The organism is Phycisphaerales bacterium AB-hyl4 (genome assembly GCA_041821185.1).
Classification (GTDB): domain Bacteria; phylum Planctomycetota; class Phycisphaerae; order Phycisphaerales; family Phycisphaeraceae; genus Natronomicrosphaera; species Natronomicrosphaera hydrolytica.
In genome coordinates this window covers 1-57,671 of record JBGUBD010000013.1, presented here as the reverse complement: position 1 = coordinate 57,671, position 57,671 = coordinate 1, and the positions used below count along the sequence as shown (strand labels likewise).

Sequence of the window (57,671 nt, the reverse complement as noted above, 5' to 3'; positions counted from 1 at the left end):
GCTGCGTGCCGCCCGCGAAGCGCTGGATCTGGCCGACCTTTCTCCCGGCGACATCGCCGGCGTGGGCATCACCAACCAGCGAGAAACCACGCTCATCTGGGACCGCGCGACCGGCGAGCCGATCGCCAACGCCATCGTCTGGCAGGACCGCCGCACCGCCGACCTCTGCGACCGCCTTCGCAACGCCGGCTTCGCCGACACGTTTCAACAGAAGACCGGCCTCGTGCTCGATGCCTACTTCTCCGGCACGAAAATCAACTGGCTGCTCGAACACGTCGACGGCGCACGCGAGCGCGCCCAGCGCGGCGAGCTCGCCTTCGGCACGGTCGATACGTGGCTGATCTGGAAGCTTACCGTCGGCCGAGTGCACATCACCGACGCGACCAACGCCTCACGTACGCTGCTATACAACATCCGCACCGGGCAATGGGACGATGAGTTGCTCGAACATCTGAGCATCCCGCGCGAGCTGCTGCCGGACGTTCGGCCGTCGAGCGAAGTGTATGGCGAAACCGACCCGGAACTGCTCGGCACTGCCGTGCCCATCGCGGGCGTGGCGGGCGATCAACAGGCGGCGCTGTTCGGGCAGATGTGCATGACGCCCGGCATGGCGAAGAACACTTACGGCACGGGCTGCTTCATGTTGCTGAACACCGGTAACAAACCCCGCACCTCAAAGCACAACCTGCTGACGACGATTGCGTGGCAACTCGGCGACGAAGTCGAATACGCGCTCGAAGGCAGCATCTTCATCGGTGGGGCGGTGGTGCAGTGGCTTCGCGACGGGCTGCACATGATCGACTCATCCAGTGAAATCGAAAAGCTCGCTGCGAGCGTGGACGACAACGGCGGCGTGTATCTCGTGCCCGCCTTCGCAGGGCTTGGCGCACCGCATTGGGACCCATACGCTCGCGGCACGCTGGTCGGGCTGACGCGCGGCACGACCGCCGGCCACATCGCCCGCGCGGCGCTGGAGGCGATTGCGTTCCAGACCGCCGACGTACTTGAAGCGATGCACGCCGACGCGGGCATGGACATCACAGAGTTGCGGGTCGATGGCGGCGCTGCGGCGAACGATCTGCTCATGCAGTTTCAAGCCGACGTGCTTCGCGTGCCGACCGTTCGGCCGAAGGTGACGGAGACAACCGCGGCCGGCGCGGCCTACCTGGCGGGGCTGGCGACCGGTGTCTGGACCGATCGAAAGCAGATCGCGGCGCAGTGGCAGGTCGATCGCCGATTTGAGCCGACGATGTCGGACGATCGCGTGCACAAGCTGCGCGAGCGGTGGCTGGAAGCAGTCAAGCGCAGTCGAGGATGGGAACCGACGGCCGGCTGACACAACAACAAATGAACCCCACGTTAGCCGGGCGAGCTTAGCGCTGCTGGACGCTGGCGAAGCAGGTCGGCGTGACACATGCGGTGGTCAAGGCCCAGCCGCAACTCACCGGGCTCGGCCCGCCGTGGGAAGCCGGTGTACTGCGCACGTTGCAGGCGCGCTTCGCCGACGCGGGCATCACGCTGCTCGGCCTGGAAGGCGATCCGTTCGACATGAGCCGCATCAAACGCGGCGAACCGGGCCGCGACGAAGACTTCGACCGCTACCGCCAGATGCTCGGCCACATGGGCGAACTCGGCCTGAAGCTGCTGTGCTACAACTTCATGCTCCGCCCGAAGACCGCCGAGCATGACTGGCATCGCACAGATGTGAGCGTGCCCCTGCGCGGCGGCTCGCTGACCACGCGCTTCGAGCTGACGAAGCTTCCTGTTGCCGATGAGCTGGAGCTGAGTCACGATGAACTGTGGTCGAACTATCAGGCGTTTCTCAAAGCGGTGCTCCCCGCTGCGGAGCAGGCGGACGTGACGCTCGCGCTGCATCCGGACGATCCGCCGTTGCCGCAGCTCGGCAGCGTGCCGCGGTTGTTCGGCAGTGTCGAGGCGTTCGATCGCGCGTACCAACTCGCGCCGAGCCGGCACAATGCGGTGACGTTCTGCCAGGCGAATTTCAAGCTGATGGGCTGTGACCTCGAAGCCACCGTCCGCCGCTTCGCCGAGCAGGGTCGGCTCGCGTTCGTCCACGTGCGCGACGTGGAAGGCTCGGCTGACGCTTTCACCGAAACCTGGCACGACGAAGGCCCGACCGACATGCCCGCCATGTTGAAGCTGTACCACGACGTCGGGTTCGCCGGCCCGCTCCGCGACGACCACGTGCCCACCATGCACGGCGAAAACCCGGACATCCCCGGCTACGCCTCGCTGGGACACCTGTTCGCCGTCGGCTACCTCAAAGGCATCTTCCAGACGCACCGCACCCCCTACACCTGAAACCACCTCACGAATGGAATACGTGATCATCAAGCCCGGCGACTTCATTCGTGCAGACATCGAAGTTTGTCATAAAAAAAGCCCACGGATGGCCATCCGTGGGCTTTACGCGTTTCTTCATTCACCGGGTACACAGGGCGTTACCAGGCGAACAATAGTACTTGCGGTATTTCACACCAGCTGCTTCGCCGCGGCGAGCGCTGCGTCGTAGTCCGGTTCCTGGCCGATTTCGGGCACGAGTTCCATGTAGCGAACCGTGTTGTCCTTGTCGAGCACGAAGATGCTGCGGGCGAGGAAACCGATTTCCTTAATGCGAAGACCCCACGCCTTGCCGAAGCTGTGGTCTTTGTAGTCGCTGAGGCATTCGACACGATCGACGCCGGCTGCGCCGCACCATCGCTTCTGCGCGGGCGGCAGGTCCATGCTCACGGTGAGCACGATGATGTCGTCGCCAAGCGATGTGGCGTGCTCGTTGAACTTGCGCACTTCCGTATCGCAGACCGACGTGTCCAGCGACGGCACGACGACGACAAGCTTCACCTTGCCTTCGTAATCGCTCAGCGACTTGCTGCTCATGTCCGTGCCGGTGAGCTGGAAGTCGGGCGCTTTGTCGCCGGCTTTCAATTCATCGCCGACGAGTGTAATGGGGTTGCCTTTAAGTGTGACGAGTCCTGTACGTTCGCTCATGGTGTGCTTCCTGTCTGTCTGATTAGAAACGATATTGCCTGGCTGGCAAATAAGCATTGTAGTGCACGCAGCAGATCGTGCATGGCGGTCAGCGGGCGGTCGGATGCGATCACCCTGGCTCGGTCGGCTCGGCTGTCAGCAGATCATGCTCTTGAAGATAGCTTTCGATCGCCTGCCAGTATTCCCGCTCCGGCATCGGATCGTTGTGCGTCGTTTCAAACCACACCAGTTCGCTGTCGGCCGCGGCGGCGTGCAAGTGCTCGGCGTGCCGCGACGGGACGATCGTGTCCAGCCTGCCGTGCATGATGAGCACCGGCCCGGCGTGATTGCGCAACGGCGTGAGCGCATCGAAGCGGTCGCGGATGAGAAACGGCGGGACCAGGTACGACCGCGCCATCGCGGCGGTGCTGGTGAAGGTGGATTCGAGGATCAACCCGGCGGGCGGTCGCGTGCCAGCGAGCGTGCCCAGCGTCGCGCCGCCGAGCGATCGGCCGTGGAAGATGATGCGGTCCGCGTCGACGTCATCGCGGGCCGCGAGCTTGTCGTGGAAGCGGGTGAAGTCGTCGAGGATCGCCCGAGCCGAGGGCCTGCCCGCCGACGGGCCGTAGCCGCGATAGCTTGGCAGCATGACGGTGACGCCCATATCGCGATAACGTTGCAGCGCGGCGGGCCAGAAGTCGATCCGCTCGCCGTTGCCGTGGGCGAACATCACCGCCGGCCCCGGCCGATCGGCGCTCACGCCTTCGCCCGGCAGCAGCCACGCCACCACCTCGCCCGCCGACGTGTCCAGCCGAAGCACTTCCGCATCGCTCGGCCGATCGATCGCCGGCGCCATGTTCGCCACGTGTCGCGGGAACAACGCCTGGCGTTGCAGCAGCCACACCGCCGCCGTCCACACCAGCAGCGCAATCAGCAGCCAGGTGAGCATGCGTATGCCCCAGTGTGGTCGGTATCGCGTGGATGGTGCATCGGCGTCGGCCATAACGTCTTCTTAACCTACGATCATAACAGCACCGCGTTCGCGTTTGTCAGTCGGCTGCGAGTCATCAGACTGACAAACGCGAAGGCGGAACGCCGCCGACCATGCTAACATTCACCAGCCATGGCCAAGCAACGCATAATCTCCGGCGAGTCGGCGGGCCCCAAAGAGGAGGCCATCAACCTCTCGCTCCGACCCACAAGCCTCGATGATTATGTGGGCCAACCCCGCCTCGTCGAAAAGCTTCGCATCGTGCTCCAGGCCGTCCGCGAACGCAACGAACCGATGGAGCATCTGCTCCTGCACGGCCCGCCGGGGTTGGGCAAGACGACCCTCGCGCACATCGTCGCCAACGAGATGGGCACACACCTCACCGTTACCGCCGGCCCCGCGTTGACCAAGGGCGCCGACCTTGTCGGCACGCTCACCAAACTGCAGCGCGCCGACGTGTTGTTCATCGACGAGATCCACCGCATGCCCGTGGCCGTGGAGGAGTACCTCTACTCGGCCATGGAAGATTTCAAGATCGACTTCCAGATCGACTCCGGCATGCACGCCAAGACGATTACGCTGCCGATCAAGCCCTTCACCCTCATCGGGGCGACCACCCGCGCCGGCCTGCTGTCCGGGCCGATGCGATCGCGCTTCGGCGTCTCGCACAACCTCGACTTCTACAGCGAAACCGACCTGCTGCGCATCCTCCACCGTAGCGCCGGTCTGCTGAAGCTCACCGCCGACCACGCCGACAAGTCGCTCGAACAGTCGCTCGAACTCATCGCCAGCCGATCGCGTGGCACGCCCCGCATCGCCAACCGCCTGTTGCGGCGCGTCCGCGACTTCGCCCAAGTGCGATCCGACGGCAGCCTCACCCCCGACGTGGTCGACCAGGCTTTGAAACTCGAAGGCGTCGACAAGCTCGGCCTCGACGAACTCGACCGCAAGTACATGCGCGTCATCGGCGAGGTCTACCAGGGCGGACCCGTCGGCCTCGAAGCCGTCGCCGCCACACTCGGTGAAGACGCCGGCACGCTCGAAGACATGGTCGAACCCTACCTGTTGCAGATCGGCTTCCTCGCCCGCACGCGAAAGGGCAGGCAGCTCACCCGCGCCGGCGGCGAACATCTTGGCATGCGCATCAGCACCGACGATAATGGTGATCGACTGCTGTTCGAATAACTTCACACGTCGGCCCGATCGTTGCCGCGGGCCAAGCCTCCCTGCTTGATCACGGAGTAAAGCACCCATGCACGCACTCACGCCCGAGTTGATCAACACACTCGCACAGGCCGGCGGCGGCGGACGGATTGACGTGGCCCTCCAGGTCGGGGCCGGCGGCGTTCTCGTCGCGATCATCTGGGGCGTCGTCGCCTGGTACAGACGCCGCGGCCGAACGCAACGTTTCGACGCCTTCGTGCAACAGCCCGGCTTCGAGCCGATCAACGATCAAAAACAGCTCGAAACCCTCTCCGAATCCATCGGCGACGTGTTCGGCGACATGAGCATGTACGCCCGCCAACTCACCATCCGCGGCGCACTGCACTACCCCAGCGAAGAGTTCGACGTCAAGGTCGTTCACGTCGTGCTCGGGTTCGAGGCCAGCAACGCGCAGCATCACACGATGGAAAAGGTCGTCGTACTCGTCAGCGGCTTCAAACATCCGCTGCCACGCTTCCGCGTCATGCCCAACAACTTCCTGTTCCGCCACATCCACCGCAACAAGATCTTCGACGCCAACACGAAGTTCGGCGAGCACAACCTCGTGCTCGGCCGCGACCGCGAACATATCAACGCGCTGTTCACACCCGATGTGCAGCAGCCGTTGCAAGAAAATCGCTCGATGGTGATCGAAGCCCGCCGCGATCTGCTCGCGTTCTTCCTGCACGATGAGCGCGTCGAACCGGACGACCTCGGCGCGTTCGTCGCCGACTGCCTCAGCCTCGCTGCGCTGATCCGCAAAAACGCTGCCGACATGTCGGCGACGCCCGCACAATCATGACCCCGATCATGACCCCGCCGTCGCGACTAATTGAATCACCACGTAGGCGACATACCCCACCACCAGCGGTACGCCCATCCACCGCGAAAAGTAGCCGGTCGGCCCGGCCCAGATGATGCACAGCCGCATGAACCCGAGCATCAGCAACATCGTCGGCAGGTGCAGCCAGAGGAAAATGTAACGCCCCGCCATGCCCGGCTCGTCCACCAGCGGCAGCGGCGCCGCGAGCGCCGCGAACCCGATCACGAACAGCACATTCAATATGTCTGCGCCGATGATGTTGCCCACCAGCAGTTCGGCGTGCCCCTTGCGCAGCGAAGTCAGCCCGACCGCCATCTCCGGCAGCGAAGTGCCGAACGCCACCAGCGTCGCCGCCAACACCACCTGCGGCACCGACGCCCGCTCCGCCAGCTCCGTCGCCGAGCCGACCAGCACATCGCTCGCCAGCACCACCACCGCCAGCCCCGCCACGCCCCAGCAGATCAATGACCACATCGGCACGCTCGTATCGATGGGCAGCGCGTCGCCTTCAAAGTTCAGCACTTCCGCATCCGTCTGCGTCGGCGTGTCCGCCATCAGGTGCGGTTCGCCATACGGATGCCGACGACTCCACCGCACGCTGATGACCATGTACGCCACGAGCAGGATGGCGAACACCATGCCCACCGCGCGGCCGACTGCCGCCGTATCGCCGTGCATGATGAACACCGTGTAACACACCGCCGCCAGCAGCGCCGCCGCGCCCACCTGCACCCAGCCTTGCCGATTAAGCACGAATCGGTCGGCCGGCAGCGTGGCGAACAGGCAGCCCAGCCCGAAGATCAGCCCCGTGTCGACGATGATCGACCCCACGCCGTTGCCCAGCGCCAGCCCCGGATTGCCCGCCCACGCCGCCATCACTGACACTGCCGCTTCCGGGCTCGTCGTGCCCAGCGACACGATCGTCGCGCCGATGATGATCTTCGACAGCCCCAGCCGATACGCCGCAGTCGCTGCGCTGTCCACCAGCCAGTCCGCGCCTTTGATCAGCGCCGCGATCGCCACCACCGCCACCACGATCAGCAGCCATGTCGACCGTTCGCCAAACCAGTCATGAGGCAACAGCGTTGCAAGCACGGGCAATCTCGTTTCAATGGGGGTTCAGGGACGCCGAACAGTTTATGCGGCGTCCGCCTGGTTTGCCGATCGGGGCGAGCTACCGAAACGCGATGCTCCCTACGCCGAGGCGCGATGGTCATGCCCCGTCGGGCCGTGCTGCTGCGCCATCGGCTTCACCGCATCGACAATGCCCACGCCGAAGTCGCCCACGCGAAACCGCTCAAACTGTTCGGGTGTCGCCAGCAACTCCACCCGCCGCCACAACCAGCTTGCGAGCCCCTCGTCCCGTCGGCGGTCGGCGGCAATGGCGAGCATCGCATGCATCGCTGCGCATTGCGGCGCGGGCATCAGCTCGGCAAGGTTCACCTTCTGCTGCCGACTCTGCAGCACCGCCTCATCATAGCCTGCCATCAACTCGTACCGCGTCTGTAACGCCAAGCGCTGAATCGCCTCCACCAGGTTCAGCCGAACGCGATGCAGATCGTTCAACGCGCCGTACGCCGAGCCGAGGTCCCGACACTCCAGCGTCGACTCGGCCATCATCAGCAGCAGATGCGGCCGGGCGTCGCGGGCCGGGCCCAGTCGATAGTCAAGCACCGCTCGGCAGATCGCCGCCGACTCCGCAAACCGCCGCTGTCGATGACGCAGCATCGCCAGGTGGTGATACAGCATCAGCCTGACCCACCGCAGCAGTGGCCGCCGTCGCAAATGCTCGGCCAGCTGGATCTCCGCCAGCGTCGGGTCGTCGCCGATCAGCGCCGACAGCCGCGGCAGCTCGCGCGACACGCGGGCGCTGATCAGGTTGATCATCATCCAGCCCGCCAGCACCAGGATCACCGGTAAGACGGTCAACAGCGTGCCCCCGCCTTCCGCCAGCGACAGCAGCACGATCAACCCCGCCACCATCACCAGCACACCGAGCCAGTGCATCGCGCTGTCGAAGATGATCTGCCGCCGCATCCGCTCGGGGGTGAACGGCGGACTGATCATCGCCGCCTCCGCCTGCATCGTCATACGACTACCACCATCGCGCGAAGTTGAGTCCGACGCCTCAGGCGGGGGCGGCGCGGGCGGCTTGCCCCCCGGCGGGCTGGCCGACGGCCGACCCGGCTCATCGGAAAAGTTCCATTGCATCACGTATCCCCCGCTTCCGCCTGCATCACCGCCAGTTCGGGGAACCGCGCGACCAGCGCCTCGCTCGGCAGCAGCGTCGTCGCCCGTTGCCACCACATCGCCGACTGCTCGCGCTGCCGCGATCGGCCGTGCTCGTCGCTCGCGTCAGGTCGTGCATGGTGATAACAAACCGCCATCAGCCCATGCCCATACCCGGCCTCCACCCCCAGCGGCCGCAGCTCCGCCAGCAGCGTGTCCGCCTCGCGAAGCGGGTCGGCATAATGCCCCGTCCGCACCGCCTGGATCAGGTCGGCCAACCGATACAACGCCGACAGCGGCGACTGCGGATACTGCCCCATCGTCCCGCGCAGTCGACTCAGCCCGTCATCCGCATCCAGCAGCCGTTCGCAGCCCAGCGCCGCGATCGCGCGATGAATGCGCAAGTGAACCGCACCGGGGTGTTCCTGTGGCAGCACATCCAGCAACCGATCGAAGCAGGCGATAGCCCCCTCGTAAACTTTCAACTCTTCCAGGCAATGCCCGATCAGCGTCATCGTCCGCAGGTAGGTGGCCGGCGAAGTGTTCGACTTCGGCAGCAACCGCCAGCCCATCGCCAACGCCTGCTGGTGATGTCGAAGCATCGCCAGTTCCTGCGCCCGCGTCACACGCTGCTCCACCTGCCGCACCCGACGCATTCGCAGCATCAGATACCCCAGCAGCACGCCAAGCCCCAGCCATGGCAGGATCACTCCCCATATGCCGCCGATCACCAGTACCACCACCAGCAACGCCACCAGCCCGATCAACGGCCCCCACGCCGCCAACGGCGACGGCGAGCGCAGCGGATGCTCGTCCAGCAGCGTTTCAACCTGTTCCGTCGTCGGTGGTGTAAAGTTCGCCTCGCTCACGTCGCGTCCAAATTCGGGGGGCGGAATTCACGCCTCCGGATTGAAGTGATACAGCATGAAATAGATCAGCACGCCCGTCACCGATACATACATCCACGTCGGCCACGCCACCTTCGCCAGCCGACGATGCGCTGCGTAACGCTTCGTCAGCCCCAGGTAAATCAACGCGACCGCAAACAACGGCACGAAGATCGCCAGCAGGATGTGGCTGATTAGCATCCCATAGTAGCCCCACAGCAGATACCCCTCGGCGTTGTATCGCGTGTGCACCCCGCCGGCCACCGCCGCCCGCCACACATAATGCGCCACATACGTCACCAGAAACAACGCCGACACGCCAAACGCCGCCATCATCACATTGCGATGCGCCTTGACGCGATGCTGCCGAATCAACGCGAACCCCACCAGCAACAGCACACCTGCCGTGGCGTTCAGCCCCGCATTCACCGCAGGCAGAAACGAAAGGTCAATGTTCATCGCCGCGCCGCTCCCGCCGCTGCCCGCGATCCCGCATCACCATCGCTCGACCAGGGCTCGGACACGACCGTATGCAGGTCCACCAGCAACTGCGCCCGCTCCGCCTGATCCAGTGCGCTGTAGTAGCCGCGGATCTGACCGTCCCGGTCCACCAGCACGAACTTGTCGCTGTGCAGGATCGGCATCTCCGGATTATCCGGCGCATCTTCCACCGGCAGCCGAAACCCTTGCTCGATCAACTGCCAGACATAGTCCCGCTCGCCGGTGAGAAACAGCCACTGCTCCGGGTCGGCCCCGAACCGTTGGCCGTAGTCACGCAGCACCTCCGGCGTGTCATGCCCGGGGTCCACCGTAAAACTGATCAAACGCATGTCCGACCACCGCTCATGCGTCCGCAGCATCTGCTGCAACTCCGCGGTTCGGCCGGTCACCATCGGACACACACTCGCACAGCGCGTGAAGATAAAGTTCGCCACCCACACCTTGCCACGCAGATCGTCCCGACGCACCGCCTGCTCCGCCTGGCTGGTCAACTCAAACGACGGCACGCCATACAACACCGGCACCGGCTCGCGCTCGCTCGCCGTCGGCGTGCCGCGCATCATCACCGTCACCGACGCCAGCAACCCCGCCAGCACCACCGCGCCCACCGCAGCGCCGGCGAAAAACAGCAAGGTGTTCCGAAACTCGTTCGTCTTCTTCGCCATGGCAACGCACCTCAAAAAAGGCCACGCCCCTCACGCGCCGTGCAACATCCGCCCGCCCACATCCGTCAGCGGGCATCAAACCCCGTTTCGTTTCGTCCGCCCCACGATCCACGTCGCCAACCCCACCAGCGCCGCGCACGACACCAGCATCACCGCCACGTTCACCCCCATCGGCAGCGGCGCGATCGCCGGCGATTCCACCCCCTGCAACACCGCCGCCATCACGCTCAAGCCATACGTCAGCGGGTTCGCATACATCACCACCTGCAACCACAACGGCGCGGTCACCACCGGAAACACCGCGCCGCTGAGGAACCACATCGGCATCAGAAACAGATTCATGATCGCATGAAACCCCGCCGTCGAATCCAGCGGCCACGCAATGCACAACCCCAGCGCCGTCAACCCCACCGCCAGCACGAACATTACCACCACCGCCAGCAGCATCGCCCCAAGCCCCGGCCACCCGCCGACGATCGGCCACACCAGCAAAAACAAAATCCCCTGCAGCGTCGCAATGCTCGCCCCCCCGAACACCTTCCCCAGCACAATCGCCAGCCGCGGCGCAGGCGACACCAGCACACCCTGAAGAAACCCCGCGTTGCGATCTTCAATCACGCTGATCGTCGAGAAGATCGCCGTGAACAGCAGGATCAGCACCAGCGCCCCCGGAAAGAAGTACGCCAGGTATCCGATCGACTCCGCCGCCTCGCCCGCGACGGGCACAGCAAACGCACGGTTCAACCCCGACCCCAGCAGCAGCCAGAACACCACCGGCGTCGCAAACGCGCCGATCACACGGTTCCGCTGTCGAAAGAAGCGCACCATTTCCCGTCGCCACAACGTCATCGTCGCGAGGGCAAGGCTGCCATTCGCCGCGGCCGGCGCGGCAGGGGGGGCGGTAGCGGAAACAGCGGTGTTCATGGTCGTCGTCTTAAAGGTCGGGTGAGCCGTGAATCTTAGCACACCCGCCCGCCGCCGTCAGGGACAGGAGTCAGGGCAGGTCTTTCCGCTGGTCGCTCGTGGCTCATCGCTCCCCCGAAGCTCACGGATTCAATCCGTGGGCCTCCTCACAACGAGAAACGAGAAACCAGAAACCCCACACCCCCGCCGCCCTTGGTATCATCACCCCTCTTTGCCACGCAACACGAGCTAGAAGACCATGAAACCACGAACGCAAACCTGCGGCCAACTGCGAAAAGAACACGTCGACCAGACCGTCAGCCTCGCCGGCTGGGTCAACAACTACCGCGACCACGGCGGCGTGATCTTCATCGACCTCCGCGACCGCGACGGCCTGACCCAGATCGTCTTCCACCCCGACAACGCCGACGCCCACGCGCTCGCCGACAAACTCCGCCACGAAGACGTCGCATGGATTGAAGGCAAATGCGTCGCCCGCGAAGCCGGCATGGAGAACCCCAAGCTTCCCACCGGCGCGATCGAAGTGCAGGCCACCCACCTCGAAGTGCTCAACAAAAGCGAAACCCCGCCATTCACCCCCGACGAGTACGGCAAGATCGGCGAAGAGCATCGCCTTCGCTACCGCTTCATCGACCTCCGCCGACCGCGCATGCAGCAGATCCTCCGCACGCGACACCGCGTGACCAAGATCATGCGCGACTACTACGACGCGAACGGCTTCTACGAAATCGAAACCCCGTTCCTCTGCCGATCCACCCCCGAAGGCGCTCGCGACTTCCTCGTGCCCTCACGCCTTCAGCCCGGCGAGTTCTACGCGCTGCCGCAGAGCCCGCAGCTGTTCAAGCAGATCCTGATGGTCTCCGGCTTCGATAAATACTTCCAGATCGTCCGCTGCTTCCGCGATGAAGACCCGCGTGCCGACCGTCAAGCCGAGTTCACCCAACTCGACATCGAGATGAGCTTCGTCGAGCCGGACGATGTGATGGGCCTTTGCGAAGGCCTCATGCGTCGCATCTGGAAAGAGATCCTCGACGTCGATATCCCCGAACGCATCCGCCGCATGCCTTACGCCGAGGCGATGAGCAGGTACGGCTCGGATCGGCCCGACCTGCGGTTCGACCTCGAACTCGTCGACGTGTCCGACATCGCTAAGCAAACCGACTTCAAAGTCTTCCGCGGCGCGATCGACGCGGGCGGCATCGTCAAAGCCATCCGCGTGCCCGGCGGCGCGAAGATGACACGCAAGCAGACCGACGCCCTCGCCGAGTGGGTCAAGCAGTTCGGCGCAGGCGGCCTGCCGATCACCAAGGTCGAAGCTGGCAGCTTCAGCACGGGCATCGCCAAGTTCATCGATTCGGTGAAAGACGCCCTCATCGAACGCCTCGGTGCGGAAGACGGCGACCTGATCTGCTTCGGCGTCGACGCGAAGCCGGCTGTGGTTCACCGCGTGCTCGGCGAGCTGCGCGTCAAGCTCGCCCGCGACCTCGAACTCATCAAGCCCGACCAGTGGGAATGGGTCTGGGTCGTCGACTTCCCGATGGTTGAATGGAACGAAGAGCAGAAGCGATGGGACAGCCTGCACCATCCGTTCACCGCGCCGCTGAATGAAGACATCGACAAGATCGCGACCGACACCGCTGCGGTCCGCTCGAAAGCGTACGACCTCGTGCTCAACGGCTCGGAGCTTGGCGGCGGATCTGTGCGTATCCACCAGCCCGACGTGCAGCGTCAGGTCTTCAAAGTGCTCGGCATTGATAACGAAGAGGCTCAGGAAAAGTTCGGCTTCCTGCTGGACGCGCTGAAATACGGCGCGCCGCCACACGGCGGCATCGCCTTCGGCCTCGACCGGATCATCATGCACCTGACCGGCACGAGCAACATCCGCGACGTCATCGCCTTCCCCAAGACGCAGACCGGCGCGGACCTCATGCTCGGCGCGCCCGCCGCGGTCGACGAACTGCAACTGCGCGAACTGCAACTGCGCGTGCAGACCGCCCGCAAGCACGACGTCCGCGTGCCCGAAGGCTCATAACACGACAGCGCGGCAAGGCCCCCCATTTAGCCGCGGTGCTTGCACCGCGCTTCGGGCCGCCCGCGCGTTCGACCCGTCCGCCGAAGAGCGCGGTGCAAGCACCGCGGCTAAATGTTGCAACCTGAACGGGAAATCGTCAGGTAGAATTGTCGCATGACCGCTGCCGCCGAACGCATTGCCGAGTTACGTCGCGAGATCGACCGCCACAACCGCCTCTATTACATCGAGGCCCGGCAGGAGATCAGCGACCGCGCGTTTGACGCGTTGCTGAAAGAGCTTGAGCAACTCGAAGCCGACCATCCGGAACTGGTGACCGACGACTCGCCGACCCAGCGCGTCGGCGGCGAGCCGATCGAAGGCTTCAACACGGTCGAACACAGTCGGCCGATGATGAGCATCGACAACACGTACGACCAGGCCGAGCTGCGCGCCTGGTTCGATCGTGTGACCAAGGGGCTCGGCAAGAAGCACGCCGTCGACGAAGACCGCGAGCCGACGCTCGGCAGCCTGTTCGATCAGGACGAGCAGCCGAACGATCACGTCGAGTTCATTCTTGAGCCGAAGGTCGACGGCGTAGCGGTGAGCCTGCGCTATGAAGCGGGCAAGCTCACCCTTGCCGCCAGCCGAGGCGACGGCCGCGCGGGGGATGACATCACCAGCAACGTGCGGACGATCCGTGCCGTTCCGCTACGGCTGGCGGACGATGACGACGTGCCCGACGTACTCGAAGTGCGCGGCGAAATTTACATGCCGCACGACGAGTTCAAGCGCATCAATGACAAACGCAGCGAGGCCGGCCTCGAACCGTTCGCCAACCCGCGCAACGCAACGGCGGGCACGTTGAAGCAGCTCGACCCGCGCGCCGTGGCCGACCGACGACTGCACTTTTACGCCCACGGCCGCGGCGAGATCGCGCCCGATCGCTTCGCCACCCATAGCGACCTGCTCCAGTCGATCACGCGATGGGGCATTCCCGTCAACCCGGCGACGACGCGCGCCCGCAGCTTCGACGAAATTTGGAAGGCCATCGAACAGTTTGAAGACAAGCGAGCCGACCTCGGCTACGGCACGGACGGCATGGTCGTCAAAGTCAACCGTTACGACGAGCAGGACAAGCTCGGCTACACCGCCAAAGCACCCCGCTGGTGCATCGCCTACAAGTACGCCGCGGAACAGGCGGAGACAAAGCTGCTCAAGGTCGACTGGCAGGTCGGCAAGACGGGCAAGCTCACACCGCGCGCCACGATGGAGCCTGTCTTCGTCGCGGGCACGACGGTGCAGCACGCCACGCTGCACAACGCGGACGAGATCGATCGACTGGACCTTCGCATCGGCGATGCGGTCATCATCGAAAAGGCCGGCGAGATCATCCCGCAAGTGAAAAAGGTCGTCCGCGACAAACGCCCGAAGGACGCGAAGCTCATCACCGTGCCCGAGGCATGCCCAAGCTGCGGCGAGCCGGTCGAGCGGCTGGAAGACGAAGTCGCCCACCGTTGCATCAACCCCGAATGCCCGGCCCAGTTTCGCGAAAAGCTCATCTGGTTCGCCGGCCGAGGGCAGATGGATGTCGACGGCCTCGGTGAGAAGATGGTTGACCAGCTACTCGAAGCCGACCTGGTGCACAGCTTTGGCGATGTGTACGCGTTGCATGAGCATCGCGACCAGTTGCTCGAACTCGACCGTATGGGCGAAAAGAAGGTGGACAACCTGCTGAAAGGCATTGAGCAGAGCAAGTCGCGCGGGTTGCAGCGCGTGCTGGCTGGGCTTGGCGTGCGGCATCTCGGCTCGCGGACGGCTCAACTGCTTACGCAGCATTTCGCGGACATTGATGCGTTGATGACGGCCGACGTCACAGCGATCGACCTTGCGTTGAGCACGGGCGATCTTGAAACGAAGAAGAAGGAACAGGCGAAGGAAAACTACAAGCCGGGCGTGATCGCGCAGTCGGTGCACGACTTTCTGCAAAGCGAGGCGGGCAAGCATGTGATCGACGAGCTGCGTACCGCGGGTGTCGACATGACCTCGCCCGCGACGGCAGCGCAGCAGTCGGCCACGGACTCGCCCTTCGCTGGCAAGACGATCGTGCTGACCGGCAGTCTGGAAAATTTTGAGCGGAAGGCGCTCGCTGACCGGCTTGAATCGCTTGGCGCGAAAGTCACCGGCAGCGTGTCAAAGAAGACCGACCTCGTCATCGCCGGCGAGTCGGCAGGCAGCAAACTCGACAAGGCCCGCGAACTGGGCATTGATACTTGGGATGAATCGCAACTGCTCGAAGCGCTCGGCGAAGCGTGAGCGAGCATCACTCGCGGTACAGGTCATGCTCGGCGATGTAGCGGGCGACCGGTGCGGGCACGAGGTCGTCGATCGGCTCGTTGCGTTGCACACTTTCGCGCACCATCGTTGAACTGATGGGCATCGCGTCGACCGCGACGAGGCGCGGCTCCCATTGCTGCCGAGTGGTCGGGGTGAGCGCGTCGAGCAGCGTCGCTCGCGTGTCGGGCGGGCGAACCATTACGATCGGCTGTGCAAGCTCGATCACCCTCGCTGCGCGATGCCATTGGTCGAACGTATACACCTGGTCCGCGCCAATCAGCAGACGCAGTTGAACCTCGGCAGGCAGACGGCGGCGGAGCGCTTCGAGCGTGTCGACGGTATAGCTGGGTCGGCCGTCGGCGGCGCGGTCGAGTTCGTCGGTGAGCACGACAGTGTGCGGGCGGTCGGCCAGGGCGAGGCGCAGCATATTCAAACGATGCTCGGCGGAGGCCTGCCGCCGGCCGAGCTTGAGCGGCGAACGCGCGGCGGGCATGTACGCGACGACGTCGGCGTGGATCGCGCGGCGGACCTGCTCGGGCAGTTCGACGTGGGCCCGTTGGGGCGGGTCGAAACTGCCGCCGAAGATGATGACGTTTCGGCAACGCGTCAGGTCCATGGGGGCAGTGTAAGGCATGCCGAGCGTTACGGGGGCGGGTGGTTGGGTCATTCCTCCGCGGTGAGGATTTCTTCGCTCTTGTCTTTGCCGGGCGCGCCGAACTGGAGCACTGCGTAGGCGACGTGGGTCACGCTGTGGTTGATGCGCTTGAGGTGTGTGAGCAGGTCGAGGTGGACGGCGCTGGACTCGTGCGTGAGCTGCTCGCCGGTCTTGAGGCGGTGGAAGTGTTGATCGCGGAGCTTGCGTTCGAGTTCGCTGAGCTGTTCTTTGTTTTGCAGCAGTTGGCGGGCGAGGTCGTTGTCGCGGGTGGTGAAGGCGGTCTCGGCGATGAGCATGTTGTGCGCGACTTGCTTGTAGAAGTCGTTGAGCTCGTTCCAGCCGGCGTCGGAGAAGGTGATGCGATGGCGGATGCGTTTGAGCACGAGCTCGGCGAGGTTTTTGTCGATGATATCGCCGATGGCTTCGAGTTCGGAGAGGTAGCGGAGTTGGCGCATGACCTCGCTGGACCCGTCTTCGTTGCCGTCCTGGCTGCCGATCTGGGCGAGATATCGTTTGATTTCGCGGTCGAGCAGGTCGACGTCGTTGTCGCGTTCCTGCACGCGAAGGGCGAGTGCTTCGTCGCGGTTGACCAGCGCTTTCCATGTGTCGGTGAGCATGGCGCGGACGATTTCGGAGATGCGCAGGATTTCGCGCATCGACTGGCCGGTGGCGAGTGAGAAGCCCTCGACAGGTTTGGTGGTGATGTAGCGCGGGCCGAAGGCGGTTTCGGGCACGGGTGGGATGATCTGGCGGGTGAGGCGGTAGACCGGGCCGGTGAGTGGGAGGAAGATCGCGGCGAGGATAAGGTTGAAGCTGGTGTGCCAGAGGGCGACCTGCATCTCCAGCGAGGTGGGGATGCGGCCGACGAGGTTGATGACCAGCGGGAGGAGGGTGAGGGTGAGTACGGTGATGGCCACTTTGGCTGTGAGGTTGCCGAGGGCGAGTCGGCGTGACTCGGTTTGGCCCCAGCCGACGAGGAGGGTGCTGCACGAGAGGCCGACGTTCGCGCCGGCAACGGCGGGGACGGCGAGCTCGAGCCCGACCGCGCCGGTGGCGGCGAGGCCGACGACCAGTCCGATGGCGGCGGTGGAGGACTGGAGCATGACGGCGAGGATGGCGGCGAGCGAGGCGAGCAGGACCGGGTGGTTCTGCGCCAGTTCGAGCATGGCCATGAGATCGCCTTCGGGGTTGATCATGCCCGAGCCGTGCTTGATCAGGCCGATGGCCATGAAGATGAACCCGAGGCTGAGGATGATCTGGCCGATGCCGCGGATGTTGCGTCGCTGGCTGAACTGGTAGCCGAGCACGCCGATGAGGATCAGCAGCGGGGCGTAGGTTTCAAACTGCAACGCGATCAGCAACACCATGAGCGTGAGGCCGATGTTCGCGCCGAGCATGACGGCGAGCATCTTCTGCGCGGAGAGGTGGCCGAGCTGTACCGACTGCACGCTGAGGACGGAGATGGTCGTGCTCGACGGCGCTGCGAGCGAGACGCCGAGGCCGCAGAAGAACGACCGCATGCGCGAGCTGGCGAGTTGGCGCATCCAACGCCCGAGCTGCGGACCGAACAGACGGTCGAGCCCTTTTCGAAGCGAGCGGACGCCATACAAAATGAGCGCCACCCCGCCGGCAATGGTGATGAATAGCGTCATGCAATCAGGTCAGGGGTATTTACGGACGAAGAACATGAGAGGAAATGTTAGCGAATGATGAGCAATAAGGGTAGCGAGGTCGTTTGATCGTTTCTCATTCAACGAAATGAGGGTTGGCAAAGCGACGATGTCAGTTGGCAATCGGCGTGGCGAAGCGTACGCTGCTGCGACGTACAGGCAAGGGGCGAACCTTTCATGCAATGTCGAACGTGTGGCTACGCTTTGTGGAACCTGTCGCAGCCGCGCTGTCCGGAGTGTGGCGATGGGTTTGACCTGCGCAGCTATCGCTATCGGCCGGGCACGGTCGCGTTCGCTTGTCCGCATTGCCAGGCTCATCACGCCGGGCAGGGCGATCAATACCTGCCGGCCAACAGCGACGAAGCAACCTGCTCGGCGTGCGGACAGACGATGGCGGTGACGCATATGTCGGTCGTGCCGTTGAGTGATGATGCGTGGGCGGTTGAGGCGCAGGCGCTGCCCTGGGACAACCGACGACGGGTCGGCTTCTGGCGCGCCTGGTGGCGGACGTTTGTAATGGTGCTGCTTCGGCCGACGCAGCTGGTCGACCGCCTGCAGCCGGACAGCAGCTATGGGGTGTCGTACCTGTTCGCGTTCGTGTGTCATCTGCTCGGCGCGGTGGTGCAGACGCTGACCTGCGGCGGGCTGATGCTCATCCCGATCGGCATAATCACCGTCAGCGGCAACACGGGTGGCGTTGAGATGTTCATGATGGTTGGCATCGTGGTGCTCTTCGGCGGCCTGCTGCTGGTCAGCGCTGCGATCACGCCGTTGCTCGCGACGCTGCTGGTGGCAGGGCCGGCCCATTTGATGCTGTGGCTTATCGAGCCCAAACGCGAGCAGCGATTCCTCGTCACCGCCCGGCTGGTCAACTATGCGCTCGCCCCGGCGGCGCTGATGGCGGTCCCGATAGTGGGGTTTTACTGCGGGCAGGCGGTGTACATCTGGACGCTGGTCGCGGCGATCATCATGCTCAGCAGAGCACACCACACGCACGGCGGGAAGGCAACGCTCGCGGTGCTCTGGCTGCCGGGCACGCTGCTGGTGGGGTACCTGATGCTGGTGGTGGTGGCGGAGCTGATCTGGCTGCTGAGTGGATGACCGTCCGAATATGCCTGCCTCGGGCCTATGGGGGGCCTAGAATCTCCTGAAATGTGGCTGAGGGGGCTTGCGTCCGCCCGGTTTACGATGCATGCTGGGGTATAGTCATGCCGATCCACCGCCCCAACCCGGACACCGACCCGTTCCGCCCGCCGGCCATTCCCACGGAAGTGGTCTGCATCCACTGCCAACAGGAGTATGAAAGCTACCTGATCCAGTGGCAGGAGCGGACCGCCGACAACGGCCGACGCGAAGGGTGCTGGGCATGTCCCACGCCCGGCTGCAGCGGCAAGGGCTTCGGCTTCGACATCTTCCCCATCGATCCAGAGTACCGGGACGAGCAGGGCCAACCCATGAGCGGGCCGTTCGCCGACGAAGAGGACGACGGCGTGCTCGGCGAGATCGGCAACGGCTGGTTTGCCGACGAAGACAGCGACCTGCCCGCATGGTCGGGCGAGCCGATCGACGCGGACGCGCTGCTCAACGAAGACAACATCGCCTCGCACGGCGGCCCGGCGTCGGATGCGGATGATCTCGACGACGACGAACACGACGACGAAGACAATGACGATCCGCCCTCGTCACATCGACGCGATCACAACGATGGCTTTTCCTGGTGAAGCCCGCTCTTGGTGAGCTTGCGTACGGCGGGTGGTGAGTCCGCGTGCTGCCAGCGGCCTGTCATGCCACGGCTTGCTGAGGCTGTGCGGGCGCAAGCTGCTCGACCAGAGCCCGGCCGGCTGCGGCCCAACTGAACTGCTGTGCATGTCGTCGGCAGGCGTCGCTGTCCAGCTTCAGCGCATTCATGCAGGCTCGTCGCAGATCGTCATCCAACACGCCGCTGACGCCGGGGTCCACCACGTCCACCGGCCCCGGCGTGGGATAGGCCGCCACCGGCAACCCGCACGCGTTGGCCTCCAGCAGCACCATGCCGAACGTGTCCGTTCGGCTGGGGAAGACCATCACGTCCGCATCGTTGTAATGCCGGACCAGTTCGTCGCCCGTGCGATAGCCTTGCCAGTGGGCCTGCGGAAACCGCTTGCGAAGCGAGGGCATCGCCGGCCCGTCGCCGACCACGACCTTGCTGCCCGGCAGGTCCAGCTTGAGAAAATCCGCGAGGTCTTTCTCCCACGCCACTCGGCCCACATAGAGGAAGATCGGCCGAGGCAGCTCGGCGATCGCGCCTCCGCCGCAGATGCGAAAACGATGCGTGTCCACGCCATGCTTCCACACGGCCACACGGTGCACGCCAATGTCGTGCAACTCTTCACACACGCTCGCCGCCGGTGCGAGCGTCGTTGCCGCCGCACCGTGAAACCACCGCACATACGCCCGCACCAGCGAGGTCGGCACACGCGCATACCGCGGCAGCACCACCGTCAGCCGGGCGTGATATGAACTGGTGAACGGCCAATCCCGCTGCCGACACCACTGCCGCATCGCCAGACCCAGCGGCCCCTCCGTCGCGAGGTGGATCGCGTCCGGCTGCTCACGCGCCAGCCACTCCCGCACCGCCCGCCACGGCCGCATCACCAGCCGGTTCTCCGGATAACGCGGCAGCGGCCGACTCGGGTACAGCCCCGGATGCAGCACAGCCAGCTCGTGGCCAAGCTCGGCCAGCTCGCGTTGCATATGCTGCCATGTGTGCACCAGCCCGTTGACCTGCGGGTGCCAGACGTCAGTGACAAGGGCGACTTTCACATCGGCAGCATATCTTGAACAGGCCGCGCAATGTCAGAGGGGTAACCCTGACCCGGCCGTCAGAATCGAGCGGGAAAGACGCCCGGCCACCACGCCGATTGGCCGACTCAAGCAGCCTGTTTACAGCTTTCCGGGGGCGGCCTTCTGTGTAGCACCCGTCAAACCAAATCTGAAACCGCGCTGAACATCAAACGGCCACACGCTCATCGCCACACGCTCACCCCCGCCACGACCATCTCAGATACAGCGCATTCATCACCACGCTCACGCTGCTCAGCGCCATCGCCGCCGCCGCGTACATCGGGTTCAGCCATCCCATCGCGGCGATCGGGATCAGTGTCAGGTTGTAGATAAACGCCCAGAACAAGCCGAACACGATCCGCCGCATCGTCGCTCTGCTGAGTCGAATCGCCCGCGGCAGGTTGCTCAGATTGTCGCCCACCAGCACGACATGGCCTGCCTCCATCGCCACGTCCGTGCCGCCGCCGAGCGCGATGCCGATGTCCGCCGCCGCCAGCGCCGGTGCATCGTTGATCCCATCACCGACCATCGCCACCACGCGCCGCTGCTGTTGCAGCTCGCGCACCTTCGCCTGCTTGTCCGTGGGCAGCACCTCAGCGATCACGTCATCAATATCAAGCTGCTTCGCAATCGCCTCGGCCGTCGCTCGGTTGTCGCCACTGAGCATGACCGTCCGCAGCCCAAGCTTGTGCAGCGCCGCCACCGCCTCGCGCGCCCCTTCGCGCGGCTGGTCAGCCAGCGCGATCAACCCCCTCGGCTCACCATCCACCGCGACCACCACCGCCGTCTTCGCCTCACCCTGCAACCGCGCGAGCTGCTGCTCGACATCGCCGTGGATGCTCACGCCCGCGTCGCGCAGCGTGTCCAGTCGGCCGACGATCACCGACCGCCCCTCAACCACACCCCGCACACCCCCGGCCGTGATCGACTCAAACCGCTCCACCGCAGGCACGTCGACCCCCGACTCCCGCGCATGCGCCACAATCGCCCGCCCCAGCGGATGCTCACTGTCCCGCTCCACCGCCGCCGCGAGGCGCAGCGGTTCGCCGTCGCTCGCATCGCCGATCGACACCACATCCGTCACCGTCGGCCGACCCTCCGTCAACGTGCCGGTTTTGTCGAGCACGATGTCCGTCAACCGCCCGGCTCGCTCGAGCGCCGCAGCGTCTTTGATGAGTATGCCGCTCCGCGCACCGATGCCCGTACCGACCATGATCGCCGTCGGCGTCGCCAGCCCCAGCGCACACGGACATGCGACGATCAGCACAGCCACCAGCGCAAGCATGCCATACACCCACGCCCCGGCAAACACGCCCCAGCCCAGCAGTGATGCAATCGCAATCAGTACCACCACCGGCACAAACACGCCCGCCACCTGGTCGACAATCCGCTGAATCCCCGCTTTCGACGCCTGCGCCTGCTTGACCATCGTCACGATGCGCGACAGCAGCATCTCGCCCCCCGTCGCGGTCGCCTCAAAGCGAAAGCTGCCCGTCGTGTTCATCGTGCCCGCGAACACGCGATCGCTCGGCCCAAGCTCAGCGGGCATCGACTCGCCCGTCACCATCGCCTGATTCACCGCCGACTGGCCTTGCTGAATCACCCCATCGACCGGCACGCGCTCGCCCGGCCGAACGAGCACAAGATCGCCCGTCCGCACCTGCTCGATCGGCACGACCTGCTCATCACCCTCACGGATGACGGTCGCTTCATGGGGTTGCAGCTGCATCAACTCGCGAATCGCCGCGGCCGCCGACCCGCGGGCCCGCGCTTCCAGCCATCGCCCCACGCCGATCAGCGCGAGAATGACCACCGCCGTGTCGAAGTAAACCGCCGTCCCGTCCGTGAAAAGCACCAGCGCAGCGCTGTACACGAACGCGACCGTCGTGCCCAGCGCGACCAGCGTGTCCATGTCCGTCCGGTACTGCTTGAGCGCTTTCCACGCGCCCACGTAAAACGGATAGCCGAGCACGATCTGCACCGGCGTCGCGAGCACAAGCTGAAGCCAGGCGCTCGTGCGCGACCCCATCCACAACATGCCCAGCAGCATGACCACAACCGCCAGCCCGCCACACGCAAGCAGCCGCAGCCGCCAGGCTCGCGAGTCGGCCGCCGTGTCTTCGCCGTGTGCATGCGCGTGTGAGGGCGCGCCCCCCGGCGCATGGTCGGCTTGACCTGGCGGCTCGTCCTCATCGTCGGCTGGCGCTTCAGGCTCGTAACCAGCATCGCGCACCGCATCGACCAGTTGATCGACCGACGCCGCTGCCGGGTCATGCTCAACGCTGGCCTGCTCGAACGGCAGGTTGACCGAAACCTCGGACACGCCCGCCACTTTGCGCAGGCTCCGCTCAACGTGGTTCACACATGAAGCGCAATGCATCCCGCGAACGGTAAAGGTGGTGGTTTTCATAACAGCCTCACTTGGACAGTCGATAGACGATGTCCATCAGTTCTTTGTAATGCTTTTCCGCGTCGCCCTTGCGAAGGCCGTCCGTCACGCAGGTGCGCAGATGGTTTTCGACAACCTCGCGCCCAACGCCGCGCAGTGCTTCGTGGATGGCGGAGATCTGCGTCAACACGTCGACGCAGTACTTCTGCTCGCGGATCATCTTCTCCAGACCGTTGACCTGGCCTTTGATGATGCTTAGCCGACGCAGCGCTTTGCTTTGCAGTTGCGGGTCGATCATGGCTTGGGCTCCCTATACCCCCGGGGGGTATGCTAGGCCAACGGATGGCCCCGATCAACCTGCCACCGACGCCCCGGTTTGCAGCCGCCGCCCCGGGCTGGTAATTCCCTTCCTATGAGCAACCAACCCCCCACCGAATCGGACCACCCCACACCCCTGACGCTGCACGCCTTCCAGCAGCACATCCGCGACCGCTACTACGAAACCGACGCCGCCCGCGGCACGCCCGGCACGTTCATGTGGCTGATCGAAGAGGTCGGCGAACTCGCGACCGCCCTCCACAAGGCCCGCGGCGAAGGCGGCGCGACCTCCGGCGGCGAGAACCTCGAAGAGGAATTCGCCGACGTGGTCGCTTGGCTTTGCACCCTCGCGAACATCAACGGTGTGGATCTGGAGCAGGCGATCCGCCGTAAGTACCTTCGCGGGACCGGCCCGCAGGGCCACAAGTAGGCAGCGAACGTGGTTTTTCGGCTGCAGCGGCGTGGTTTTCAGGCAACATCCCGCTTTTTCGTGCTATTTGGCACGTTCGCCTGCAGACTTTTTGTGCCATAAAAGGCTACAAAACATGAAGTTGTGCCGACTTTAGAAAAAGATGAATTTTTTCGCCGCATGGCCGGCTGCTTGTGGTATAGATACGCATAGGGCCGTGACACACGCCAACGCTGGAAGCAGCGGCGCCGCCACGGATGGAGAAGAGAAGACGCAAACTTCCTGATGAGGGGGGAGCCGCGACGATGGATGAGAAGCAGTTTCATGGCAAGCTCGCCGAGCTGATGGGCGAGATTTCAACCTTACCCAAGGCCGAGCGCGAAAAACTCGAGCAACTCGCGGTCCAGACCAAGCAGCGACACGAAAAGCTGCGACAGACGGTCTCCGGCCTCCAGGAGAGCCTCGACTACCTTCGCCTGTCGATCAAGTACCTCGTCTTCGACCTCGAAGCCACACGGCGCGAGAACGGCTACCTGCGAAAAATGCTCGAAAGCGAGCAAGCCAACCGCGATGACGAATGCGACGGCATGAACGGCCAGTTCGACGAGTCGGACCTCTCCGACCACGACTGACCCAGCCCGCGACGGATCGGCCTCCCACAATGACAAAGCCCACGGATGGCATCCGTGGGCTTTGGTATTTCAATCCATGTTGTCGACGTCGTGCCTCGCTTAGCTTAGCCGTGCGCTTTGTCGAACGCCGCCACAGCCGTGCCGGGTTCGATCTTCACGCCGGCTTCGATGAACTCGTTTTCGATCGCGTTCAGCCCCGCGACCGTGTCGTCGCGATCGACGAAGCCCATGTGGCTGATGCGGAAGATCTTGCCCTTCCACTTCGCGCCCCGACCGTCCTGTCCGCCGGCGATGTGCACGCCGTGCTTGTCACGCACCGCGCCGCGCAGCTTCGAGTCCTCAACACCGTCGGGATAGTACGCGCCGGTCACCGAATCGCTGGGGTTGTCGCTGATGAGCTTCAGGCCCATCGCTTTAAACGCGGCCCGCGAGCCCTCGGCCAGGCGACGCGTTCGCGTCACGACATTGTCGAGCCCTTCCTTGAGGATCAGCTCGCACGCGACCTTCTGCCCACGAATCAGCGACACCGGCGGCGTGAATGGCACGTCGTTGTTCGCATGACTCTTCAACCAGCGACGCAGGTCGAGGTTGTAATACGGGCCCGGCTTCACTTCCTGCAAGCGCTTGATCGCCCGCTCGCCGAGGCCGACGTAGCCCAGGCCTGGCGGCAGCATCATCGCCTTCTGCGAACCGGTGACGAGCACGTCGATGCCCCAGTCGTCCATCGCGACTTCCATCGCGCCGACCGAGGTAATGCCGTCGACCAGCAGCAGCGCGTCCGTCTTCTGCGTCAGCGCTGCGATGGCTTTGACATCGCTGGCCGTCGCGGTGCTGGTTTCGCTGTGCACCACGGTGACGATGCTCACGTCGGGGTTGTCTTTGAGTGCTTGCGCGATCTTGTCGACGGGAGCGCCTTGGCCCCAGTCGTGATTAATCTTGATCTGTTCGATGTTGAGGAACGACGCGTATTGGTCGTAGATGTCCTGCCAGCGTTCGCCGAACTTGCCGCCGGCGACGGTGATGGCTTTGCTGCCGGGCTTGATGAGCGAGATCATGCTGGCTTCGAAGGCGGTCGTGCCCGAGCCGGCGATGCTGAGCACGGGGCCCGCGGTGCGGAGGATCTTCTGCAAGTGGCTGGACAGCTCGGCGAAGATCGCCTGGAACTGCTTCGTGCGGTGGTGGATGATGGGCAAAGCCATCTCCTGAAGCACTTGCGGCGGCACGGCGGTCGGGCCAGGGGTGAGAAGACGTTGCTTAAGGGATGCTTGAGTCTGCGTAGCCATATCGAGTCTTTCGTTCGGTTGAAGGTAGGGTGCAATCGGACATCAGGCAGGACGTAAGAGCCTAGTCGCTGCGCGATGAATCTTCAAATGACGCGGTGGCGGCGTGCGGGCGTCGGCCGAGCTATCGAATGGCGATCAGCCAGTAGAAGAACGCCACCGTGGAGATGCTGAGAAACGCCATACCCGTCCAACTCAGGCATCGCAGCAGCGGGCCGGGCCGATATTGCAGCGGCACCCACTCGGCTTGGATCGTGCGATAGTTGATGTAAGCAAACACCGGCGAGGTTGCGAACGAAACCACCATCGCGATAAACAGCAACTGCCCCATCGACGCGGTGAACCAGGTGATGATGACGATGCCCGTGACGACGGTCAGCAGAATCCAGATGATGTGCAGCGAAGTAAACAGCTTCTCTTTGCCCAGCGCCAGCGCGGTGCAGGTTGCCAGCGAGCGCGGCCAGGCGTCGACGCAGGTCAGGGCAGTGCTGAACATGGCAGTGAACGCGGCGATGGCGACGATGGGCGTGGCCCAGTCGCCGATGGTGTTGGCGTACATGCTGATAAAGGTATGGGCGAACTGCGCACCGGTTTCGCCGAAGTCGGCCCCCGTGCCGTGCATGACGAGCACACCCAACGTGAGAAAGACGACGGCGAGCACGACGGTGGTGATGTAGCCGAGGTGGAAGTCGATCATCGCTTCGCGCATTGTTGCGCGGTGGCCGGTTTCTTTTTCGCGTGATTGCATCCACAGTGACGGCCAGGCGCCGACGTCGATTGGCGCGGGCATCCAGCCCATGAATTGAATGAGGAAACCGATGGAGGCGAGTGTCCAGGGCGAGGGCGATTCATAGTTCGGATCGCCGGCGGGCCCCTGCAACGCAGCAGCGAGGACAGCGGTGACGGTGGAGACGGCGAGACAGAAGATCACGAGCTTGGCGGTTTTGTCGAGCAAACGGTATCGGCCGAGGATGATGATGCTGGCGCAGATGCAGGAGATGATGACGGCCAGTGGTTTTTCACCGAGGACGCCTTCGAGCCCGAGGTTGAGCGCGAGGCTTGCGGCGAGGAAGGCGGTGCCGGCGCAGTTAAGCACGGCGTTTGCGAGGTTGAGCGCGAAGAAGGCGTAGAGGTAGCCGCGGCCGAGGCGGTGATAGCCGTGAAGGATGGTTTCGCCGGTGGCGGCGGTGTAGCGTTCGCCGTAGAGGAAGAATGGATATTTGAAGAGGTTGACGAGGATGATGACGATCAGCAGTTGCCAGCCGAAGAACGCGCCGGCCTGTGTGGAGGCGACGATGTGCGAGCCGCCGATGGCAGCGCCGGCCATGAGAATGCCGGGGCCGAGTGCCTTGAGCAAGTTGCGCCTTGATGCTTGCGGTGGATCGATGGCGTTCATGGGAGTCATGGTTCCGCGGGCAACAGAAAGTTAGTTACCCGTCATCGGTAGCTGACGTGTTTCACTTGAATTATGGCGTGTTTGACGCGTGTTTGCATCCACGTTGGCATGCCGTGTCTGGTGTGCTCAGGGGGGTGATACGGGGTTGCCTGAGGGCGATACAGGCGTGAGGCCCGGGTTGTCGGCGTCGTTGGCGAGCCCTATCACCATAGTAGAGATTTGCCGTGACGAATCGGGACGGCAGACCGCGAACCACGAACGCCAGGACGCGAGAAAGCGAGGCACACCATGGCTGATACGAGCACCGCAGACCGGCACGCCGAAGGCCGCGTCGCCAAGAGCATCGAGCAGCGGACATCGGAGCTACCGTCGGACCTGTTTTTATGGGCGGCCGGCGGATCGATTGTTTTGTCGTTGCTGTTACGGATGATGGGCCGGACGGACGATGCGAACTTTGTGGGGCACTGGTCGCCGACGTTTTTGATACTCGGGATGTACAACAAGCTGGTGAAGCTGTTGGGCAGCGAGTGATTGACATGCGGCTGTGCTTTGCCCATTGGAGGGCGACGAAGGGAGCGGGAGAAAACCTGGCCGACCGTGCTTTTAAAAAGGCGCGGTCGGCTGTTGTTTGGTGTTGACGTTCAAGGGTTGGCCGGATGTGGTCGATATTAGTGATGGAGGCAGACCGGGGGCGGGAGTGTCGAACATGGGTGTGCTTGGTACAGGCGCAGCGGCGGGGGTGGCACAGGTTGGCTTGCAGGCCCAGCAGGTTGCGCGGCAGCAGGCCAAGCAGGTTGCCGACCGTGCTTACGTGCTCCAGCGTCATAAGGAAGTGCGCGAGACACGGCTGAAGGGTCTGGAAGAAGACGACGCGGCGGAAGCGGAGACGGCGTTGCATGTCGACGGCGTGCTGTCGGACCCGGATCGTCACCCCGACACATCGCCGAACGGGGGGAAGCATCATCACCACCAGGATCAACAAGCGGACTCGGACGCGGATGTGGGCGAAGGCGAAGCGGACGCGTCGGATGAGGCGTCGGTGGAAGGGTTGACGTACGCGTCGCCGTTGCAGCGGAAGCATCGCACGCCGCCTGCGGTGCAGCATCGGCTTGACGTGAAAGCGTGAGGGGCTGGCGGCAGCCACGGCAGACATTGAATGCAGATCGAGACTCGCATGATGGCGGTACAATGACGCCATGATGCGAGTGCTTTGCGCGCCGGACAGCTTGAAGGAATCGCTCTCGGCGGTGGAGGCGGCGGCGGCGATGGTGCGCGGGGTGCAGGCCGCGGGCGGCGAGGCCGAGGCGTGCCCGATCGCCGACGGGGGTGAGGGCACGGTGCAGGCGATGGTTACGGCGACGGGTGGCGAGTTTCGTACCACGCGCGTGATGGGGCCGTTGGGCTCGCCGATCGATGCGACGTGGGGCGTGCTCGGTGCATTGCCGGGCCAACCGAAGACGGCGGTGATCGAGATGGCGGCGGCGTCGGGCCTGCCACTCGTGCCGGGCGAGCAGCGCGACCCGACGCGGACGACGACATATGGCACGGGCGAGTTGGTGTTGGCGGCGCTGGAGGCGGGCGTGCAGCGAATTGTGCTGGGCATCGGCGGCAGCGCGACGACGGACGCTGGGTGCGGCGCGGCGATGGCGTTGGGCGTGCGGTTTTTTGACGCGGAAGGTCGGCCGATCGACGAGCCGATCACCGGCGGGATGCTTGATCGTATTGAGCATATCGATCTGATGGCGCGCGACCGTCGGCTTGATAAGGTTGAACTGCTGATTGCCTGTGACGTGACCAATCCGCTCACCGGACCAAGCGGTGCGGCGGCGGTGTACGGGCCGCAAAAAGGTGCGAGCGAGCAGCAGGTCAACGAGCTTGACGCGGGGCTGGCGAACGTTGCGAATTGCGTGGAGCAGGCGGGGCAAGCGGACATACGCGACATGCCGGGCGCGGGCGCTGCGGGCGGACTCGGCGGCGGCGCGGTGGCGATGCTCGGCGGTGAGCTGCGACGCGGCGCGGAGCTGGTGCTCGAAACGGTCGGCTTCGAGCAACGCGTGCGCGGTAGCGACCTTTGTCTGACGGGTGAAGGCAAGCTCGATGGGCAAAGCCTGTCGGGTAAGGCGGTGATGGCGGTGATGGCGGCGGCGAAGCGGCAGGGGATCGCGACGGTTGCGTTGGTGGGGGCGGCGGAAGAGGTTGAGCGTGCGATGGCGATGGGGTTGGCGGGCTGTCGTGTGATTGGCGAGGGGCTGCCGACGAGTGAGTCGATTGCGCATGCGGGAGAGTTGATGGAGAAGGCGGCGCGGGAGGTGGTGTTGGAGCGGAAACCCACAGCGTGACGCTGTGGGCTTCGTGTGGGTGGGGTCACTGGAAAGGTGCGATGCGGGAACACTTGAGCAAGATTGTTATTGTTGCGCTGCTGGTGCTGGTGGTGGGTGTGCCGTTTGTGCTTCGGCCAGGCGCTGCGGATACGGGCGACGAGGCGGCGGGTGATGATGCGGCGAGGTTGATTATCGTGAGCCCGCATAACGAGCAGATTCGCTTTGAGGTGAGTCGGGCGTTTAATGCGTGGCGGGTGGAGCAGGGGCGATCGCCCGTGCGGTTTGACTGGCGGGTGAGCGGCGGGACGAGCGAGTTGCGGCGGACGGTCTTCAGTCAGTTCGAGGCGGCTGCGGCGGAGGGGCGTGAAGAGCAGGGCATTGGGGCGGACCTGTTTTTCGGCGGCGGTGATTTCGAGCACAACCAGCTTGCTCGCGGCATCCGTGTGACGCGTGATGGCGAGACGTTTGATTTGCCGCTGGTCGTGCCGATCGAGTTGCCGGAGGGCATGTTGGAGGCGGTGTACCCTGAGCCGACCATTGGTGGTGAGCGGCTGTATCACCCGGAGCTTTACTGGGTGGGGCCGGCGATGGCGAGCTTCGGCATTGTTTACAACCGCGACTTGTTGGGCATGTTGTCGTTGGATGAGCCGAGCACGTGGGCGGACCTGACAGACCCGTCGTATCAGGGATGGGTAGCGCTTGCGGACCCGGGGCATTCGGGCTCGATCGCGGCGACGTATAACGTGATTCTTCGCCGATCGGGTTGGACGGAAGGCTGGGCGTTGCTGCGGCGGGTGTTCGCCAACGCGCGGTACTTCACGTCGAGCGCGGGCAAGGTGCCGACGGACGTGTCGGCAGGCGAGGCGGCGGCGGGGATGGCGATCGACTTTTACGGGCGGTTTCAGGCCGGGGCGATCAACCAGCTTGGCGAGGATCGGCTGGGGTATGTCGACCCGCAGTACATGACGGCGACGACGGCGGACCCGATCGCGATTCTTCGCGGTGCACCGCATCATGCGTTGGCTCAGGAGTTCGTTGCGTGGCTGCTTACGCCGAGGGCGCAGCGGTTGTGGCAGCGTGAGTTGGGGGCGTTTGACGGGCCGGTGCGGTTTGAGCTGCGTCGGCAGCCGGCGCGTCGAAGCATGTATACCGATGATGAGCGTGCGTACTGGACGGACCCGGAGATCGATCCGTTCGGCACGGCTCGGCCGTTGCCTGCGGGCACGCCGGATTATTACGGGATGGTGGCGCCGGTGGCGCATGCGATGGCGATTGATATTCACAACGATCTTGTCGCGGCGTGGCGTACGATTCAGCGGACGCCACGCGATCATCCGAATCGGGGGAGGATGCTTGAGTTGTTCGATCGGCTGCCGGAGGAGTTGATGCTTGTCTGGCAGAGCGATGAGCTGGCGGATTCGTGGCAGGCGGTGATGGAGGACGAAACGCACGAGCAGCACGACGAGGTGGTGGCGACGCTTGAGGCGTTCGGCGCGGGGCTTCGCGCCAACTATGGCGGGTCGGCGAATGCGGATCGGCTGCTGGATGCACGGCTGCGGTGGACATTGTTCTTCCGTGAGAATTATCGAGAGATTGTTCGGTTGGGACGGTAGGGGGCGGGGAACCCACGGATGCCATCCGTGGGCTTTGATGGGGGGGCGATGGGCATGTGAAAGGCCGCCGGCGCGACGGGGGTCGCGCCGGGGCGTGGGGTTGCAACACATCAAACAAGTTGCTGGCGACTGCCGAGTGAGGGCGGGAGAGCCTGGGGTCGCGGTGCACCGGGTCCGGACAGGTAGAGGATGCACCAAGCCACCTGTTGTTTGGCAGGTGGTCCCGGTCGAGTCGGCAGGTGGGAACGCTCCGGTTTGATGCGCGTGAGCCTGTCCGTGCACGGGGTGCACCTGCACGCGCTGCGGGGCGGTTCCGGGTGGCCGATCACTTGTTCATCATCATGGGGTGGGGCGGCGTGGGGGTGCGCATGGTGTGGGGGTATCTGGTTTTTGGTTTGTGGTTTCAGGTTTGGGGGAGGGGGGACCCACGGATGCAATCCGTGGGCTTTAATGGGGCGAGGGGTGTGGGAGAGTGTGGGGGTGGTGGGTGTGGGTTGGGTGGTTATACTTGGTGGGCTATGACGATGACGATCACTGCCAATCTTTACGATGTGCTGGCTGAGCGGGGGATGCTTGCGCAGAGCACGGATGAGAACATTCGCCAGCGGCTTCAGTCGCCGCAGGTGGCGTACAACGGGTTTGATCCGACGGCGGACAGCCTGCATGTGGGGCATCTGTTGCCGGTGATGGGGCTGGCGCATCTGCAACGGTGCGGGCATAAGCCGATCGTGGTCATCGGCGGGGCGACCGCGATGGTGGGCGACCCGTCGGGCAAGACCGAAGCCAGGCAGATGCTCACGCGCGAGCAGATCGAAGCGAACGGGCAGGCGATCGGTGCACAGATCGGTCGGCTGCTGAGCTTTGACGACTCGCCGACCGGGGCGGTGATGGTGAACAACGCCGACTGGCTGGCGGGCAAGGGGTGGATCGAAATGTTGCGCGAAATCGGTGCGCACTTTTCGGTCAACCGCATGCTGAGCATGGAGTCGGTGAAGGGGCGGTTAGAGTCCGGCGGCGGGATCACGTACCTGGAATTCAGCTACATGATCATGCAGGCGTATGACTTTCTGCACCTGCATCGCGAGCACGGCTGTACGCTTCAGTTCGGCGGGCAGGATCAGTGGGGCAATATCGTGATGGGCATCGAGCTTGGGCGTCGGCTGGCCGGCGCGGAGCTTGCGGGGCTGACGCTGCCGCTGGTCACGCGGGCGGATGGGGGCAAGTTCGGCAAGACGGAGGCGGGCACGGTCTGGCTGGACCCGAAGCGGACGTCGCCTTACGAGTTCTACCAGTTTTTCCGCAACACGACTGACGCGGATGTGGGCAAGTATCTTGGCTTCTTTACGTTTCTGCCGACGGACGAGGTGCGCGAGCTGGCGTCGCGTGAAGGCGTGGAGCTGAACGCATCGAAGGAAGTGCTCGCGTACGAAGCGACGAAGCTGATCCACGGCGAAGCGGAAGCGGCGAAGGCGCGCGACGATGCACGCAAGGCGTTCGGCGAGGCGAAGGATGTGACAGGCGATGCGATCCCGCACGCCGAGTTGCCCGCCAGCGAGTTAAGCGAGGGCGTGGGGTTGCTCGCGCTGATGGTGCGGGCGGGGCTGGCGAAGTCCAACGGCGAAGCGCGTCGGCTGGTGCAGGGCGGGGGCGTGCGGTTGCATGATGAGAAAGTGGCCGACGCGATGCGGACGGTGACGGCTGAGGACGTGCAGGATGGCTATGTGCTGATGCGGGTTGGGAAGAAACGGCTGTTCCGGTTTGATGTGAAGGGCTGATGCGCGGTGTGACGGGGCGCGCGGTGCGAGCACCGCGCGCTAAATGTGGTCGGTGTGAGGGTGGGTAGTTGAACTAAGGCGTTGGTGTTGGTGTCGGGGGTGGAGGGGGCGGCGTGGGGAGGCGGAGCGTGACGCGCGTGCCTTGGCCTGGGGCGCTGTTGATGGCGAACTGGCCGTCGAGCAGTTCGAGGCGTTCGCGGATGCTGAACAGGCCGAAGCGTTCGACGGCATTGCCGCGAAGGGCGAGTTTGTCGGCCTCGAAGCCGACGCCTTCGTCCGCGATCGTCAACTCGAGCGTCTGCGCTGTGGGGTCATGCCGCAGTTGCAGTTGAGCTTCGCTGACGCCGGCGTACTTGACCACATTCAACAACGCTTCGCGCGTCGACTCGAAGAGCATGATCTTCACATTGCAGCTCACCAGAGCGTCGATCGTTTCGGCGTCGCCATCAACTTCTATGGCCACGTGCAGGTGATGTTGCTGGCGAATATGGCGGGCCAACCATTCGAGGCAGGTGACGAGGCCGGACTCGTGCAGGATGGGCGGGCTGAGTTCGATCGTCAGCGAGCGCGACGCCTGGATCGCGTCCTGCAGGAGCTGGTCGAGTTCGGTGCTTGTGGTTTGAAGCTCATCGTCGTTCGACGCGGAGTGCATGATCTGTAATCGCATCCGCGCGGCGACGAGCAGTTGCTGGAGATGATCATGCAACGTGCGGGCGAGTCGCCGACGTTCGCGCTGCTCGATGTGGGTCACCTCGGCGGCAAGGCGACGGACCTGCGCGGCCCGGCGTTCGGCGATGGCGGTGCGATCGGCGACGCGCTGCTCAAGCGTTTCGTTCATGTTTCGCAGTCGTTGTTCGGATCGCTGCAACTCTTCGTTGGCTTCGCGCGCGGTGACCCATGCCAACGTCTGTGATCGAGCGAGCACGAACAGCACAAGGCTGGCGAGCAGGCCCGCGCCGAAGGTCGTGGGCACGACGATCGTCCGGGTGGACAACGCTTCAAAGCCAGGCTTGGACTGGAACAGCAGCGTCCACGGCCGACCGGCGAGTTCCACCGTGGCGGTTCGTTCGTATCGCGGCGCGGCGGCCCCCGAGCGCGGTGGTACCGGACTACCGTTGGTGAACTCGAGCGAGGCGGGGTTCAGCAGCAGGCCGTTGTAGACGTAGATGTCGAAGTATCGCTTGGAGAGCGGGTGGAAGATGTTGTCCCAATAGATGTCGGTATCGATCACCATGTACAGATAGCCGATGACTTCGCTTTCGTCGCCGGTCTCTCGGCCGGCGAACAGGTCGTCGTGGAAGACGGGCAGGTACAAGGCGAACTGACGGCTGTCGGGGTTGGGCAACGGCGAATCCGTGGCGGTGGCGAGGGGCCTGGTGCGTGGGATCTCAAGGCGATCACCTAAGGTGGCGGTGTCGAACGTTGTTTGACTGCGCCGCATCGCGGCGCGGCCGACGGAGGTCGCGCCGATGTCGAAGCCCGTGAGATCATCGCCATCCGGTCGAACGGAACGGTAGTAGATTGTCGGGTGCGTTGTTCCAGTGAGGTCGGCGGGCGAACGGGCGGGCCAGATGTCGAGGGAGGGGTTGCGTTTTCGCAGCAGTTTCAAGGCCTGGTCGAGGTCGTCCGGTGAAACTTCAATCGCGAAGCCCACGCCGAGGACCGCGGGGTAACGCTCGGCTAGCCCCATGCTGTCGACGAAGCGATCGAACTCGATTACGGAGACGTGTTCGCTGGAGATAAACAGGCCGCGAAGTCCGCGGAGCATGTTGGCGTGGTTGTAGATTCGTTCGTGGGCATTGTCGTGGGTCTTTTCGACCCACGCATCCACGCGCAGTTCGTCGCGCTGGCGGATGGTGGTGTCCAACTGCACCGTTGCGGCGAGCGTCGCGGTGATGCTCAGCAGACCCACGAGCAGCGGCACGTGGCGTTTAAACATGCTTGCGAAGTTAAATCGTGGTCCAAAAGCCATGCCTGGCATCCAATGGTGTGGGGGGGGGCGGTTCCCCGGTGGGTCGGGTTATTCCCCGGCCGTACGCAGGGCACATTACCTATACGTCAGGCAGATGGGATTGGCCATGCTGAAAGCGGCATTTGCGAAATAATTATGCACGCTGACGTTGAACGCCAGGCGGTGATGCCATCGCAAGACATGAGAATCAACTTGTCGGCAGCAGCGCCAGGTAGGCGCGGACCGTTTCGGCCAGGCCAAGCTCCAAGGCGTCTGCGATGAGGGCGTGGCCTATGGAGACTTCGAGGATGTCGGGGATGGTGAGGAAGCGGGCGAGGTTGTGCAGGTTCAGGTCGTGGCCGCCGTTGACGCCGAGGCCGAGTTGCTGGGCCAATGCCGCGGCGTCGGCGTACTGGCGATGCACCGCCTGGGCTGACGCGGTATCGAGCCCGCCTGCCATCGCGTCGGCGTAGGCTTCGGTGTAAAGCTCGATGCGGTCGGCGCCGGTCTGCGGCACGCGCTCGATGGCGGCGGGGTCCGGGTCCATGAACAGGCTCACCCGGCTGCCGATGGCCTTGAGCTCCGCCACGGCTGTGGTCACCTGCTTGATCTCGGTGTCATCGGCAAGCTGCCAGCCGTGGTCGGACGTCCGCTGGTCGGGCGAGTCGGGGACGAGCGTGCACTGGTCCGGCTTGGCTTCGCGACAAAGCTCCACGTACGCGCCGAGGAAGGGATTGCCTTCGATGTTGAATTCGCGATCCGCCCACGCGGGTTCGTGCAGCATGGCAGCAAGATGGGTGACGTCGTATCGGCGAATGTGCCGCTCGTCCGGGCGCGGGTGCACGGTGATGCCATGGGCCCCGGCTTCGAGAGCGAGGCGCGAAAGCCTCAGCACATCGGGTGTCTCGCCGGTTCGTGTGTTGCGCAGGAGGGCGATCTTGTTGACGTTGACGGAGAGGGTGGTCATGGGGGTATCGTTTTGGGAGGGGACACCGGACCCACGGATTGCCATCCGTGGGCTTTATTAGCGGTTGATTGTGAGGGTGATGGGGGTGTTGTTGTCCGGTTCGTTGCTGTCACAGGGGGTGCTTTCGATGTGCAGCTTTTTCGCGCGGTGTTGGGACCAGTCGGTGACTTTGCGGTCGGGGGCGGTGTTGGTGTTGTGAAGCTTGATGACGTTGTAACGGTTGTCGCGCTGGGCCGGGGTGTAGCCGGCGTCGCGGATGAGGTGGCAGAGCACTTCTTCGTTGAGGCAGTAGGTCGTGCCCGCGGCGGAGACAACGTTTTCCTCCATCATGACGCTGCCCATGTCGCTGGCGCCGAAGTAGAGGCCCATCTGGCCGATCTTCGGGCCCATTGTGACCCATGAGCTGCCGATGGAGTGGAAGTTGTCGAGGAACAGTCGGCTGATCGCCTGCATGCGCAGGTATTCGTTCGCACTGGCACGGCGGACGATCTTGCCGGCCTCGGGCACGGCCGCGTCGCAGGCCGCCTTGGCCATGCCGTCGACTTCGCCGGCGTAGACCTTTTCGGCGAGCACGTCGCCGGCGAAGGGTTCGTCCGATTCGACGTCATACTCCGGCAGTCGGCCGAGCGGTGTGTTTTCGCGCTGGAACGGCCACGAGATGAAGCTGACGTATCGCGCGGGCCAGTTGTGGTTGATGGCCTGGTCCTGTGCATCGCGTAGGCGTTGCATGTGGTCGATGCGGTCGGCGATGCCCTCGATGTGGCCGAACATCATGGTGGCGCTGGTGTGCAGGCCGAGCTTGTGGCAGAGGCGCATGACGGTGAGCCAGTGTTCGGCGCTGGCTTTGCCCTGGCCGGTGCGTCGGCGGACGTGGTCGGCGAAGATCTCACCGCCGCCGCCGGGCAGGGAGTCGAGGCCGGCCGCCATGAGGCGTTTGATGATCGCTTCGCATTTGGCTTCCCACACGTCCTGCGGCAGCTCGCCGGAGCGGCGCGGTGCGGTGGTGGGGAAGCCGTCGATCTCGGCGATGGCGACGAGTTCGGTAATCTCCGGCGGGCTGAAGCCGTGGATGTGCACCTGCGGGAAGTCGGCCTTCATCGCGCGGAGCATTTCTTCGTAGAACTCAATGGGCAGGTCGGGGTTCATGCCGCCCTGGAGGAGGATCTGCGTGCCGCCGATGGCGACGAGCTCGGCGATCTTGCGATGCAAGGTTTCGCGGTCGAGCGTGTAGGCGTCGTCTTCGTCGCCGCGGCGCTTGAAGGCGCAGAACGTGCAGCGGGCGGTGCAGACGTTGGTGTAGTTGATGTTGCGGTCGATGACGTACGTGCGGACCTCCGTGCCGTGAATGCGCTCGGCGACGGCGTTGGCCCATCGGCCGAGGTCGTGCAGCGGGGCTTCGTGGTAGAGGCGCAGGGCGTCGGCGAAGCTGAGGCGGGCTTTGCCTTCAACGACGGCGTCGATGTTCAGTGCTTGTGCAAGGGTGTCGGTGCGGGTCATAGTCGACCCATTTTAGGAGGTTTTGCAGCCGGGTGCAGGGGCGGGCTGTGGCGGGCTATTCGCGTTGGAGGACATCGAGCACGCCGTTGACCATGAGGTTGCGGGCGGACTCGACGCTGTAGCCGTAGATCCCCCAGTGGTTGAGCCCGGCGAGGCCGGCGGTGAGGTCTTCGGTGGAGAAGACGATGGCGGGGCGGTCGTCGATGCGGATCTGGTGCAGACGGGGTGTGGTGGAGCCGCCGGTCTGGATGAGCAGATAGGGGCGGTAGGTGACGCGGCGGTTGTCGTGGCCGCTGTTGAGATCCTGTCCGCTGATGATGCGATCGCGGGAGGCGAGGCGTGTGCCGGTACGGCCAGGTGCGAGTCGGCGTACGAGGGCCTGCACGCCGTCGGACGCTTCGCGTGAGCCGGAGGCGGCGTCGATCCAGAGCGTGCCGCCGGCGTCGACCCAGTCGCGCAGGGCGTCAACTTCTTCGTCGCTCATGTCGATCTCCCCGGTGGTGGTCAGCAGGGCGAGTTGCTGCCCGCTGAGCTCGGTGGGTGAGACGGTTTCATAGCGGAAGTCGACATCATGCTCATTGGCGAGCAGCGTTTGGAGTTGGCTGAGCGCGCCGGGCTCGGGGTCATACTGCCCGCCGTGTCGGATGCGGGCGGCGGCGAGCTGGCGGGTGGGGCGTGCATCGGGGTGGGGTTGAATGTACGTGCGGTCGAGGCGCGATCGGCGGGCGTTGAGGCCGACGGTGTAGAGATAGGTGTTCGAGAGCAGGGCGAAGCTGTCGGAGCGGTCGCGTTCGTTTTTCTGTAGGCCGTCGCCGAGGTCGCGGTTGAAGTAGAGCACGAGCGGCCGGATGTCGTTGGCGATCGCCTGCACGCTGGTTCGGCCGGTGAGGTGCTTGTTGATCGTCATCAGCGGATGGCCGGCGTCGAGCGGTTCGAACTCGCGGCCGGGCAGCAGGCGTTCGCGCAGCTCGCGGAGGCTTTGGTTGAACGCCTGGCCGCCGCCGCCTTCCTGATTGATCAGCAGCATGCCGCCGGCGTCGATGTACTCGCGCAGGTTTTGGACTTCCGCGTCGGAGAAGCTGAATCGGGCGTTGCTGGAAAGGTAGAGAATGGGCGACTCGACCATGTGTGAGATCGGCGCGGTGGGCTCGACGATCTGCCAGGTCGTGTCGTGTTCGTACCAGTCGGTGGCGTATTCGCTGAAGTTCCAGATATCGTGCGGGCGGTTGTTCCACGGGCCGTCGAATTTGAGCTTGCCGACGGCGACCGGGGTGTTGATGGTGGAGAGGTAGAGCAGGGCGAAGCTGCTGGGCATGAGTGGTCCGAGCTGGCCGGACGGGTCACGCCAGAGTCCGTCACGGCCTTGTCGGTTGAGCATCTCGGCGGTGACATCGCGGAACCAGTCGACGCCGCCGAAGCGTCGATGGCCGGTGATCTGGCCGACGCGCTGGATGGTCCACATGTAGTAGTACCAGTCCTCGGCGTTGGGGTCGTCGAGGCGGAAGTTGGCGTCGAGCCAGGCGATGCCTTTGCGCAGCTCGGTGGACATCGCGCCGTTGCTGGTCGGGGCGTGGCGGGTGTTGCTGAGCTGATGTTCAGTGAGGCTGAGGGCGAAGACGCCCGCGGCGGTCATCGGGCCGGTGACGCGATTGTGGTTGGGAATGCGTTCGATTCGGCGTCGCTCGGCGTTGCTCAGCTCGACGTTGAACATGCCCAGCGCCCAGCCGGCGGGCTGGTCGTTGGCGGTTTGTTGCTGAGTGCGTCGCCAGTGGGCATCGACGAGCCGCCAGGTGTTGTTTTCGATGTCGGCTCCTGCGCGATGTGCCCCCGACAGGCCGAGCATGCCGTAGGCGCCGCTGGCATGATCGCCCCATCCGTCGGGTTCGCGCAGGCCGGAGTGCCGTCCCCAGTTGCCGGTCTCTTCCGACAGGCCGCGTTCGAGCATGACACGGTCGCGGTGGACCCAGGGCTGAAACACTCGGCCGGGCATGTGTGAAAGCATCTGCAGCCGCATGCCGCGGTCGTAGGTGAACGGCGGCTCGCCGCTGAGCACCCAGTTGATCCGCTTGAGCAGGCTCGGCTGCTGGTAGCTTTCGCCCGCGGCGAGCATGGCCCAAGCGGCGACGGCGTGGTTGCCCACTTCGTGAATCACGTCATGTCGGTTGTCGTGCCGCTGCACCCGCCGACGCAGGCGCTCCTCCTCGTCGAGCATGTAAGGCGGCTGAAGCTCCGGCCGACGCGGGTTTTGCAGCGCTTCGAGCACACGGCCGATCGCGACGTGCACATCGCGCTCGGTAAAGTTGTCGGCAGTGAAGACGAAGTTGCTCGGGCGGAAGGGCTGCTCACGCGGCCGAGCGGTGGCTTCGTACTGGAACAGCGAGAGCACGGCGGGGTCCTGAAACACGTGGATCAGGTGGAACGCCATGTCCGCGGCGTTGCGGCGCGGGCGGGCCATGTACCACGGCGGGTCTTCTTCGCCGAAGCGGTAGATGCGGAACGAATCGTACTGCCGGGCCATGCGCTCCAGGTTTCGGCTGGCGCGGCGGAGGTCTTCCGCGCCGTAGAGCGCGAGATAGCCGTCGAGCATGGCGTAGTACATGTACTCCATCAGGTCGATGCCGATGTACTGCTGGTTGCCGACCTGTCGACTGATTTCATCAATGACCATCCCCATCAGGTCGGCGTCGCCTGACTGGATGAGGGCATAGATCACGTCGCCGCGAAAATCGCGCACGATCGAGTTGACCTGTCGAACGCGTTCGTTGTAGACCTCGGCCTGCCGATCGCGGACGCGCTCCAGCCGGGCGCGCAGCTCTTCCATGCGAGCGACGATCGGTTCGAGCGTGCGTCGCTGGTCGTCGGACGCCCGTTCCAGCGCCGCGCGGCCGTAGTAGTGATCGCCGAATGGGGGGATGCCGACGGTGATGCGCGACTCGGACCACAGTCGGCGATACTCCTGGCCGAGGTCTTCCGGCTCCCAGCGATACTCCTCCAGCCGAGGTATCTGCAAAGGCGAAGGCAGGCGCTGTGTGAGATTTCGCAGGTTGCGGATCACGCCGTCGGGCAGCTGGTGTTCGCCTGTGTTGTTGAACGTGTCGTACGCTTCGCGAAGCATGTCGCGCACCGGGGGCATGAGATGCCAGCGGATGTACGCGTCGCGATGTTCGTTGCCGGTGAACGAGCCTTGCAGTCGTTCGAGCACGACCGGGCCTGCTTCCGCGCCCCAGCCGCGCAGTGCCGGGTGCGGCCGACGGAAGACGGGGCGTGTGGATGGCGCTTCAAGTTGGTCGAGTTGCTCGGCCTCGGCCTTGAGCTGTTCAATCGCCGTTTCGAGTCGTGCTGCTCGGGCGGCGCGGTCGTCAGCGACGGCCGAGGCGGTCACGCCCGCCCATACGATAAGCATCAGCGTGAGCGATACCGCGCCACGAACGCATGCGCCCCATGGTCGGCCTCGCCGCTGTCGGTCGTCGCCCATGTTGATCACTCACCGTTTGCCGATTGGAATCGCCAGCCTGGCCTGCCCGATCCATAGGCCCCGAGCCAGGCATTCAGCCGTCAGTGTACAGCGATCATCCTACCCGATCGGACGCGGTGAGCCCAGCGGAAAGGCATTATCAACCCACCGCATCTCCCGGTAGACGGCGTCAGATTTCCTGCACCTCTTTGACCTTCGCCTCCACCGCCTGATCGACCTGGCCTTCGTACTTCTTGGTCAGTTCCTGCACGTCGTCCTTGGTTGCGTCCACGGCGTCTTCGGGCACGGGGTTGGACTTGTCCTTGCCGGCCTGGTCGATGTGCTTGTTCGCATCGCGGCGGGCGTTGCGGATGGTTACCTTGGCCTGCTCGCCCATCTGCTTGACGCTCGCGACGAGCTGCTGCCGACGCTCGCCGCTCAAAGCCGGCAGCGACAGGCGGATCTGCTTGCCTTCATTGACGGGATTCAGGCCAAGGCCCGACTTTTCGATGGCCTTGACGATCTCGCCCGAGCTGGTCGCGTCGAACGGCTTGATCAGCAGTTGCGTCGGCTCGGGCACGCTGATGATGGCCAACTGGCGCAGGTCGGTCGGCGAGCCGTAGTATTCGACCTTGATGTAGTCCACGAGCCCGGTGGACGCCCGGCCGGTGCGTACGCCGCGCAGCTCGCCCTTGAGGTAATCAAGGGCTTTGTCCATCGCCTCTTCAGCTTCCAACAGAATTTCGTCAAGGTCCATAGTCGCTTCGCTCCCTGTGGGGAATTGCTAATTTCTAATTGCTGATTGCTGATTGCTGAAGTTGGTGAATGCTCGCGTTGGGCTTGGTCTTAAATCAGCGATTAGAAATCAGCAATCAGCAATTCTCAATCCATCTCCACGCGCGTGCCGTGATTCATGCCTCGCACGACTTCCGCGATGTGGCCGGGCTCTTTCATGTTGAACACCACCACGGGAATGTTGCGGTCCATGCACATGCTGAAAGCGGTGATGTCCATGATCTTGAGCTGCTGTTCGATGGCTTCGCGGAAGGTCAGGCGGTCGTAGCGTTTCGCGTCGCTGTGCTTGTGCGGGTCACGATCGTAGATGCCGTCGACCTTGGTGGCTTTGAGCAGGACGTCCGCGCCGATCTCCGCGGCGCGGAGGCTCGCGGCCGAGTCTGTGGTGAAGAACGGGTTGCCCGTGCCGGCGACGAAGATGACGACGCGGCCCTTTTCAAGGTGGCGAATCGCTCGGCCGCGGATGAACGTCTCGGCGACGGAGGAGAGATTCAGGGCACTGAGCACGCGGGCCGGCTGGCCGAGGTTTTCCAACGCTTCCTTGAGGGCGAGTCCGTTGAGGGCCGTGCCGAGCATGCCCATGTAGTCGGCGGTGGCCTGCTGGATGTGGCCGGCCTGGGCGAGTTGGGCGCCGCGGATGATGTTGCCGCCGCCCACGACGACCGCCAGTTGCGTGCCGACTTTCGCGGCGTCGGCGATCTCGCGGGCGATGATGTCCAGTTCATCGCCGTCGATGCCGAAGTTGCCAGGCTTGGAAAACGCTTCGCCGGAGATTTTCAGCAGGGCGCGGCGATAGCGCGGGGCGGGGGCGGCCGTGTCCGGGCGGGCCGGGTCGGCGTCGGGCTGGTCGGGGGGTGTGCTGGTCATGGTTGGGTGTCGTGGTGGGTCATTTCAGCGGGTATGTGCAGTGGCGTCAAGTTGGGGGCCCGCGCAGGGTTAGCCGTGAAGCGCCGCGGAGCGCGTCGGGTTGGGTGTTATCCACGAAACGCGCTCCGCGGCGCTTCGCGGCTAACGTGCTAGAATAGGCGTCTCCCCGGACCATGGGCCCCCGAACCTTAACGACCGCTACGCATGAACATCCGCAACTTCTGTATTATCGCGCATATTGACCACGGCAAGAGCACGCTCGCCGACCGCATGCTCCAGTTCACCGGCGCCGTCACCGACCGCGAGGCCCGCGAGCAGACGCTCGACGATATGGACCTCGAACGCGAGCGAGGCATCACCATCAAGGCCTCCGCGGTGTCGGTCAAGCATGTGCACAACGGCGACGACTTCCTGCTGAACTTCATCGACACGCCCGGCCACGTTGACTTCCATTACGAAGTCTCGCGCGCCCTGCTCGCGTGCGAAGGGGCGATCCTCGTCGTCGACGCATCGCAGGGCGTCGAGGCGCAGACGGTCGCCAATGCGTACATGGCCATCGAAGCCGACCTTGAAATCATTCCCGTCATCAACAAGATCGATCTGCCCAGCGCCCGGCCGGAGGAGATCGCGCTGGAGATGGAGCAGACGCTCGGCATCCCGGCGGACGACTGCATCTTCACCTCCGCCAAGACCGGACAGGGCATCGGCGAACTGCTGGCCGCCATCTGCGATCGGCTGCCCGGCCCCAAGGGTAAGACCGAAGCCAAAACGCAGGCGCTCATCTTCGACAGCGAGTATGACGACTATCGCGGCGTGATCACCTACTTCCGTATGATGAACGGCAAGCTGCAGGTCGGCGACCGCATCCGCATGATGGGCACCGGCCGAGTCTTCCCCATCGTCGACATCGGCAAGTTCACGCCGAAGATGACCAGCTACAAGCAGCCGATCGAAGCCGGCGAAGTCGGTTACATGGTCGCCAACATCAAGACGCTCGACGACGTCAACATCGGCGACACCATCACCCGCGACACCGACCCCGCCCCCGAGCCCCTGCCCGGCTACCGCGAGCCGCAGCAGATGGTCTTCTGCGACTTCTACCCGTCAGGCGATACGAAGTTCGACGAGCTGCGCGACGCCATCGACCGGCTGCACCTCAATGATGCGAGCTTCACCTATCAGCCAACATCCAGCGAAGCGCTGGGCTTCGGCTTCCGCTGCGGCTTCCTGGGCATGCTCCACATGGACATCATTCAGGAAAGGCTTGAGCGCGAAGGCAATGTCGGCATTGTCCAGACCGCGCCGACCGTCACGTATGAGGTGGTCAAGACCGGCGCTGCGTCGCAGAACAGCGAACGCGTCATGCAGATCACCAACCCTTCCGACCTGCCGGACCCCTCGCAGATCGCGGAGGTGCGCGAGCCGATTGTCGATATTGAAATCATCACGCCTAACGACTGCATCGGCGACCTGATGCGGCTGTGCGAAACCCGGCGCGGGCAGTACGTCAGCCAGACGTACCTTTCCGACAGTCGGCAGATTCTCAAGTACGAGCTGCCGTTGGCGGAAATCATTTTCGACTTCTACGACAAGCTGAAGTCGATCACGCGTGGCTACGGCACGATGGATTACAACATCAAGGGCTTCCGCAAGGACAGCCTTGTGAAGATGGACATTCTGATCAACGGAACGCCGGTGGATGCGCTGTCCGTGATTGTTCATAAGGACAAGGCCGACCTTCGCGGGCGATCGCTGTTGAAGCGGTTGAAGGAAGAGATCGACCGCCACATGTTCGAGATTCCGCTGCAAGCGGCGATCGGCGGCAAGATCATCGCCCGCGAGTCGATCAAGGCGATGCGCAAGAACGTCACCGCCAAATGCTACGGCGGCGACGTGTCGCGTAAACGCAAGTTGCTGGAGAAACAGAAAAAGGGCAAGGAGCGCATGAAGCGCATCGGTACGGTCGACATCCCGCAGGAAGCGTTCATGGCAGTGCTCGATCCGGGGGACAGTTGATCCGGTAGCTTTCTGAATGATCGACGGATTTGCCACGAAGATACGAAGGTCACGAAGAGAGCACGAAGGAAGGCAGAAGATGGTTTTGCTTTTTTTTCGATTTCCCTTCGTGCCTTCGTGGTTTGCCTTGAACTGAAACGGACAGGACCAATGATGAACCGCATCCGCGTCGCCAGCTTGCAGTATTTCATTCGGCCGGTCGAGCGCTTTGAGGAGTTTGCCGACCAGGTGTCGGCCCTCGTCTGGACGGCGGCGGACTACAAGTGTTCGCTGCTGGTGTTTCCGGAATACTTCACTTGCCAATTGCTCACGCTCAACAATATTCATCGGCCGATCAAGGAACAGATCCGCCACCTTGCGGCGTTGGAAGATGAGATTGTCGAACTCATGCGCGGCCTCGCGCGAGAGAGCGGGCTTTACATTGTTGGCGGTACGCTGCCGGCCGTCGATCCGCCGGACATGGAGACGGTTTATAACGAATGCTACCTGTTCAGCCCGAACGGGGATTGGGACGTGCAGGGCAAGCTGCACATGACGCGGTTTGAGAAGGAAGAGTGGTGCATCTCGCCACACGACAAGTTCAAGGTCTTCGACACGGCTTTGGGCAAGATGGCGATCACGATCTGTTACGACGTGGAGTTTCCGGAGCTGGCGCGGGCGGCGGCTCGGCAGGGGGCGTACATTCTGATCGTGCCTTCGTGCACCGATGAACGGCAGGGGTTTTTGCGTGTGCGGTATTGTGCCGCGGCGCGGGCGATTGAGAATCAGATGTATGTGATTCATTCGGGCACGGTGGGGTCGCTGCCGCAAGTGCCTGCCGTGTCGTTGAATTATGGGCAGGCGTCGATTCTTTCGCCGAGCGATTTCGCGTTCGCGCGCGATGGCATTGTGGCGGAGGGGATTCCGAATCAGGAAAGCATGGTGATTGCCGAGCTCGACATCGATAGAATCAGAGAGAGCCGGGAGATGGGTACGGTGCTGCCACTGACCGACAGCGTAAGCAGTGCCGAGGTCGCCGCTTCGCTGGAAGTCGTGCGGCTGTAGGGTCGGCTGCTGGCTGACTGAACTTTTGAACCCGGCAGCCTCGCGCGAAGTGTGCGGGGCGATCGACAAGGCCCTCGCGGTGTTCCGGAGCGGCGAGGTGAGATTCGCATTTTTATGTGTACCGACATCAATCTGTCGACGGTCAACGCCAATCATCCCCACGTTACCGTTCGCAACACGCGATCGGAGGACATCGAACCCATCGTCGCGATGAGTCGACTTGTCTACGGCCAGAAGCGCAAGCAACGCTGGCTGCCTGAAGAGCTGCTGTCGCATTTGCGCGTTTTTCCGCAGGGCCAACTCGTGGCGGTCGATCGCGATTCGGGCGCGGTCGTCGGCATGGCAGCGAGCCTTATCCTGCTCTGGGACGACTACGAAACCAGCGATACGTGGATGGACTTCACCGGCGGCGGTACGTTTGACACACATGACCCCGAAGGGCGAACCCTCTACGGCGCGGAAGTCATGGTGCACCCCGACCACCAGGGGAAGGGGATTGGTAAAGCGCTTTACGCGGCGCGGCGGGAGCTGTGTCGCGTGCTCGGCCTGCGGCGAATCCGCGCGGGGGCGCGCCTGCGCGGCTACCACGGTCACGCGGACGAGCTGACGCCGAGGCATTACGTTGCCAAAGTCATGTCGGGCGAACTGGGTGACCCGACGCTGAGCTTTCAGCTCAAGCAGGGGTTCAAGGTGCTCGCGGTCGTGAGCGATTATCTCGATGACGACGAGGACAGCCTCGGCTACGCGGCGCTGATCGAGTGGATCAACCCCGAGGTTGCGCGCCCCGAAGACATCGCGGGCCAGGGCAAGAAGTTTGAACGCCAGTTGCAGGACGACACGGCCGGCTCGGATATCTGAGGGTGTCGGGAGGTTGCGTTGAGGTTGAGTTGAGATTGCTTGTTTGCGTTTGCAAGGGTGCTGGACTTTTATGCCGACTTACGAGCCTTCTGACTGGTACCGGACGCCGCTTTATTACGACATTATTTTTGATGAAGGCACGCGGCGGGAGGCGGATTTTCTGCAGGCGGTATTTGAGTGGTACGGCGGCGCGGCGGTTGGGCGGGTGCTGGAGCCGGCTTGCGGGACGGGTCGGTTGATGGCGGAACTCGGTCGGCGGGGGTGTGAGGTAAGCGGTTTCGATGTGAGCTTGCCGATGCTCGAATTCGCCGGCGGACGGCTTGATGATGCGAACGTGGCGGGTGAGTTGAAGCAGGCTCGACTTGAGCGTTTTCACTATCGCAAGCGGTTTGATTTCGCACACTGTCTGGTGAGCACGTTTCTTTATCTGGCTGACGAGGCGGCGGCGCGCGACCATTTGCAACGTATGGCACGGTCGCTTCGGCCGGGCGGTGTTTATGTGCTGGGGCTGCATCTGACGGATTACGATGACCGCGGGCGGACGCGCGAGCGATGGGTCGGCCAGCGTGATGGGGTTGACGTGGTTTGTAACGTTCAGGCCTGGCCTGCGGACCGTCGCAAGCGTGCCCAGCAGGTCCGCAGCAGGCTGGTGGTGCAGGCGGACGGCGCGACGCGGCGGTATCAAACGCAGTGGACTTTCCGAACCTACAGCGAGAGGCAGTTGCGGCGGCTGCTGGCGTCCGTGCCGACGCTGGAGCATGTGGCGACGTACAACTTTCATCATGACGTTGAGCAACTGGTTTCGCTGGGCGATGGTGAGCTGGACAAGGTGTTGGTCCTGCGTCGTCGGGACGGATGAGGTGAGGTTGGGAAGGTCGGTTGGCGAGGGCATCGCGTATAATGCGGCCGACGTGGGCATGATCTGAGTTTTGTTCGATTGCCGGTGATGGCCTGGTGAGGCGGGGAGTGGGTCGGATGGCGTCGATTCAGCGTCACTGTTACAACCACCCGGGCCGACGCGCTATTGGCGTGTGCGTGGTGACGAGCAACCCGATTTGCGCCGAGTGTTCGACGCGCTACGAGGGCGTGAACTATTCGCGTGAGGGGTTGGAGCAGTTGAAGGCTCGGCGGGCGGCGGCGTCGGCCGCGACCGGCAGGGAGCGGGTGGTGAGTGTGGCGATGGTGCTGCTGAGTCCGGTGCTGCTGGGCGGGTTGTTTGTTTTCTATTGGCTGGCGTTGCGGCTGATGATCGACATGCTTCAGATGGAGGTGGTGTGATGGCCGACGCGTCGCCGCCGCCTTGGTTGCCGTTCGGCCGCGGCTCGGCGCTGTCGCCGTTGGACGCCGCCGCTGCGCTGGTGCGCGAGCGCGGAAGTGAGCTGTTGCCGATTTACGTGCTCGCGGTGATTCCGTTGACAGCGGCGGCGTGGGTGGCGATCGATGCGGTGACAGCGGAGGACCGCTCGGCGCTGCCGTTGGCGGCGGGGCTGCTTGCGGGGAGCCTGTTGTGGCGATGGGCGTGGTTGAGCGTGTTGCAGCAGCGCGTGCAGGTGTCGTTGCGCGGTCGGCTGCCGACGTCGCTGCGGCGGCGGTGGGCGGGGGTGCTGGGCATCCGGCTGGTGGCGGCGACGTTGATGACGTGGGGGCTGTTTCTTTTCATGCTGCCGGTGGTGGGGTTGTTGCTGGGCAGTTTTATTACGCCCGCGCTGCTGGAAGGCGATCAGCGGACGCTGCCGACGGCGGGACAACTGCTGCGCTGGCTTGGTGGCGCGGTGGGTCGGGTGAGTCGTGTGCTGACGGCGGTGGTGGTGATGGGGCTGGTGCTGCTGGTGGGCGTGATGGTGTTGCAGTGGTTTGTGGTGATGCTGGTGCTGCCGAGCTTGCTGGGCATTGAGACGACGGACCTGGCGTTGACGATGGAGAGCCCGGTGTGGTGGATGGGCAGCGTGTTTGCGGTGTGGCTGATGATGGATTTTTTCTGGACGATCGCGGCGGTGCTGGTGTATTACGATGTGCAGGCGAAGCGGCTGGGCAGCGATCTGCACTGGCGGTTGGTGCGCCTTCAGGAAGGGGACGCATCTTCGTGAGGTTAGCGGCGCTGCTGATGATGGCGATCATGCTGCTGGGCTTCGCGTCCGCGAAGGCGGGGGCGGAGGTGGATGCGGCGGCGCGGGGCGGCCCGACAGATGATCCGCGGGCACATCTTCAGCAGATTAAAGAAGACCCGCTGTTCACGCGCTGGCAGCGGCGCGAAATGCGTGCACAGGGGGGCGAGCGAAGCGAGCTTTGGTTCAGCCAGCAATGGAACGACCTGCGGACGTGGATCGGCGATGCGCTCGACCGGCTGTTCGCTCGGCAGCGTGCACGAAGCTGGTTCGGCGAAGGGGCGGGCGAGGGATTGGGTACGTTGATGCGCTGGTTTGGCGTGGTGCTGGCGGGTGTGCTGCTGCTGTTCGTGGTGTTGACGGTGGTGCGGCTGTTGCAGGAACGAAGCGCTGCGGAGCAGGCGACGCCCGTGCGGCGGTCGCGAATTCGCGATGCACTGGAAAGCGGCGAAGCACTGGCGGCGGGCGGGTCGGAATGGATGGGGGAGGCGGAGCGGCTGGCGGGCGAGGGGGACCTTCGGCTGGCTTATCGAGCGGTTTATCTGTCGCTGCTGTCGGGGTTGCATGAGCGGAAGAAGATTGACTTTCGTCGGCATCGCACGAACTGGACTTACGTCCGGCAGTATCGGGGCGCGGATCGTGAGCGGTCGGTGCTGGCGGAACTGACGGCTACGTTTGATGAGACGTGGTACGGGCAACACTTGCCGGAGCGGTCGCGTTACGAGCAGATTCGCGAGCGGGTGGGCATGCTGATTTCGGGGGAGGCGGCCGATGGGTAAGCGGGCGATGTTGTGGCTGGCGGTGCTGGTCGTGCTGGCTGGGGGATGGGCGTTTTACGAGCTGGCGGTGTACGCCAGTCGTGGCGGTGAGCATACGCCGTTGTATTCGGTACGTCGATACGACCCGTACGGCACGGCGGCGCTGCATCGGTTGCTGGTGGAACGCGGGCAGGCGGTGTCACTGCTGGAACGGCCGCGGCTGGACGATGGGGCGAGCGGTGTGCTGTTGCAGACGCTGCCGATGCCGCGACGCGAGCGGCGAACGAGCGTGGGGAGTGATGTGTACGCGCTGCCGACGAGTCACATGGCGGACTGGATTGCTGAGGGGAATACGGTGGTGCAGTTGACGCGTCATCGCACGGAGTTGATGCGCGAGTTGGGCGTGCCTCGGCCGACGGATGCATGGGCGGATGGTGAGGGTTACGAGGCGATTGAGCATCATCAGCGTCGCGGCGGGTTGCCGAGCGAGCAGCCGATACCGCGAACGCCGGCGGCGTCGGTGGATGAAGATGATGATCGGCGAATGATGCTGCGCGGGCCGGTGTACTGGTCGGCGGATGCGGCGGATGAGTCGGATGAGTCGACAGATGAGGCGGATGGTGAGGCGGGGAGATGGACACCGTTATGGCGTAGCGGCGAGCGCGTCGTGGTCGGCGAGGTGAGGCATGGGGAAGGGCGGTTGGTGGTGGTTGGTTCGCCGACGCTGGTGCTGAATGATGGATTGGAGCAGGCGGACAATCTTGCGGTTGTGTTGGAACTGCTGGGTGATCAGCCGGTGATATTTGATGAGTGGTCGCATGGCGTGGGTCATATCGGCACGGTGATGGGGCTGATCCGCGGGTTTGGTTTGATGCCGGTGGTGGGACAGATTTTGTTGATCATGGTGGTTTATCACTGGGGGACGCGCGGGCGTTGGCGGGCGGAGTTGGCGGGCCCGCCACGCAGTCGGTCGAGCGTGGAACAGGTGCAGACGCTGGGTCGGCTATACAGTGAAGCGCTGGGGCTGGAGGATACGACGCGGCGGACGGTCGCGGAGGTGTATCGTCGACTGGGGCAGGCGTGGCGGTGTGAACCGCAGCGATTGCGCGAGCGCGGCGGGCGACGGATCGACCCGTTGGACGATCAGATGCTGGCGTTGCTCGATCGGGCGGACGCGATCGTGGATCGCATGCAGGCGGGCGCGGCGGGCAAGGCGAACGTGGTGGAGCGTGAGCTGGCGGCATTGTTGAACGAATCACACGAACTGATAAGGAAACGCAAGCGTGGATGAACAGGTGATAGAAAAGCTCACGCTGGAGGACGCGGCCGACCGACTCGGGTCGCTGCGCGAACAGTTGTCGAAGGTGATTCACGGGCAGCGCGCGGTGCTCGACCAGTTGTGCGTTGCGCTGCTTTGCGGCGGGCATGCGCTGTTGGAGGGCAGCCCGGGCACAGCCAAGACGTTGACGGTGCGGGCGCTGGCGATGGCGATGGATTGTCGTATGAAGCGCATCCAGTTTACGCCTGACCTGATGCCGTCGGACATTGTGGGCACGAACACGTACAACCTGCACACGCAGACGTTCGAGCTGCGGCCGGGGCCGATCTTCACCGACCTGCTGCTGGCGGATGAGATCAACCGTGCGCCGGCGAAGACGCAGGCGGCGCTGCTGGAAGCGATGAGCGAACGGCATGCGACGATCGACGGCGAGCGTGAGTTGTTGTCGCCGGTGTTTACCGTGTTCGCAACGCAGAACCCGATCGAGTTTGAAGGCACGTATCCGCTGCCGGAGGCGCAGCAGGATCGTTTTCTACTGAAGATCCCCGTGCCGTATCCGGACGTTGATGCGGAGCGCGACATGCTGCAGGCGGTGCATCGCGGTGAAGCGCCGGAGCGGCTTGAAGCGCGTGGCATCGAGCCGGTGATGACGGTGGCGGAGTTGCAGGCGATGCAGCGGCAGTTGGTGGATGTGCAGGTTGAGCCGGGGGTGATGGATTACCTGCTGACGCTTTGCCGAGCGACGCGCGAGCATGACCTGCTGCTGATGGGGGCGAGCCCGCGTGCGGCGATTCATCTGCTTCAGGCGAGCAAGGCGAGTGCGCTGTTGAGCGGTCGGGATTATGTGATCCCCGACGACGTGGTGAAGATGTTTACGCCGGTGATCGGCCATCGGCTGGTGCTGTCGGCCGAGGCAGAGGTCAGCGGGGAAGATGCGGGTTCGGTGCAGGAGCAGATCCTCGATCAGACGGACGTGCCGCGATGACCGTGCCCAGCCGAGTCGTGTTGTGGTTGCTGGTGGTGTTGGCAGGCGTGCTGCTGGCGTCGGCGGTCTTGCCGGGGCTGCTGTGGGTCGGGCTGGCGGGCAACGCGGCGGTGCTGTTGGCTTGCGTGATGGAAGGGGCGTGGCTGGGTCGGCAGGATGTGCGGGTGAGTCGATGGTGGGATCGGCGGGTGCAGATCGATCGGCCGACGTCGATGCATGTGAGCATTGAAAACCGCTCGCGGCGGCGGATGGTCGTTGCATTACGGCAGGTCTGGCCGACGGATGTGGAAGCGGTGGGCGGGCGGGCGCAGGTGACGCTCGCGCCGGGCGAGCGGGCCGAGGTTGAGTTGACGTTCACCGCGCGGCGGCGTGGGCCGATTGCGTTTCAGCCGGTGGAGGTGGAGGCTGCGTGGCCGTTGGGCCTGGCGAAGCGGCGGTGGACGGCCGGCGGGACGGAACAGGTGACGGTCTTTCCCGATCTGCAAAGCTTGTGGACTTATGAGCGGCTGCGGCGGAGCCGGGCGCTGCGTCATTTCGGCATTCATGCGCAGCGGATGGTCGGGGCCGGCCGAGAGTTGGATCAACTTCGCGACTATCTGCCTGATGACAATTATCGCGACATCAACTGGAAGGCGACGGCTCGGCGGATGACGCCGATCACCACGGTCTATCAGACGGAGCGCAGTCGGGACGTGCTGTTGTGCGTGGATTGCGGGCGGATGATGGGTGAGCCGGTCGGCGGGGGCACGGTGCTGGACCGTGCGGTGGATGCGGCGGTGCTGCTGGCGCACGCGGCAACCCGGCAGGGCGATCGCATCGGGCTGATGCGATTTGGCAGCCGAGTTGATCTGTCGTTGAAGCCGACGTCTGGCCGAGTGGGGGTGCAGAAGGTGATCGAGGGGTTGGTGTGGGCTTCGCCGCAGCCGGTGTTCGCGTCGTACCCGGCGCTGGTGAGCGAAGTAAGGCGTCGGCAGAACCATCGCACGCTGATCTTTCTGTTTACAAGTCTGAACGACCCGCAGCTAAGCGGTGAGCTGGCGCGGTTCGTGCCGCTGTTGAGTCGACGGCATCTGGTGGTGGTGGTGAGTTTGCGTGATCCGTTGTTGGATCAGACGGCCGAGGGCGGCGCGGACGATCGCGAGCAGGTGTACGACGTGCTCGCGGCCCGGCAGTTGGCGGATGAACGCAACGCGCATTGCCGAGCATTGAGCAAGGCGGGGGTGCATGTGCTGGAAGCGGACGCGCAGGGCCTGCAACTGAAGATCATCAACGAATACCTGTCGATCAAGAGTCGGCAGTTGTTGTAGGGCGAGGCAGGATTGGGTGAGCTGACGCCCACGGATTTAATCCGTGGGCTTCCAAGCGCATCCGAGATTCATGTCTGATCCGTATCCGGTGCGTTCATATCCGGTGCGTCCACAACCGGTGCGTCCACATCCGGCGCGTCCATATCCGGTGTTGATTGCGTGGCAGCTCGTATATGGTCGAGCAGACGATCGCGGAAGCGGTTGACGCGGCGCGGTGCGAGAATGCCGGCGTAGACGCGCGTCTGGCCGTCGTCGCGTTCAAGTTGAATGTAGGTTCGGCGGTAGATGATCTGCCTGAAGAGGAACAACAGCAGCACGCCGAACAGCACCCCCCCGACGGCCAGGCCGGTCGGGGTGTGGCCGGCCGTGCCGATCACGATGCCTGTCGGTGTGCCGAGGACCAGGACTGTCGTGATCATTCGGTCCCACGGCAGTCGCCGCCAGATGATCAGGCTTGCGAGGCGGTCGTAGCGATATCGGCGGATGGCATCGCTGGTTGTTTCGTGTTCGAACGCGAGCAACTCGTGCTCGTCGAGCATGAGGCTTTGCCGGTGAAACCAGCCGGTGCATCGCAGATCTACGCCCATGGGCTTGCCTTTCTCAACGGCCAAGCGTTTGTACGCATTTAGAAACTGACGAATATCAACGTGACGAACGCTGTGATCATCAGGCTCACCGCCGCGAACGTCACCGCGCCGGTGACGACGTGTCCGATGCCGACCAACTGGCGGTAAAGGGGATCGTCGCGTCGCAGTTGAACCATTTTGACGAAGTACACCGCCGCGGCGATGAGCGCGACCGGCGCCATGAACCAGCAGAACGGCACGAACATCAACACGATCATGGTGGTCATAACCCGGTCCGGCCGAGGCAGGTCTCGGCGAACATGTTCGCCCAATGATTCGATGCCCACGCGGTTGACGTAGGCGGCGCTGTACGTCTGCCCGCCGGTTTCGATTGCGCACAACGAGCAGATGTAATCGCCCGTGCCGGCGCAGACTGTCTCGGCCTGCTTGGTGGGATGGTGCACGCAGGTCGCGTCGTCCGGCAGGGCTTCCTGCTGCACGTCGACCTGCATCGGTGGCGGGTCAAAGGCGTAGGCCTCCCCCTGCCAGTTGCAGTTGGGGCATGCAGCGTGCGGCTGCTCCCATGGCGGCGGGTCAAATGCAGCCGAGCAGCGCGGGCAATGGATGGGTCGATCCGGGGCAGCGGTTTGCATGTGCAGGCAGGCTCCGGCCGATTACTCGATGCGAACGACGCGCGTGCCGGTCAGCCGATCGTGCACGGCACGTTGCTGCTGACGGTCGAGCAGGGCGAAGATCACGTTGACAATGAAGAACGCGGCGACCGCCAGGTTCAACGCCATGCTCGCGGCCTCGGCGACCATGGCGTGGACCATCGCGGCGAGCATCGCGAGCGCGGGCAGGTAGTTGATGCCGGTGTAGATCATCGCGCGCCAGAAGGCCTGCTTCATGCTGATCGGGTTGCCATCTTCGTTGACGAGCTTGACGCGGCCGGCCATCTTGCCCACGGACTGGCCGTAGTAGCCGTGCATGAGCGTGAAGTAGAGCACGCCGGCGGTGGTGGTCAGCAACGTGGCCACGCCGGTGATGATGATCTCGCCGGGGTTTTGATACTCATCGGTGAATATGTCCGCCATACCGAGGCCGGCCATGACGAACACCGGAATCATGATCACGATTGCGACGATGTACATCAAAATGCCATCGACGAACATGCAGCCGAACCGTCGCAGTACGGTGGGGCGTACGAGTTCGCCGGGCAGTGCTTCGCCGGCTTCCATCCGCTGCATGAGCGTTTGTTTGCCCGCGGGCCCGACGCGATAGCCGTGCAGTACGACTGTTTCGTCGATAGGCAGTTCTTCGCCGGTCACATCACATCGCACGAACGTCCCCGGCTCCGCTGCTGGCTGGGCCAGCTCTTCGCGATCGTTCATCAGTGATTCCTTTATGGAAAGGGCCCCGAATGCATGCATGAGTCTGAGACAAGCTAATGTGTTCAGCCGGCGGCGTCCAGTGTTTTGTGGCCGGGAAGCGTTGCCTTTTGCGTGTTCGGCTGGTTCAGCGTCGTCGCGCCGGCTTGCAGCAGCAGGGCGAGGTTGAGCACGGTCTGCTCATCGCTGAGATGGTCCAGGCCTTCGGGCAGGTTGTAGCGATGGCGGAAGTAGGTTGCCGCTTCTGCGAAAAGGGCTTCGCGTCGGCCGCGGTCGAGTTGGTCCCGCCGCATCATCAGATCAAAGAGCAGGTCGCGTTCTTCGCGGCTCACTCGGCCGAGCACGCGCTGGCGGAGGCGGGCGTCCTGCATGAAGCTGTTGTCTCGCGATGCTGCGGCGAGCAGGCCGGCGGGCAGCTCGGTGCGGACGTCGCGGACGACGAGCGTCTCGGCGGCGAGATCGCCCAGCCGACGGTGGTAGCGGTCGATCCACGCGACCGTGCCGCCGAGCACCATCATCATGGGCAGCGTGTCGATCGAGCGAAGCAGGTTGCGGATCATCACGTCGGCGAAGCTCAACTGCGCGCCGCTGGCGGGGATCACGCGCAAGCCGAGCAGCCGTTTGCCCGGCGACTGCCCGGCCTGGCGCAGCTCGAACCAGGCGTAATAGCCGAAGTCGAGCACGAAAATGCTGACGAACACCGCGGCGAGGCTCAACTGGCCTGCGCTGCTCAATGCGAACACGAACCCCAGCCGCGCTGCCCAGAGGATCAATTGATCGACCACCCACGCCATCGCCCGGCTCATCAGGCCCGCGACTTCGTAGCGAAACTGGACCTGCTCGGGCGTGGTAATCTGATATTGTCGCACGGTCGGCGGCTCTCGTGGGAATGGGCGAATCAGGTGAATCTTGTCCATCCTCGGCCGGGATGTCAAAATCAGCAGCTATGGAACTGAACCAATTCATCCGCCAGCGACGCCCGCGATGGGAACGCCTCGACGTGTTGCTGACCCGGCTTGAAGAAAAGGGGGCGGACGGGCTCGCTCCCGAGCAGGTGGATGAGCTGTTTTCACTTTATCGGCTGACGTCCAGCGACCTGAATATCGCGCAGACACAAACCGCCAACCCCGCGCTGCTCGAATCGCTCGAGCACCTGGTCGGCCGAGCTTACGCGCAACTGACCGTGCCACGGCGGGTGCAGCCGTTTCGCGCGTATTGGCGCATCATTCGACACACGTTCCCCGCGCTGATGCGACGTGAAAAACGGCTGCTGGGACTGGCGACGCTCGGCATGCTGACGGGCATGCTGTTCGGCTTTCTGGGGACGATGATTCACCCGGACACGTCGCTGGTTTTCATCTCCGCGTTTCCTTATCACCTTGAGCAGAGCCCGGCCGAGCGGGTGGCGAACCTGGAGGCGATGGAAGCGGAGGGCGTGTCGCAGATTCAGACGGCTGGCGATCATGCAAACTTTACGGCACAGTTGATGACGCACAACATCCGCGTGACCATCCTCGCGTTCGCGCTGGGGCTGACGTTCGGCGTGGGGACGATGATCGTCCTGTTCTACAACGGCTGCATCCTGGGGAGCCTGGCCTACCTGTATTACGATGATCAGCAGATGCTTTTCTTTCTGGCATGGATTGGCCCGCACGGCGCGATCGAGTTGCCTTGCATCCTGTTCGGCTGCACCGCGGGCTTCATGCTCGCGCGGGCGCAACTGAATTTCGATGGCGGCTCGTTGCGACAGCAGCTACGCGCGATGCGCCCGTCGCTGGTTCATATCCTCGTCGGCGCTGCGACGCTGCTGGTGATCGCGGCGGTGATTGAAGGCGGCTTCAGCCAGATCAACGAGCCGACGCTGCCTTATGCGCTGAAGGTCGCGGTGGCGGCGTTGTTGTTTGTGGCGTTGCTGGCGTATCTGTTTGTGATGCCCGTCGCGCCGGGGGCTGGTGATCGGTCGGGCGATCTCGTGGGGCGAGGGGGGGGCGTGCCGCGCGTGTGATTGCCTGCGCGAGTGGTTTGCTCTATGTTGCCCGGCTCGATGTTTCTATTGAATGAAAGGCCTTATCGCATGCACCTATTCCCCGCCATCGATCTTCGCGGCGGCCGTGTCGTTCGGCTAAAGCAGGGCGACTACGGCCAGCAGACCACCTATCACGCCGACCCGGTCGAGCAGGCGAAGCACTTCGAGGCCGCGGGGGCGACGTGGCTGCATGTGGTGGATCTCGACGGCGCTCGCGAGGGGCGGGTGGTCCACCTCGATGTGATTCGGCGGATCTGCCAGGAGACGAACCTCAAGGTGGAAGTCGGCGGCGGCGTGCGGCGGGAAGGGGCGATCGACCGCCTGCTCCAGGCGGGCGTGTTCCGCGTCATCCTCGGCACGGCAGCGCTGCAGCAGTGGAACTGGTTCGAGGGGCTGATGGGCAATCCGACCTATCGCGGCCGACTGGTGCTCGGGCTCGATGCACGCAAGGGCATGCTGGCGGTGTCGGGCTGGGAGCAGACGACGCAGATGAGCGCCGTGGAGATTGCCCAGCAGGTCAGCGACTGGCCGTTGGCGGCGATCGTGTATACCGACATCGCGACGGATGGGACGATGAAGGGGCCGAACATCGAAGCGACGCGGGCGATCGCCGAGGCGACGCACACGCCGGTGGTGGCGTCGGGTGGCGTGGGGACGCTGGCTGACCTTGCGGCGCTGCGCGAGTTGCCGATCCAGGGGGCGATTGTGGGCGTGGCGTTGTACGAGAACAAGTTTACGGCCGAGCAGGCGATCGCCGTGCTTGAGCGGGGTGAGGCTGTGGCGGGTGAGTGAGGGTGGGGGTGATGGCGTGGGTGAGTGAGGGGCGCCCCACCGTGGGCGGCGGGGCTAATACGGTTTCGAGTTATTTCCAGCGCGTTTTCCCACTCCCTCTCCCTCCCAGGGAGAGGGCTGGGGTGAGGGTGAAACGGTTCCGCAGTCGAGACCCAACAGCATGCTGCGTCGCGGATGGT

General features: G+C 64.1%; 52 protein-coding genes (1 of these 52 running past the window's edge). 27 read left to right on the top strand and 25 right to left on the bottom strand.

The features are described 5' to 3' along the window. Together glpK and ACERK3_16740 are read left to right on the top strand one after the other, a co-directional pair. On the top strand, positions 1–1,336 hold the 3' portion of the coding sequence (glpK, locus tag ACERK3_16745; GenBank protein MFA9479934.1) for a glycerol kinase GlpK. Its footprint begins 170 nt before the window's first position; the window shows 1,336 of its 1,506 coding nt (coding positions 171–1,506); its start codon lies beyond the left edge, outside the window; its stop codon occupies positions 1,334–1,336. Between the two features lie 71 nt (positions 1,337–1,407). Next, positions 1,408–2,322: a mannonate dehydratase gene (locus ACERK3_16740; GenBank protein ID MFA9479933.1), complete on the top strand. Its 915-nt coding sequence runs from the start codon at positions 1,408–1,410 to the stop codon at positions 2,320–2,322. Between the two features lie 171 nt (positions 2,323–2,493). Here the strand turns inward: ACERK3_16740 and tpx are convergent, their stop codons facing one another. Together tpx and ACERK3_16730 are read right to left on the bottom strand one after the other, a co-directional pair. Beyond that, a complete protein-coding gene (gene tpx / locus ACERK3_16735) occupies positions 2,494–3,009 on the bottom strand; it encodes a thiol peroxidase (protein MFA9479932.1) in 516 nt (171 codons plus the stop codon). A gap of 109 nt (positions 3,010–3,118) precedes the next feature. Next, positions 3,119–3,991, bottom strand: coding sequence for an alpha/beta hydrolase (locus ACERK3_16730; protein ID MFA9479931.1), 873 nt, complete (start codon positions 3,989–3,991; stop codon positions 3,119–3,121). Between the two features lie 120 nt (positions 3,992–4,111). Between ACERK3_16730 and ruvB the strand changes: the two genes are divergently transcribed. Further along, positions 4,112–5,164: a Holliday junction branch migration DNA helicase RuvB gene (gene ruvB / locus ACERK3_16725; protein MFA9479930.1), complete on the top strand. Its 1,053-nt coding sequence runs from the start codon at positions 4,112–4,114 to the stop codon at positions 5,162–5,164. Between the two features lie 67 nt (positions 5,165–5,231). Then, a complete protein-coding gene (locus tag ACERK3_16720) occupies positions 5,232–5,984 on the top strand; it encodes a hypothetical protein (GenBank protein MFA9479929.1) in 753 nt (250 codons plus the stop codon). Between the two features lie 6 nt (positions 5,985–5,990). On the opposite strand, the gene ACERK3_16715 is transcribed toward ACERK3_16720, so the two are convergent. The 6 genes from ACERK3_16715 to ACERK3_16690 form a co-directional block, all read right to left on the bottom strand. Further along, positions 5,991–7,100, bottom strand: a complete 1,110-nt coding sequence (locus ACERK3_16715; protein MFA9479928.1) for a sodium:calcium antiporter — start codon at positions 7,098–7,100, stop codon at positions 5,991–5,993. 99 nt (positions 7,101–7,199) lie between these two features. Then, the gene (locus ACERK3_16710) at positions 7,200–8,216 is read right to left on the bottom strand and encodes a hypothetical protein (protein MFA9479927.1); all 1,017 of its coding nucleotides are present in this window, start codon (positions 8,214–8,216) and stop codon (positions 7,200–7,202) included. After that, complete coding sequence (locus ACERK3_16705; GenBank protein ID MFA9479926.1) at positions 8,216–9,103, bottom strand: hypothetical protein; 888 nt, start codon at positions 9,101–9,103, stop codon at positions 8,216–8,218. Before ACERK3_16705 ends, ACERK3_16710 begins: the two co-directional genes overlap by 1 nt. Positions 9,104–9,130: 27 nt before the next feature. Further along, complete coding sequence (locus ACERK3_16700) at positions 9,131–9,580, bottom strand: DUF420 domain-containing protein (protein MFA9479925.1); 450 nt, start codon at positions 9,578–9,580, stop codon at positions 9,131–9,133. Beyond that, entirely contained in the window at positions 9,577–10,287 is a 711-nt protein-coding gene (locus ACERK3_16695; protein ID MFA9479924.1) for an SCO family protein, read from the bottom strand. Before ACERK3_16695 ends, ACERK3_16700 begins: the two co-directional genes overlap by 4 nt. A gap of 75 nt (positions 10,288–10,362) precedes the next feature. Beyond that, positions 10,363–11,211 carry an ABC transporter permease gene (locus ACERK3_16690; GenBank protein ID MFA9479923.1) on the bottom strand — a complete coding sequence of 283 codons (849 nt, stop codon included), beginning with the start codon at positions 11,209–11,211 and terminating at the stop codon, positions 10,363–10,365. Positions 11,212–11,449: 238 nt separating this feature from the next. Between ACERK3_16690 and aspS the strand changes: the two genes are divergently transcribed. Next, the gene (aspS, locus tag ACERK3_16685) at positions 11,450–13,243 is read left to right on the top strand and encodes an aspartate--tRNA ligase (GenBank protein ID MFA9479922.1); all 1,794 of its coding nucleotides are present in this window, start codon (positions 11,450–11,452) and stop codon (positions 13,241–13,243) included. A 153-nt stretch (positions 13,244–13,396) separates the two neighbouring features. After that, the gene (ligA, locus tag ACERK3_16680) at positions 13,397–15,535 is read left to right on the top strand and encodes an NAD-dependent DNA ligase LigA (GenBank protein ID MFA9479921.1); all 2,139 of its coding nucleotides are present in this window, start codon (positions 13,397–13,399) and stop codon (positions 15,533–15,535) included. Between the two features lie 7 nt (positions 15,536–15,542). Here ligA and nadD read toward each other — a convergent pair whose 3' ends face one another. Together nadD and ACERK3_16670 are read right to left on the bottom strand one after the other, a co-directional pair. Continuing rightward, positions 15,543–16,223, bottom strand: coding sequence for a nicotinate (nicotinamide) nucleotide adenylyltransferase (gene nadD, locus ACERK3_16675; GenBank protein MFA9479920.1), 681 nt, complete (start codon positions 16,221–16,223; stop codon positions 15,543–15,545). After that, on the bottom strand, positions 16,220–17,863 hold the full coding sequence (locus ACERK3_16670; GenBank protein ID MFA9479919.1) for a Na/Pi cotransporter family protein: 1,644 nt from the start codon (positions 17,861–17,863) through the stop codon (positions 16,220–16,222). Before ACERK3_16670 ends, nadD begins: the two co-directional genes overlap by 4 nt. 195 nt (positions 17,864–18,058) lie before the next feature. Here ACERK3_16670 and ACERK3_16665 point away from each other — a divergent pair, with 195 nt between their 5' ends. Further along, positions 18,059–18,982, top strand: a complete 924-nt coding sequence (locus tag ACERK3_16665; protein ID MFA9479918.1) for a hypothetical protein — start codon at positions 18,059–18,061, stop codon at positions 18,980–18,982. A gap of 107 nt (positions 18,983–19,089) precedes the next feature. Beyond that, positions 19,090–19,602, top strand: coding sequence for a hypothetical protein (locus tag ACERK3_16660; protein MFA9479917.1), 513 nt, complete (start codon positions 19,090–19,092; stop codon positions 19,600–19,602). A 61-nt stretch (positions 19,603–19,663) separates the two neighbouring features. Here the strand turns inward: ACERK3_16660 and ACERK3_16655 are convergent, their stop codons facing one another. The 3 genes from ACERK3_16655 to ACERK3_16645 all read right to left on the bottom strand — a co-directional run bounded on the left by ACERK3_16655 (position 19,664) and on the right by ACERK3_16645 (position 23,391). Then, on the bottom strand, positions 19,664–20,683 hold the full coding sequence (locus ACERK3_16655; GenBank protein MFA9479916.1) for a glycosyltransferase family 4 protein: 1,020 nt from the start codon (positions 20,681–20,683) through the stop codon (positions 19,664–19,666). 217 nt (positions 20,684–20,900) lie between these two features. Continuing rightward, positions 20,901–23,114: a heavy metal translocating P-type ATPase gene (locus tag ACERK3_16650; protein ID MFA9479915.1), complete on the bottom strand. Its 2,214-nt coding sequence runs from the start codon at positions 23,112–23,114 to the stop codon at positions 20,901–20,903. Positions 23,115–23,121: 7 nt separating this feature from the next. Then, positions 23,122–23,391 carry a metal-sensitive transcriptional regulator gene (locus ACERK3_16645; GenBank protein MFA9479914.1) on the bottom strand — a complete coding sequence of 90 codons (270 nt, stop codon included), beginning with the start codon at positions 23,389–23,391 and terminating at the stop codon, positions 23,122–23,124. Between the two features lie 114 nt (positions 23,392–23,505). Here ACERK3_16645 and ACERK3_16640 point away from each other — a divergent pair, with 114 nt between their 5' ends. Then, the gene (locus ACERK3_16640; protein MFA9479913.1) at positions 23,506–23,841 is read left to right on the top strand and encodes a MazG nucleotide pyrophosphohydrolase domain-containing protein; all 336 of its coding nucleotides are present in this window, start codon (positions 23,506–23,508) and stop codon (positions 23,839–23,841) included. 284 nt (positions 23,842–24,125) lie between these two features. Beyond that, positions 24,126–24,452 (top strand): transcriptional regulator, encoded by a 327-nt coding sequence (locus ACERK3_16635; GenBank protein ID MFA9479912.1) that lies wholly within the window; start codon positions 24,126–24,128, stop codon positions 24,450–24,452. A 104-nt stretch (positions 24,453–24,556) separates the two neighbouring features. Here ACERK3_16635 and ACERK3_16630 read toward each other — a convergent pair whose 3' ends face one another. Continuing rightward, the gene (locus ACERK3_16630) at positions 24,557–25,735 is read right to left on the bottom strand and encodes an alanine--glyoxylate aminotransferase family protein (GenBank protein ID MFA9479911.1); all 1,179 of its coding nucleotides are present in this window, start codon (positions 25,733–25,735) and stop codon (positions 24,557–24,559) included. A 121-nt stretch (positions 25,736–25,856) separates the two neighbouring features. Beyond that, positions 25,857–27,089: an NRAMP family divalent metal transporter gene (locus tag ACERK3_16625; GenBank protein ID MFA9479910.1), complete on the bottom strand. Its 1,233-nt coding sequence runs from the start codon at positions 27,087–27,089 to the stop codon at positions 25,857–25,859. Positions 27,090–27,416: 327 nt separating this feature from the next. Here ACERK3_16625 and ACERK3_16620 point away from each other — a divergent pair, with 327 nt between their 5' ends. From ACERK3_16620 to tyrS, 5 genes are all read left to right on the top strand, one after another. Then, complete coding sequence (locus ACERK3_16620; protein ID MFA9479909.1) at positions 27,417–27,659, top strand: hypothetical protein; 243 nt, start codon at positions 27,417–27,419, stop codon at positions 27,657–27,659. A 175-nt stretch (positions 27,660–27,834) separates the two neighbouring features. Continuing rightward, complete coding sequence (locus tag ACERK3_16615; GenBank protein ID MFA9479908.1) at positions 27,835–28,254, top strand: hypothetical protein; 420 nt, start codon at positions 27,835–27,837, stop codon at positions 28,252–28,254. 70 nt (positions 28,255–28,324) lie between these two features. Next, a complete protein-coding gene (locus ACERK3_16610; GenBank protein ID MFA9479907.1) occupies positions 28,325–29,467 on the top strand; it encodes a glycerate kinase in 1,143 nt (380 codons plus the stop codon). Between the two features lie 41 nt (positions 29,468–29,508). After that, on the top strand, positions 29,509–31,062 hold the full coding sequence (locus ACERK3_16605; GenBank protein ID MFA9479906.1) for an ABC transporter substrate-binding protein: 1,554 nt from the start codon (positions 29,509–29,511) through the stop codon (positions 31,060–31,062). Positions 31,063–31,586: 524 nt separating this feature from the next. Continuing rightward, positions 31,587–32,837 (top strand): tyrosine--tRNA ligase, encoded by a 1,251-nt coding sequence (tyrS, locus tag ACERK3_16600; protein ID MFA9479905.1) that lies wholly within the window; start codon positions 31,587–31,589, stop codon positions 32,835–32,837. 73 nt (positions 32,838–32,910) lie between these two features. Here the strand turns inward: tyrS and ACERK3_16595 are convergent, their stop codons facing one another. The 6 genes from ACERK3_16595 to pyrH form a co-directional block, all read right to left on the bottom strand. Next, a complete protein-coding gene (locus ACERK3_16595) occupies positions 32,911–34,776 on the bottom strand; it encodes a CHASE domain-containing protein (GenBank protein MFA9479904.1) in 1,866 nt (621 codons plus the stop codon). Positions 34,777–34,996: 220 nt separating this feature from the next. Beyond that, entirely contained in the window at positions 34,997–35,755 is a 759-nt protein-coding gene (locus ACERK3_16590) for a pyridoxine 5'-phosphate synthase (protein MFA9479903.1), read from the bottom strand. Between the two features lie 57 nt (positions 35,756–35,812). After that, on the bottom strand, positions 35,813–37,252 hold the full coding sequence (locus ACERK3_16585) for a radical SAM protein (GenBank protein MFA9479902.1): 1,440 nt from the start codon (positions 37,250–37,252) through the stop codon (positions 35,813–35,815). A 55-nt stretch (positions 37,253–37,307) separates the two neighbouring features. After that, the gene (locus ACERK3_16580) at positions 37,308–40,727 is read right to left on the bottom strand and encodes a DUF4159 domain-containing protein (GenBank protein MFA9479901.1); all 3,420 of its coding nucleotides are present in this window, start codon (positions 40,725–40,727) and stop codon (positions 37,308–37,310) included. Positions 40,728–40,896: 169 nt separating this feature from the next. Beyond that, on the bottom strand, positions 40,897–41,463 hold the full coding sequence (gene frr, locus ACERK3_16575; protein ID MFA9479900.1) for a ribosome recycling factor: 567 nt from the start codon (positions 41,461–41,463) through the stop codon (positions 40,897–40,899). 125 nt (positions 41,464–41,588) lie between these two features. Beyond that, complete coding sequence (gene pyrH / locus ACERK3_16570; GenBank protein ID MFA9479899.1) at positions 41,589–42,368, bottom strand: UMP kinase; 780 nt, start codon at positions 42,366–42,368, stop codon at positions 41,589–41,591. Positions 42,369–42,572: 204 nt separating this feature from the next. Here pyrH and lepA point away from each other — a divergent pair, with 204 nt between their 5' ends. From lepA to ACERK3_16520, 10 genes are all read left to right on the top strand, one after another. After that, positions 42,573–44,384: a translation elongation factor 4 gene (lepA, locus tag ACERK3_16565; protein ID MFA9479898.1), complete on the top strand. Its 1,812-nt coding sequence runs from the start codon at positions 42,573–42,575 to the stop codon at positions 44,382–44,384. A gap of 150 nt (positions 44,385–44,534) precedes the next feature. Next, complete coding sequence (locus ACERK3_16560; protein ID MFA9479897.1) at positions 44,535–45,428, top strand: carbon-nitrogen hydrolase family protein; 894 nt, start codon at positions 44,535–44,537, stop codon at positions 45,426–45,428. A gap of 114 nt (positions 45,429–45,542) precedes the next feature. After that, complete coding sequence (locus ACERK3_16555) at positions 45,543–46,286, top strand: GNAT family N-acetyltransferase (protein ID MFA9479896.1); 744 nt, start codon at positions 45,543–45,545, stop codon at positions 46,284–46,286. 70 nt (positions 46,287–46,356) lie between these two features. Further along, a complete protein-coding gene (locus tag ACERK3_16550) occupies positions 46,357–47,145 on the top strand; it encodes a class I SAM-dependent methyltransferase (GenBank protein MFA9479895.1) in 789 nt (262 codons plus the stop codon). A 116-nt stretch (positions 47,146–47,261) separates the two neighbouring features. Continuing rightward, on the top strand, positions 47,262–47,564 hold the full coding sequence (locus tag ACERK3_16545) for a hypothetical protein (protein ID MFA9479894.1): 303 nt from the start codon (positions 47,262–47,264) through the stop codon (positions 47,562–47,564). Continuing rightward, complete coding sequence (locus ACERK3_16540; GenBank protein ID MFA9479893.1) at positions 47,564–48,373, top strand: hypothetical protein; 810 nt, start codon at positions 47,564–47,566, stop codon at positions 48,371–48,373. Before ACERK3_16545 ends, ACERK3_16540 begins: the two co-directional genes overlap by 1 nt. Beyond that, positions 48,370–49,170: a DUF4129 domain-containing protein gene (locus tag ACERK3_16535; GenBank protein ID MFA9479892.1), complete on the top strand. Its 801-nt coding sequence runs from the start codon at positions 48,370–48,372 to the stop codon at positions 49,168–49,170. The genes ACERK3_16540 and ACERK3_16535 overlap by 4 nt, the downstream gene beginning before the upstream one ends. Then, positions 49,163–50,440, top strand: a complete 1,278-nt coding sequence (locus tag ACERK3_16530; protein MFA9479891.1) for a DUF4350 domain-containing protein — start codon at positions 49,163–49,165, stop codon at positions 50,438–50,440. The genes ACERK3_16535 and ACERK3_16530 overlap by 8 nt, the downstream gene beginning before the upstream one ends. Then, positions 50,433–51,413, top strand: coding sequence for an AAA family ATPase (locus ACERK3_16525; GenBank protein ID MFA9479890.1), 981 nt, complete (start codon positions 50,433–50,435; stop codon positions 51,411–51,413). The genes ACERK3_16530 and ACERK3_16525 overlap by 8 nt, the downstream gene beginning before the upstream one ends. Next, positions 51,410–52,720 (top strand): DUF58 domain-containing protein, encoded by a 1,311-nt coding sequence (locus ACERK3_16520; GenBank protein ID MFA9479889.1) that lies wholly within the window; start codon positions 51,410–51,412, stop codon positions 52,718–52,720. Before ACERK3_16525 ends, ACERK3_16520 begins: the two co-directional genes overlap by 4 nt. 68 nt (positions 52,721–52,788) lie before the next feature. On the opposite strand, the gene ACERK3_16515 is transcribed toward ACERK3_16520, so the two are convergent. The 4 genes from ACERK3_16515 to ACERK3_16500 all read right to left on the bottom strand — a co-directional run bounded on the left by ACERK3_16515 (position 52,789) and on the right by ACERK3_16500 (position 55,543). Then, positions 52,789–53,307, bottom strand: coding sequence for a hypothetical protein (locus tag ACERK3_16515; protein MFA9479888.1), 519 nt, complete (start codon positions 53,305–53,307; stop codon positions 52,789–52,791). Positions 53,308–53,345: 38 nt separating this feature from the next. Beyond that, positions 53,346–53,939: a hypothetical protein gene (locus tag ACERK3_16510; protein ID MFA9479887.1), complete on the bottom strand. Its 594-nt coding sequence runs from the start codon at positions 53,937–53,939 to the stop codon at positions 53,346–53,348. A gap of 21 nt (positions 53,940–53,960) precedes the next feature. After that, a complete protein-coding gene (locus tag ACERK3_16505; GenBank protein ID MFA9479886.1) occupies positions 53,961–54,677 on the bottom strand; it encodes an RDD family protein in 717 nt (238 codons plus the stop codon). A 62-nt stretch (positions 54,678–54,739) separates the two neighbouring features. Then, on the bottom strand, positions 54,740–55,543 hold the full coding sequence (locus tag ACERK3_16500; GenBank protein MFA9479885.1) for an RDD family protein: 804 nt from the start codon (positions 55,541–55,543) through the stop codon (positions 54,740–54,742). Positions 55,544–55,620: 77 nt separating this feature from the next. Here ACERK3_16500 and ACERK3_16495 point away from each other — a divergent pair, with 77 nt between their 5' ends. Then, positions 55,621–56,679 carry a stage II sporulation protein M gene (locus ACERK3_16495; protein MFA9479884.1) on the top strand — a complete coding sequence of 353 codons (1,059 nt, stop codon included), beginning with the start codon at positions 55,621–55,623 and terminating at the stop codon, positions 56,677–56,679. 69 nt (positions 56,680–56,748) lie between these two features. Continuing rightward, a complete protein-coding gene (hisA, locus tag ACERK3_16490; GenBank protein ID MFA9479883.1) occupies positions 56,749–57,492 on the top strand; it encodes a 1-(5-phosphoribosyl)-5-[(5-phosphoribosylamino)methylideneamino]imidazole-4-carboxamide isomerase in 744 nt (247 codons plus the stop codon). Positions 57,493–57,671: the final 179 nt, after the last annotated feature.

Excerpts from the sequence above, each read along its gene's own strand:
- tpx (MFA9479932.1), bottom strand. The coding sequence starts at position 3,009 with ATGAGCGAACGTACAGGACTCGTCACACTTAAAGGCAACCCCATTACA.
- ACERK3_16730 (MFA9479931.1), bottom strand. The coding sequence starts at position 3,991 with ATGGCCGACGCCGATGCACCATCCACGCGATACCGACCACACTGGGGC.
- ruvB (MFA9479930.1), top strand. The coding sequence starts at position 4,112 with ATGGCCAAGCAACGCATAATCTCCGGCGAGTCGGCGGGCCCCAAAGAG.
- ACERK3_16720 (MFA9479929.1), top strand. The coding sequence starts at position 5,232 with ATGCACGCACTCACGCCCGAGTTGATCAACACACTCGCACAGGCCGGC.
- ACERK3_16710 (MFA9479927.1), bottom strand. The coding sequence starts at position 8,216 with ATGCAATGGAACTTTTCCGATGAGCCGGGTCGGCCGTCGGCCAGCCCG.
- ACERK3_16700 (MFA9479925.1), bottom strand. The coding sequence starts at position 9,580 with ATGAACATTGACCTTTCGTTTCTGCCTGCGGTGAATGCGGGGCTGAAC.
- ACERK3_16695 (MFA9479924.1), bottom strand. The coding sequence starts at position 10,287 with ATGGCGAAGAAGACGAACGAGTTTCGGAACACCTTGCTGTTTTTCGCC.
- ACERK3_16690 (MFA9479923.1), bottom strand. The coding sequence starts at position 11,211 with ATGAACACCGCTGTTTCCGCTACCGCCCCCCCTGCCGCGCCGGCCGCG.
- aspS (MFA9479922.1), top strand. The coding sequence starts at position 11,450 with ATGAAACCACGAACGCAAACCTGCGGCCAACTGCGAAAAGAACACGTC.
- ligA (MFA9479921.1), top strand. The coding sequence starts at position 13,397 with ATGACCGCTGCCGCCGAACGCATTGCCGAGTTACGTCGCGAGATCGAC.
- nadD (MFA9479920.1), bottom strand. The coding sequence starts at position 16,223 with ATGACCCAACCACCCGCCCCCGTAACGCTCGGCATGCCTTACACTGCC.
- ACERK3_16670 (MFA9479919.1), bottom strand. The coding sequence starts at position 17,863 with ATGACGCTATTCATCACCATTGCCGGCGGGGTGGCGCTCATTTTGTAT.
- ACERK3_16665 (MFA9479918.1), top strand. The coding sequence starts at position 18,059 with ATGCAATGTCGAACGTGTGGCTACGCTTTGTGGAACCTGTCGCAGCCG.
- ACERK3_16660 (MFA9479917.1), top strand. The coding sequence starts at position 19,090 with ATGCCGATCCACCGCCCCAACCCGGACACCGACCCGTTCCGCCCGCCG.
- ACERK3_16650 (MFA9479915.1), bottom strand. The coding sequence starts at position 23,114 with ATGAAAACCACCACCTTTACCGTTCGCGGGATGCATTGCGCTTCATGT.
- ACERK3_16645 (MFA9479914.1), bottom strand. The coding sequence starts at position 23,391 with ATGATCGACCCGCAACTGCAAAGCAAAGCGCTGCGTCGGCTAAGCATC.
- ACERK3_16640 (MFA9479913.1), top strand. The coding sequence starts at position 23,506 with ATGAGCAACCAACCCCCCACCGAATCGGACCACCCCACACCCCTGACG.
- ACERK3_16635 (MFA9479912.1), top strand. The coding sequence starts at position 24,126 with ATGGATGAGAAGCAGTTTCATGGCAAGCTCGCCGAGCTGATGGGCGAG.
- ACERK3_16630 (MFA9479911.1), bottom strand. The coding sequence starts at position 25,735 with ATGGCTACGCAGACTCAAGCATCCCTTAAGCAACGTCTTCTCACCCCT.
- ACERK3_16620 (MFA9479909.1), top strand. The coding sequence starts at position 27,417 with ATGGCTGATACGAGCACCGCAGACCGGCACGCCGAAGGCCGCGTCGCC.
- ACERK3_16615 (MFA9479908.1), top strand. The coding sequence starts at position 27,835 with ATGGGTGTGCTTGGTACAGGCGCAGCGGCGGGGGTGGCACAGGTTGGC.
- ACERK3_16610 (MFA9479907.1), top strand. The coding sequence starts at position 28,325 with ATGATGCGAGTGCTTTGCGCGCCGGACAGCTTGAAGGAATCGCTCTCG.
- ACERK3_16605 (MFA9479906.1), top strand. The coding sequence starts at position 29,509 with ATGCGGGAACACTTGAGCAAGATTGTTATTGTTGCGCTGCTGGTGCTG.
- tyrS (MFA9479905.1), top strand. The coding sequence starts at position 31,587 with ATGACGATCACTGCCAATCTTTACGATGTGCTGGCTGAGCGGGGGATG.
- ACERK3_16595 (MFA9479904.1), bottom strand. The coding sequence starts at position 34,776 with ATGTTTAAACGCCACGTGCCGCTGCTCGTGGGTCTGCTGAGCATCACC.
- ACERK3_16590 (MFA9479903.1), bottom strand. The coding sequence starts at position 35,755 with ATGACCACCCTCTCCGTCAACGTCAACAAGATCGCCCTCCTGCGCAAC.
- ACERK3_16585 (MFA9479902.1), bottom strand. The coding sequence starts at position 37,252 with ATGACCCGCACCGACACCCTTGCACAAGCACTGAACATCGACGCCGTC.
- ACERK3_16580 (MFA9479901.1), bottom strand. The coding sequence starts at position 40,727 with ATGGGCGACGACCGACAGCGGCGAGGCCGACCATGGGGCGCATGCGTT.
- frr (MFA9479900.1), bottom strand. The coding sequence starts at position 41,463 with ATGGACCTTGACGAAATTCTGTTGGAAGCTGAAGAGGCGATGGACAAA.
- pyrH (MFA9479899.1), bottom strand. The coding sequence starts at position 42,368 with ATGACCAGCACACCCCCCGACCAGCCCGACGCCGACCCGGCCCGCCCG.
- lepA (MFA9479898.1), top strand. The coding sequence starts at position 42,573 with ATGAACATCCGCAACTTCTGTATTATCGCGCATATTGACCACGGCAAG.
- ACERK3_16560 (MFA9479897.1), top strand. The coding sequence starts at position 44,535 with ATGATGAACCGCATCCGCGTCGCCAGCTTGCAGTATTTCATTCGGCCG.
- ACERK3_16555 (MFA9479896.1), top strand. The coding sequence starts at position 45,543 with ATGTGTACCGACATCAATCTGTCGACGGTCAACGCCAATCATCCCCAC.
- ACERK3_16550 (MFA9479895.1), top strand. The coding sequence starts at position 46,357 with ATGCCGACTTACGAGCCTTCTGACTGGTACCGGACGCCGCTTTATTAC.
- ACERK3_16545 (MFA9479894.1), top strand. The coding sequence starts at position 47,262 with ATGGCGTCGATTCAGCGTCACTGTTACAACCACCCGGGCCGACGCGCT.
- ACERK3_16540 (MFA9479893.1), top strand. The coding sequence starts at position 47,564 with ATGGCCGACGCGTCGCCGCCGCCTTGGTTGCCGTTCGGCCGCGGCTCG.
- ACERK3_16530 (MFA9479891.1), top strand. The coding sequence starts at position 49,163 with ATGGGTAAGCGGGCGATGTTGTGGCTGGCGGTGCTGGTCGTGCTGGCT.
- ACERK3_16520 (MFA9479889.1), top strand. The coding sequence starts at position 51,410 with ATGACCGTGCCCAGCCGAGTCGTGTTGTGGTTGCTGGTGGTGTTGGCA.
- ACERK3_16515 (MFA9479888.1), bottom strand. The coding sequence starts at position 53,307 with ATGGGCGTAGATCTGCGATGCACCGGCTGGTTTCACCGGCAAAGCCTC.
- ACERK3_16510 (MFA9479887.1), bottom strand. The coding sequence starts at position 53,939 with ATGCAAACCGCTGCCCCGGATCGACCCATCCATTGCCCGCGCTGCTCG.
- ACERK3_16505 (MFA9479886.1), bottom strand. The coding sequence starts at position 54,677 with ATGAACGATCGCGAAGAGCTGGCCCAGCCAGCAGCGGAGCCGGGGACG.
- ACERK3_16495 (MFA9479884.1), top strand. The coding sequence starts at position 55,621 with ATGGAACTGAACCAATTCATCCGCCAGCGACGCCCGCGATGGGAACGC.
- hisA (MFA9479883.1), top strand. The coding sequence starts at position 56,749 with ATGCACCTATTCCCCGCCATCGATCTTCGCGGCGGCCGTGTCGTTCGG.